This window comes from Leptolyngbya sp. FACHB-711, assembly GCF_014695615.1.
In the GTDB taxonomy this organism is placed as follows: domain Bacteria; phylum Cyanobacteriota; class Cyanobacteriia; order Elainellales; family Elainellaceae; genus Leptolyngbya_A.
Window position 1 is genome coordinate 1 of the sequence record NZ_JACJOR010000506.1, and the last position, 40,609, is coordinate 40,609.

Sequence of the window (40,609 nt, forward strand, 5' to 3'; positions counted from 1 at the left end):
ATCCATATCGACCGATCGCGTCCGCAGTGACGTACCGGGAGTCTTGACTTCAAACCGCAGCGAAATGCCTTCGTTCGGCTGGATCCGCATCACCAGAACGTTTGGACTCGCTTGCTTTGCAGCAGACTGGAACATCAAGAACGGCACTTCTTTGAATTCGATCGCGATTTCCGTTACTTTTTTCGCCAGCCGCTTGCCCGTCCGCATGTAGAAGGGAACGCCTTTCCAGCGCCAGTTATCGATATAGAACTTGATTGCTGCATAAGTAGGCGTCGTGGAGTTGGGATCAGCACCTTCTTCCTGGCGATAGGGGGGAACTTCGTGATTGTCCATCCAGCCGTTTGCATATTGTCCGCGAATTGCAGACCGGCTCAGGTCTTCTAAATCTGCCAGGTGAGTGGCTTGCAGCACTTTCACCTTCTCGTTACGAATGCTGTCTGCATCAAGCGAGCTCGGCGGTTCCATTGCCGTCAGACAGAACAACTGCATCAGGTGGTTTTGCACCATGTCGCGCAGTGCCCCTGCCGTCTCGTAGTAGCCTGCCCGTCCTTCCAGCCCCACAGTTTCTGCCACGGTGATCTGCACGTTATCAACAAACTGCCGATTCCACAGCGGCTCCCAGATCGCGTTGGCAAAGCGAAACACCATCAGGTTTTGCACCGTTTCTTTTCCCAGGTAGTGGTCAATCCGGTAAACCTGAGATTCGTTGCAAGTCCGACGCACCACCTGATTCAGCGTTTGTGCTGAGGTCAAATCTTTGCCAAAGGGTTTCTCAATCACCAAACGCTGCTTGCGCGGATCGGGCATCATCTCTGCCTTACCTAACTGCTCGATCGCTTCAGCAAAAAAGCGGGGAGCTACTGCCAGATAGAAAACGCGATTACCGCGGGTGCCGCGCTTCTCGTCTAGTTCCGCCAGCAGCGTCTTGAGTTTTTGGTAACTGTCGGGGTTGTCAATATCGCCAGAGCAGTAAAATAACCCTCTGGCAAAGTCATTCCAGATTTCTTCGCGTCCTAGTCCGCCACCAAACTCCGCGACACCTTCGCGCATCTGTTCGCGGAAATAGTCGTCGCTCCACTCACGACGCGCCACCCCTACGATCGTCAGTTCTGGGGGAAGCCGTCGCTCTAGCTTCATTTGATAAAGCGCCGGGATTAGTTTGCGCTGAGTTAAATCGCCCGACGCCCCAAAGATTACGAGAATTTGTGGCTCAGGAATACGGTCTTGCTGTAGCCCAACGCGGAGGGGGTTTTCAAGAAGATTGACCATAGAACAATTCGGGAAGGGGTGAGTGGATGGGGGTCAACGGGTGGGTTAATAAATAATAAAGAGGATTGAGGAGTTTTAGAGGTACTGTATTGCCTCCTTAATTCTTAATCGTGAGAAACTTTGAGGGTGAGAGACTTTGAGAACCGTAGCTTTGAGAACGGTATAAGAAAACCAGGTTTCCCCAGAATCGGGGATCGGGTGGGCAATTCGAGTCAAAGAATCCCTTTTCAAACAATCTCCAACAAATTTTTAATCGATCGCTTTTTGTTAATGATTAATAAAAATTTCGAATTTTCTTCCCCCTCCGGGGAGAAACGCTCGGAGAGGGATTACGCGATCAGATCGGCGACCTAGAACCGTTAGCCAACCGGAGCCAAACGATCGATTTTCTCCTGCAAGGAGTCCATCAACGAATGGAACGGCTGCACAAACTTATCGATGCCGTCGGTCAGCAAATCTGCCATCGCTTCATCCAGATCGATGTCGATGTCAGGATCTTTGAGGCTGTTGATAATGTTGTGTGCTTCTTCGACCCCTGTTTCAATCCGATCGGCAACGTTGCAGTGATCCGCGCAGGCTTCGATCGTCGCAGGCGGCAGCGTGTTCACCGTTTCATTTCCAACCAGCTCATCGACATACATCACGTCACTGTATTGTGGGTTCTTCGTGCCCGTGCTTGCCCAGAGAAGGCGCTGCACGTTGGCGCCCTTTTCAGCCAATGCCTTCCAGCGATCGCTGTTCACGATCTTCTTGTACTCCTGGTAGGCAATTTTGGCATTGGCGATTGCCACTTTGCCCTTGATTTCCAGCAGGCGTGCCTGGACTTGAAGCTGATCCATGCCCTGCAGCTTTTTGTCGATCTGGGCATCGATGTTGCTGTCGATCCGGCTCAGGAAGAAGCTTGCCACCGACGAGAGTTTGTCGATCGGCTGATTCTTTGCAACCCGTGCTTCCAGGCCTGCAACGTATGCTTCCGCCGTCGCAATATAGCTCTGCACCGAGAACAGCAGCGTCACATTGACATTGATCCCTTCTGCAATGACCGCTTTCACCGCAGGCAGACCCGCATCCGTACCGGGGATCTTGATCATCACGTTGGGACGATCAATCTGAGCGTAGTAACGCTTTGCTTCTTGAATCGTCGCTTCGGTATCGTGAGCAATAATCGGCGGTACTTCAATACTGACATATCCATCTAGCCCACCCGACTGCTCGTAAACCGGATGGAGAATATCGCAGGCATTGCGAATATCGTCAAAAATCAGAGATTCATAGATCTCTTGCAGCGATTTGCCTGCCCGCACTCCCGCTTCGATGTCTGCATCATAGATAGCATTCCCGACGATCGCTTTCTCAAAAATTGCCGGGTTAGACGTAATACCACAGATGCCCTGCTCTTCGACCATCCGCTTCAGTTCGCCAGACCGAACCAAGTCCCGGGTCAGGTTATCCATCCAGATGCTCTGACCGTACTGCTTGATCTCTAATAAATGATTCTCACCTGTCATTCGTCTTGCTCCTTACTTGCTCTCTACACGATAAAAGTGAATTTAAATGAACAGAATCAGCCTTTGGACTCAGCCTTTTGTAGTCAACCCTTCGAGGTCAAGACCGTCTGTTCCTCGGTTTGCCTCCGACGATCGGCGATAAACGACTCAACCAGCTCCACATCTTCTCGGCTACCCAGAATCAAAGGCGTTCGGGTATGAAGGTGATCGGGGATCACGTCCATAATGTCCTGCGTTCCGGTACTGGCTTTCCCTCCTGCCTGTTCAACCAGATAAGCCAAGGGAGCCGATTCATAAAGCAATCGCAGTTTTCCTTCCGGCTTTTTCACCGTTCCCGGATATAGGAACACGCCGCCCTGAAACAGAATTCGGTGAATATCACCCACCAGCGCGCCGCTATAGCGTGCAGTGTAACCCTCATGCCGATGCACATAGCGAATATAGTCCCGAATCGGCTCGCTCCACTGCCAGAAGTTGCCTTCGTTCACGCTGTAGACCGGACCATGGGTAGGAATCTGGATATTCTCACTCGACAAAATGAACTCGCCCAGGCTGGGATCAAGCGTAAAGGCATGAACTCCTTTACCGATCGAGTAAACCAGCATTGTACTGGGACCATAAAGGATATAGCCTGCGGCAATTTGGTCGTGTCCATGCCGAAGCAAATCTGCCGCCGTGCCGTCCTGGTCTTCGCCTTGCTGTCGCCGAATCGAAAAGATCGATCCCACGTTCAAGTTAATATCTACATTTGAGGAACCGTCGATCGGGTCATAGAGCAGCGTGTAGCGTCCCAACGGACAGTTTTCGGGAATGTAATACGGCTTCTCCATTTCTTCAGAAGCCAGACGGCATACCAGTCCGCTTTGCTCAAACACCGAGATAAATACCTGATTGGCGAATACATCCATTTTTTTAACGGATTCGCCCTGCACATTCGTGCGTCCCGTAAACCCTAGTGCATCCTCCACCAGTCCCGCCCGCGTCAGGCGACGAGCAATCAGCTTACCTGCTAGGGCAATCCGGCTCATGAGCGCACTCAAATCCTGCGCGTCGGCTGAAAAACTGTGAAGCTGCTGAAGAACATGACGCGAAAGGGTCGTGCAGTCCCGATCGAGCAAGTATTCATGTTCCAGATTTAAGGGTTGCTCAAAATCAACCATATTCTTTCCTTTTAACGAAGATTAAGGAAAACGAAATTGGGAGAAATACTTCTCCTTCACTATGAACAGATCGGGCAGCCCTTTATCTTCTATCTTAAGAAGGCATTTCCAGAACGTGGCTTAACTTTAGGTGAAATACAGAAATGCAGATCAAAAACCTGAACAGAAAACCATGAGCAAATGTAAACGAACTACTGCAAATTCTTAAGAAGTACGCAGAAGTGATTCGGCTCTCATTCTAAAGATAGAGAAGAATCGGATAAACAAAGCCAGATACACAACCAAGACCCCTTGCTTGCCCAAAACTGATCAATGAAGTAGGGATAGCCGAACAGTAAGCTGAATCTAAAATGGTTAATCAGGAAACAATAGTAGGCCACAACGAAATGTAATTATCTTGACAAACGGCAGTAAGCTCAAAATGCTTCACTGCTTTTTAGAATGCTACTTAACCTTTGAAGATTATCAGTTAAATATCAAATAAATATCAAACAAATCTAAGAGAATGCTTAAAAAGTGCTCAATTTCATACATCGCCCCCTAAATCGGTCAACATTCGGAGACTTTGAATCTCTTAAAGTGAGCGAGGTTTCCCTCGGTATCGGCTGACAGGAGGTAGTTCGAGCCATCATGATGACTTCTCAAATATCCTCTCAGCCTATTCGTTGTGCATAAATCTGGCCCTTCTAGCAAAACGATCGCTCCTCTAAACAAAAGGGCGATCGCCTAATTCATCAAAATCAGAGTCAAAACAAAAATCATGATCTAAAGATGCGATTGAAAGTAGAAGTCATGCAGGGATCAAGCCTCAGTAGTTCCCACTGAACATTCCGTCAACTGCTTAACCTGACGTGCTCAGTTTTGCTTCTCCTAGTAACAATACCGTCCCCCCTGATCCGCGGTCCGATTGTCCCTCGCCTTTCGCATCGTCCCTAAAATGGTCGAGACCACCACACACCGCTTCGCCCGGCTGCCTCCTGCTGCCATAAACGTAATACGACCCAAAGGAGGATTAACATGCCCCTGATAAGTGAACTCGACCCGATAGACTCCACCCCGTCGCGCTAATGTAGTTTCCATCGTGTCAATCTGAACACCAGCTGGGAAGGGCTGCCAATGAGAGGCGGTTGGTGTAGCTGTTGCAGGATGAATTGCCCACTCTGCCGCCCGATCCACTTCTCGAAAGCTAACCCGCCACGCCAGTTTCGAGGACATTGCCCTCCGCTGAGCCTGTCTCATCACCTGCAGTGCCTGATCTTGAGCTGCTGTAATTCGCTGTGTATTGCGCCATTGAATCCAGCTTGGAGCAGCGATCGCAACCAGTATCCCAGCAATGCTAATCGCAATGAGCATCTCGACCAGGGTAAAGCCTCGTTTATCGGGTTTAGCCAGACTACCTGTAAAACGATTGCCATCACCGTAGGGCCGTCTGGCTCTATTGGCAAAACGAAAAGTCCATGCCTTGCCCTGCTGTTTGTCCTGCATCCGATTGCCCCTGGTTAACCCAATTTACAACCAGCTTCAATATGCCCATGCGCAGGATATTTCTCCCGAATTGAGGAAATCTTGACAAATTTAGCTTTTAACAGAATCAGGAGGCATCTGAAAATCTGCAAAGCAAATTTCGTTCAAAAAAAGTGCAGATTAGTCACAAAATCGAGTATGCTTATTTCTTGGAGTGGAAACAGCTCAACCTCGATCCACCCTATTAGCTCATGCGGATGTGGCGGAATTGGTATACGCGCACGTTTGAGGGGCGTGTGGCTTTGCCTTGCGAGTTCGAGTCTCGCCATCCGCATTTTGGAAGATGCTAGTTCTGAATAGTCTTTAGATGTCGGTTGCCAATGCCGCAGGCAAGGTTCCCGGCGGAAAAAACTAGGCAAATGGCTAGCCTCCATAACTACCTAAAGACGCCGCTTCATCTCGTGAGGCGGCGTTTGAATGTCTTAAAGACTATCGCTAAGATAGCTGGAGTTTTTCCAGATTTATGCTGGATTGTGCTTTGAATTTCTGCGCTTTAGCGTAGTGTGCTGCCTACTGTTGCCAGTCTGAGCACAATGCTTGGTTCAGGAACAAGCGTAGGAGCGAATTTACCGGTTCCTGCATGGAAGCTATGGTTATCGCTCTCAAAGCCGCCACCATCGTTTTGCTTAATCACAATCCTGTTAAAGTTATCAGCATTGCTCGTGGAATAAAAGTGAACGAAGTCGTTGCCCTCTCCCTTGTTTCAGCAGCGCAACACGAGGGCAACAGGATTAACATCTGCGGTTGAAAAAGACTGAATCAGCCTGTCATTCATGTAAAACGAGAAGATGTTTCCGCTGCTAATTGCATCCCAATTGCTCCCGAAATAGTTCAGGGTCTTTTCAAGATCGATCGTCACCTTGTTGCCTTGAAATACCACCAGGTAATTGGAGGTGTTTACTTCCCCCTGTGGTTTAGCGGGTGCCCACTTACCGGTACGCACACTGCTGTTACTGTTGTCTTTAAACTAGATCGAAAAAGGCTGTACTGTTGAAGCCGTTCGAGAAAAAGTACTGAATTTAAAAAGCTGCTCTATTTTAAGTTCTCATATTCAAACTGATCGACAGTACGAATGCAGAAACTGTTCCTATTTAGAGCAGTACATTACCATAGCTCTGTTAAAGCAATAACTTACAAAAGCACAACGTATCGCTAAATAATCAACGTCTGTGGGCAATGGCAATCATTCAAAATCTATTTCGATCGAGTAAAAAACCCTCAGCTAGCCGATAATTTTTTCCTTTTTTTGGTAACGATCGGCTATTCGTTGCTGTATTTCTTGCTTGAAGGGTGGAATGATAGTTAGGATTTTTCGGGATTCAGATCTTTAGTTCAAAGAGTTCTTGCATAGCGAGTTTCATCAGATTTTCGTTTTGCCCAGTCCTAAACTCCAGTTGCTTTGAAGTCTTCCCCCGTGAGCAGGAATCAGCAATGCGAAACCTGTGAGAATTCATTGGAGAATTCCATAAAAGCGGTTGTTCTAGAAGTTAAAGCTTTAGCTGACCCTCCGTAAATTAACTGAGGCTGTCTGGTTGAGCTTACACATTTATCAGATTGCCAGCCTGCTTTTATGCAGTAAAACCAATGCCGTGAGAACACGGTAGCCAAATTACTTCTCAACCGAATACATCTAGAAAAGAAATCAATCGATTCAGCTCAGTTTCAACGATGAGATGTCAGCATAGCCCCTTCTGATTCTCATTTCGTCGAGCTTATCAGCCCCAATTTATTGCACTCAAAGATTTTGCAGATCTAGGCAGTTTTTGCTTAGGCAAATTTGTTGCGTCATTGCTGGCAGTTTGAAAAAGAGTTCACCCAGCTTGCTTGGTTTTTGTGCTTCATTCTGGAGTTTGGCAAATAATGCGAATTTTGATTTACTCCTACAACTATCATCCTGAGCCGATTGGTATTGCACCACTGATGACCGAGTTGGCAGAAGGGCTGGTCAAGCGGGGGCATGAAGTACGGGTTGTCACTGGAATGCCGAACTATCCGCAGCGTCAAATCTACCCAGAATATCGCGGCAAATGGTTTACTACGGAGGAGCGCAACGGAGTTAAAATTCAGCGCAGCACCGTCTGGATTCGTCCTAAGCCCGGTTTATTGACCCGAATGCTGCTGGATGGAAGCTTTGTGGTGACCAGTCTATTTCAGGCATTGCGCGGTTGGCGACCTGATGTAATTCTGCTGACGGTTCCACCGCTTCCAGTGTCGGTGTCGGCGGCGTTGTTAGGGGCTATCTACGGCTGTCCAATCGTCCTCAACTTGCAGGACATTTTGCCTGAAGCTGCCGTTCATGTAGGACTGATCAAAAACAAACTGGCAATTCGCGTATTTGAGCAGCTTGAAAAATTTGCCTACCGAACTGCTCATACGATCAGCGTGATTACGGAAGGATTTACCGAGAACTTAATGGATAAAGGCATTCATCCCAGTAAAATTCGCTGCATTCCAAACTGGGTGGATGTTAACTTTATTCGTCCTTTGTCAAAGGAACAAAACGAGTTTCGCCGTACTCACGGATTAGAAGACAAATTTGTGGTGATGTACTCCGGCAATATTGCCTTGACCCAAGGACTAGAAACAGTCATTCGGGCAGCCGCTCAGTTGTCTTACTTACCCGATATTACTTTTGTGATTGTGGGAGAACCTGGCGCTTTGCAGAACCTGCGTCAGGTTTGCGATGAGTATGGTGCAAAAAATGTGCTGCTGCTGCCGTTTCAGCCAAGGGAGCAATTGCCAGAAATGCTGGCAGCAGCAGATGTAGGACTTGTCGTGCAAAAACAGCAGGTCGTTTCGTTCAATATGCCGTCTAAGATTCAAGTACTGCTAGCAAGCGGTCGTCCGATCATCGCTTCTGTACCCCTGACCGGAACAGCAGCAAAAGCAATTTTGCAAAGTGGTGGCGGGCTTGTCGTTGCCCCTGAAGAACCTAACTTGATGGCAGATGCCCTTCTCACGCTGTACGACGATCGTGAGAGAGCGACTGCATTAGGGCAACAGGGCAGACACTACGCTATGCAGCACTACTCCTTCGAGAAAGCACTCAGCCGCTATGAATCGCTGTTCCACGATGTAACGACTTCTTCTAAGCCAGGATGGAAAGTCCGTTTTCCTGCCCTGCTGTTCCCAACTCCCAGAACGCAAGCAATTTCCCCTGTTACACCTCAATCTGTACAGCCTATGACCCTAGAATAATGCGGGCGGACTTTCGATCGCTGCGTTAACATTAAAGAGTATCAAAGGATAACTCAAATCAAGCGACGAAAGCAGTTTCACGAAACGCTGCCCCTGCATGAAACAATCCCTATCTCTGCGTCAGCAAGTGCTGGCTTGGCTGAAAGAAAACGTGCCTAAATCCCGAATTGAGCATATTCTGCGCGTGGAGCAGATGGCGATCGACCTGGCAAGGGTTCATCGGGTTGATGTCGAAAAAGCAGCTCTATCAGGATTGATGCACGACCTGGCAAAGTATTTCAAACCTGCTCGGCTGCTGGAAATAGCTCGACGGGCAAGTTTACCACTTGATCCGGTTGATGAAGCCAACCCTCACCTGCTGCATGCAGAGATTGGTGCGATCGTGGCAAGAGAGGAATTTGGCGTTCAGGATGCGGAAATTCTCGGTGCAATTGCAAACCATACGCTGGGCAGCCCGGGCATGAACAGTCTGAGCTGCATTGTCTATTTGGCAGACAGTCTGGAGCCGGGGCGGGGGGATACACTAGAGCTCAATCATCTGCGTCAGGTTGCTCAGCAAAATCTGGCTCAGGCGGTTTGGCTTAATTGCGATGCCTCAGTGCAATTCCTGATCCAAACGCAGCGCTTAATTCATCCCCGTGCCCTGTTGACGCGGAACTGGTTTCTCCAGCAAACAAAATCGCAGCAAAAATTTACGGAGGCCTCAAAGCCGCTGCCTGTCGGTTCTTGATTTGTTTGTGCTGCGGCTCCGGGATGAACTTCTGCTGTAGGTCTATTTTCAGCTTCGGTAAATTTCGCTAATCTGCTGACAAAGCCTTTGTTACGCACTGTTCACTTCCGTTTTGCTCACTTCGGGGTAGGTTACTCTCGGCATCTAGAAACCGCAGGTCAACCTTTCCCAATCATTCTCAGTCCAATCGAGTTAGCCCTCTTAACTTCGTTGCCAATTTATCAGGAGTATTCAATTCTGAATGACAAATTTTTCACCAATTCAGACCAACGCAAACCAATCCTCTGACTCGAATCACACTGATCCGGCTGAAGACTTTCGCCTCGGTACGCCCCAATCTCGCAGCGATAACGAAAGCCGTCAGCTTGCCATGACGATTGCAGAAGCAATGGACGATCGTAAAGGTGGCGATATTACCGTTCTCCAGGTGTCTGACGTTTCATACGTGGCAGATTATTTTGTGATCGCGACGGGCTTTTCTAACGTGCAGGTGCGTGCGATAGCTCGTGCAATCGAGGACAAAGTTGAAACTCAATGGCAGCAGCTGCCGCTGCGCGTTGAAGGCTTTGGCGAGGGAAGCTGGGTGCTGATGGACTATGGCGATGTGATTGCCCATATCTTCCTGCCGAAAGAGCGCGAGTTTTACAGCCTGGAAGCATTTTGGGGACACGCCGATCGCGTTTCCTTATCTACTTGACTAGAGATTCGTTAAAGTAAAGACACAGCCGCTTCTTATCTTGTGTCATCCTCTGCCATGCGATCTTCTCCGGTTTGTCCTGTGCCTGCGGAGCAGCAGCCCATTAATGAATACCAGGATTTGAAAGAGTCCTGGTTTTTTGGTTGGGCAACGCTTGATTTATGGGCTTATATAAAGCCCCTGATTATCCTCTGGATGCTGAGCTGGCTAGTATCGGCTCCGGTGGCGGCGGCTAGCTTTCCGATCAGCAAAGACTGGTTCCACTTTGGCTTGAGTGGGGCACTGGGGGCAATGGTGCTGCCAAGTTTGGCACTGGTGCGGCTTTATTTGGGCTGGATTTACGTCTGCAGTCGCTTGTCGCAGGCAACGGTTTTCTATGAGGAGTCTGGCTGGTACGATGGGCAGGTCTGGATGAAGCCGGAGGAGGTTCAGCAGCGCGATCAACTGATTGTGACGTATCAGATCCAGTCCATCCTGACCCGACTGAAGCGCACCTTTAGCGTAATTGCGCTACTGTTTTTAGGGGGAATTGTTCTTTGGAACATTCCATAGGGTTTTTACGAGCGGACTGAATAGCATGACAAGAGGAAAACGCACCCAGACGGCTCAGATTGAAGTGCGGCTACTGCGCGAAGGCATTGTGGAATCGGTGCATCGTGTTCAGGCAGTCGTGGCAGACCATCGCGGACGGGTGCTGTCAGCAGCGGGAAACGCAGAAACGGCATCCTTTGTGCGATCGGCTCTGAAGCCATTTCAGGCATTGGCAGTGACAACAACGGGAACGCTCGATCGATTTGGGCTGGACGATCGCGATCTGGCAATTATTTGCAGCTCTCATCAGGGCACGGTGGAGCAGGCAAGGCAGGCATTTAACATTCTGTGGCGAGCCGATATTGAGCCATCTGCGCTTCAGTGCCCGATTCCTTCGGGGAAACGCAGTGCCCTTCAACACAACTGCTCCGGGAAACACGCCGGAATGCTGGCAGTTTGCCGTCAGATGGGCTATCCGCTTGGTGGCTATACTCAGCGCAATCATCCAGTACAGCAGCTAATGCTAAGCAAAATTGCAGATTTACTGAAAATGCCGCCGGATGAGTTTATTGGAGCCCATGACGACTGTGGTGCACCAACCTACTTTATGCAGCTCAGCCAAATGGCGACGCTTTATGCTCAGCTTGCTTCTGGCGATAACCTGGACATGGAGCGAATTATTCGGGCGATGACCCATCATCCGCTGATGGTGGCAGGCGAGGGGCAGTTTGACACCGAACTCATGCGCCTGACCGAGGGAGAGCTTGTCAGCAAAGCAGGGGCAGAGGGCATTCAATGTGTGGCGCGAGTCGGCGAAGGTTTAGGGCTGGCAATCAAAGTAATGGATGGCGCGAAGCGGGCGAAATATGCAGTGGCAATTCATTTGCTGCGGCAAATGGGCTGGCTGAGCCCATCGATCGCCGAAACGCTAACCGAGAGTTTCATGGCGTTAGGCAATTTTAAGCGGCTGGAAGTGGTGGGAGAGCTTGCGCTGATTTAAAGAAGGTTTGAGAAGTGGCAGAGGTTCTAGGGTCTACATTGCCCTCTAAATCCCCCCAAATTTGAGGGACTTTGAAACGAGGGACTTTGAAACTGGGAGAAGAACTGGATTTCCTAGGGGTTGTTGCTTGGGGATGGTTTAGATTATGGCGATCGCCTCACAGTTCCCGAAGAGATAATCGCTTTGCAAACATCCTCTCAGATTCACTCCAGAATGGCAGACTTCCTTGCTATGCTGAGAAACTGGACTTGTGAACAAGGAAGCCATGCCTGCAGTTGCCAATTCGCTTAGCCTCACCACTTTTCCCCTGACGGCGGTTGTTGGTCAGGAAGCCATTAAGCTTGCTTTGCTGCTGGCGGCGATCGACCCTCATTTAGGCGGTGTTGTGATTGCCGGACGCCGGGGAACCGCAAAATCGGTCATGGCGCGAGCGGTTCATGCTTTACTGCCGCCGATCGAAGTAATTGAAGGTTCCTGCTGCAACTGTGACCCAGAACGCCCGGAAGAGTGGGATGACGATACACGATCGAGATTTACCGGGGAAGGCAGCAACGGCAGCGCGGCGAAGCTATCCACAAAAATTATTCCCGCTCCGTTTGTGCAGATTCCGCTCGGTGTGACGGAGGATCGGCTGATTGGGTCGGTGGATGTGGCTCAGTCGATCAAGCGCGGTGAAACCGTGTTTCAACCCGGACTGCTGGCAGAAGGGCATCGGGGTGTGATGTATGTAGACGAGATTAATTTGCTGGACGACCAGATTGTCAATCTGCTGCTGACGAATCTGAGTGAAGGACGCAACCAGATTGAGCGGGAAGGCATTAGCTTTCAGCATCCCTGTCAGCCGCTGTTAATTGCCACTTACAACCCGGAAGAAGGTGAACTGCGGGAACATTTGCTCGATCGCATTGCGATTTCCCTGTCTGCGGATGCTGTCTTGGGCTTAGACGAGCGGGTGATGGCAGTAGATCAGGCAACGGAATTTGCCGATTCGCCGCAGGCTTTTCTGGAGCAGTATGCCGAGGAAGTCGATAACTTAAAAACGCAGATTATCCTGGCGCGAGAATGGCTGAAAGATGTGCGAATTACCAGAGAGCAAATTGCCTATTTGGTAGCGGAGGCGGTGCGCGGTGGGGTACAGGGGCATCGGGCAGAACTATTTGCCCTGCGCGTTGCGAAAGCTCATGCTGCCCTTGACGGACGCACCGATGTAAACGCCGAAGATCTGCGAAAAGCGGTCGAACTGGTCATTGTGCCCCGCGCCACGATCGTTCAAACACCCCCCGAAGAACAGCAGCAAGCTCCGCCACCCCCGCCACCGCCTGCACCGCCTGAAGACCAGTCAGACCAGGAGCAGGATGAAGACGAAGAAGAGGAAACCGAAGAAGACAACGAGCCGGAGCAAGAGCCGCCCAGCGTCCCGGAGGAGTTTGTGTTTGACCCGGAAGGCGTGATTCTGGATGACTCGGTGCTGTACTTCGCCCAAATGGCGCAGCGACGCGGTAAATCTGGATCGCGCAGCATTATTTTCTCGGACGATCGCGGACGCTATATTAAGCCAATTCTGCCCAGAGGACAGGTACGCCGGATTGCGGTGGATGCCACGCTGCGATCGGCGGCTCCTTACCAAAAGGCAAGACGACAGCGATTTGAGCAAAGCCGTAATTCTGGCAGTGGAGCAGCTCATTCCAGCCGCAAGCGAGTTTTCGTGGAACAGGGCGACGTGCGGGCAAAACGACTGGCGCGGAAAGCGGGTGCGCTCATTGTGTTCGTGGTGGATGCCTCCGGCTCGATGGCACTGAACCGGATGAACTCTGCAAAAGGAGCCGTGATGCGCCTGCTGACCGAGGCATACCAAAACCGCGATCAGGTCGCGCTGATTCCCTTCCGGGGCGAACAGGCAGAAGTGCTGCTGCCTCCGACGCGATCGATCACCTCTGCAAAGCGGCGATTAGAGAAAATGCCCTGTGGCGGCGGATCTCCTCTGGCTCACGGGCTGACTCAGGCAGTGCGGGTCGGCGTAAACGCGAGGCAGTCTGGCGATATTGGTCAGGTGGTGCTAGTGGCAATTACCGACGGTCGCGGCAATATTCCCTTAGCTCGATCGCTGGGTGAACCGATCGAAGAGGGTGAAAAGCCAGACATTAAAGCCGAACTGCTGGGGATTGCGGGTAAGATTCGCGCTCTAGGCATTCAGCTTTTGGTGATTGATACCGAGAATAAATTTGTCTCCACTGGATTTGCGAAAGAGTTGGCGAAGCAGGCAGGCGGCAAGTATTATCATTTGCCCAAAGCGACTGATCAGGCGATCGCGGCCATGACGCAGGGTGCGCTGAAAGAGTTAACGCGCTAAAAGAAACAGCCATTGTGGCTTACACTCCAAGATGGCTTACACTCCAATTAAAGTGAAAGTGAAGTGAAAGGAGCAATCGGGGGCGTTGCTGAATAAGCGTATGATACGCCCCCCTAGCCCCTTAACTTTGTGGGGAACCAGAATTCAAAGTCCCCCAGCATTGGGGGATTTAGAGAGCGATGCAGAAGCTAAATTTGCACCGTCCATATCCCGATTCAGCAACGCCCAATCGGGAACAGCAAAACTGAAACAATAAATGTAAGCGACACAACAGCCAATTGGGAGTGTAGTTCCCGCCAGGGTACGCTTGTAAAGCCTCTTTAGCCTGCCTCTTTCTCTCGGCAATCAGAGGAAATCGAAATTTCTGATCAGGAGTGCAGGCTTCTTTTTTTACTTTTACCTACCTGGAGAGAGGAAGAAAAGCGATCGACTTGGGACAGTGTGGATAGGCAGTTGGGCGAATGAGTGCCCAAAGCTTTGCAAGAAGTCACCTGCAATCTACACCAGCTATGGTCAAAATTGGCTATCACGCGTCTCACGAGCAGTTTAAGCCCAGCGATCTCTTGCGCTTTGTGCAGATGGCAGAGCAGGCGGGCTTTCAGCTGGCTTTGTCGTCGGATCATTTCACACCCTGGAGCGAACGTCAGGCACAGAGCGGGTTTGCTTGGTCGTGGCTAGGGGCGGCAATGCAGGCAACGCCCAAGCTTGCTTATCGGGTTGTAAATGCGCCCGGACAGCGATATCATCCGGCGATCATTGCTCAGGCTGCCGCGACGCTGGCGGAAATGTTTCCAGAGCGGTTCTGGATTACCGTGGGCAGCGGTCAGCTTATGAATGAGTACATTACCGGGGATAAGTGGATTCCAAAGGACGATCGCAATACGCGTTTGAAGGAATGCGTGGATATTATGCGGGCACTCTGGCGCGGCGAAAGGGTGACTCATCGCGGCTTTGTTACCGTGGAGGAAGCGAAGCTCTATTCTCGTCCCGAAATTGCGCCAAAAGTCATCGGGGCAGCTATCACACCCAAAACTGCGGCATGGCTTGCAGGCTGGGCAGACGGATTAATCACAATTTCCCAGCCAAAGGAAAAATTGCAGCAGGTGATCGAAGCGTTTCGCAGCAATGGCGGGGAAGGAAAACCGATGCTGCTGAAAGTGCAATTGTCTTATGCCAGAGACGAGCAAACAGCACGCAATCAGGCGCATGACCAGTGGCGCAATAATATCTTTGACAGCAAAGTGCTGACCGAGCTAAAAACGCCCGATCAATTTGATGCAATGGGCGAACTCGTGCAGCCTGATGAGCTCGATCCGTTTGTGCGAATTTCAGCCGACCTTCAGCAGCAGATTGACTGGCTACAACAGGATGTCGAGCTAGGATTTGACGAACTCTTGTTGCATAACGTGAATCTTCAGCAGGAGGAATTTATCGAGGATTTTGGCAGGGTAGTGATTCCGGCTTTAACCCAGGTGATATCTCCTGGTGAAATCAGCGATCGTCCTTTTACATTCATTCGCTAACCGCAGCGTGAATTGCAGCAGGAATTGATTTTTAGCAAGTTCCCAGCGAGTTTTCAGCAAGTTCTCAATCATTTCTCAGCAAGTTTTCATTTGACCTGGATGAATTGAGTCAGAAAAGGAACAGGAATTAGACTATGAGTTTACTTTCAATCGATGAATTAAAAAATCTGGTTGAACAAGCAGAGCAGCCTTGCGTATCACTGTACATACCAACGGTAAGAGCGGGCTCTGAAACCATGCAGAACGGAATTCGCTTCAAAAACCTGGTGAGACAGGCGGAAGCCCAGCTTGAAAACTACGAGATGCGCTCTACCGAGATCGAGGAATTCTTGCAGCCGATGCGGGATCTCGACATTGAAGAATTCTGGCAAAACCAGAACGAAGGCTTAGCCATTTTCCTTGCTCCCGGGTTTTTGCGCTACTACAAAGTGCCGATCGCGCTGAATGAATTAGTCGTCGTGAGCGAGCGCTTTCACCTGAAGCCGATCATGCCCCTGCTGACCGGAGACGGAAAGTTTTTCCTGCTGACGCTGAGTGAGAAGGAGATTCATTTCTTTGAAGGAACGCGCTACAGCATTCGTGAAATTCAGCTTGAAGATCTGCCCACGAGCCTGGACGAAGCCCTACAATACGACCCCACCGCCAAAACAGGGCAGTTCCGCATCAGCACCTCAAAGGGTGGCACGTCAAGCCCAATGCCCCAAGCAGGCAGCTTTCACGGGCAGGGCAGCCCCGACCAGGACGAGCCGCAAATGGAACTTGGACAGTTCTTCCATGCCGTTGATGCTGGGCTGCACAAGTATTTGGTCGGACAGCGTGCGCCGCTCGTGCTGGCTGGAGTCGAGCGCCTGCGGCCCAGCTATCGGGAAGCCAATACCTACGCAAACTTAGTAGAGACTGAGATTATTCCGATCAAAGACGGAGTTGTGAATCCTGAAGACCTGCACCAGAAAGCCTGGGCAATGGTAGAACCCTTCTACATGCAGCAGAAACAGGCGGCGATCGATCACTACCACGAACTTACCAGCACCGGAAAAACCTCGACTCAGCTTGAAGAAGCCGTTTCAGCCGCCTATTACGGACGGGTTGATCAGCTTTTTGTAGCCGTGGGTGTGCAGACCTGGGGCAAATTTGACCCGCAAAACGACGAGATGCAAATTCACCCTGAGCGGCAGCCCGGAGACGAAGATTTGCTCAATGCCGCAGCCGTGCAAACGATTTTAAATGGCGGTATGGTTTACGCGCTGCCTCCTAACGATGTGCCCGATGCTGCCCCAGTTGCGGCGATCTTTCGATATTAACCATTTAATCTGGCTGAGGAGGTCAATATGACAAAGGAGCAAGGTAAATCGCAATCAGAAACGCAACCGAGTTTACAGGGACAGCAAAGCGCCGACGCAGACTATCAGCCCGAACAAGGGTCGCCTGAAGACGTGCTGGGAGATGCTGCACTGCGATCGAGTTCGCCCCTAAACAATCGAGTGAATGAAAAGTCTGAGGAAGCGTTAGAAGAAGCTTAATCTTCATTTTGGAAACTTTTTGGTCAGAGCAGTTTGCGAACTGTCTCGATTGAAGAAGTTCATTTACAGCCCAATTCTTTGGCACGGGCAATCGTTACACCAGAGATCCAACAAAAAACATTCAGGAGTAAATCAATGGTTGATACTACAGTGAAAAAAGTCGATGCAGAATTTTCACCAAAAGGTGAAATGGGACAGAAGTATCTGGCTTCTGGCAAAAAAATATCGATGCGTCTCTGGGAGAATGAGCAACCCGGAGAAGGCGATACCCGCGAATATAGCCGTGAGTATGAGACTGTGGGCTATGTCATCGCAGGTCGGGCAGAACTGCACCTCGAAGGGCAAATGGTGATTCTGGAAGCGGGCAATTCTTGGGTTGTGCCTCAGGGAGCAATGCACTGCTACAAGATTCTGGAGCCTTTTACGGCGGTAGAAGCAACCTGTCCTCCAGCGCAGGTTCACGGGCGAGACGAGTAAGGACAAAAGGAAATTTTCGTTTCCTGGATTAGATCCATTAATCTCGTAGGGGCAGTTCGAATGCTGGAGAAGCCAGGCTACTTCATCTGAATTGCCCCTTGCCCCCCATGGTGGGAGAACTTGCTCAGGCATTCCTCAGGGATCAATATGCGGCTCAATGCGCTTGACAATATCCAGGATAAACCAGGTCAGAACTGCCCCGACTAGCCCCATCTGCCAGAGTCCAAAAGCTGCGGCGAGTCCTAGCCCCGAACAGACCCAGATGGCAGCGGCACTAGTGAGACCCTGAGCGCGAACCTCATCTTTTGAACCGTTTCTGCCACCGTGATGCAGAATTGTGCCGCCGCCAATAAAGCCAACCCCGGTGATAATGCCCTGAAGCAAGCGGCTAACAGCTTCGATGCTTTCTTGAGCCACCCCCGCCTGAATCGGAACCAGCACCAGGAACGCTGTGCCCAGAGACACCAGCATATAAGTGCGAAGTCCAGCAGATTTGTGACGAATTTGTCGCTCTATCCCGACGATCGCCCCTAAAATCAGCGCAATCGCCAAGCGAAACAGCAGTTCAAGGAAGCTTAATGGTGGATAGGGCAACAATGAACTTGTTGCAGCAATTTCTTGCATTGCAAACCTCAAATTCCTACAGGGAAACACATTAGCAGGAACTGGATTGCTACGGTATTGCTACTGTCCAATACGGTGCTTGCTTTGAGGCTTTGGTTCTTCTGTAAGGGATTTCTGGCAGAAATCGGTGCAATCAACCGCTCGATCGGTGAGGGCATCGCCTGGGCGCACTGCACATTTCAGGTAGAAATTGCTGGAGAAAAAGCGACAGTTTTTACAAGGAACCCGCTGATCCTGTTTTGCAGTGTTGGCGTTGGAGCGAAGCAATTTCCAGGTTTCAGAAGCCGTGCAAAGCAGCAGCAGCCAGACAATTGCTCCCCAGAGCGGCAATAGCCAGACTAGATTTGAACCAAAGGAATCGATTGGCTTGACCGCAGGATGGCTTACCGATTCTTTCTGCTCTGTAATTTGCTGAATCTTTGTCTTTGATGCAGGCTCATCCGAACGAAGCGCGACGAAGTGAACCTGGGTAGAATCTGTGGATGCCTGATCTAGATCAAAGTTGAAATAAGAATTGCTTTCACCAGAAAACATAAATTCATTTTTATATGACTTAAGGCGAATATTCGTACCCTAACAGGATTAAAAGTTGCGATCGTCCGTCCGAGGGAGTAGGCTTCGCTTCAGAATTAGCAGTGACTCTTAAACAAGTTACTTATTCGGAATGATGCTTAAGCTCTCCGATGAAGGAGGCGAAATTAGCAAAGGTATTGCTTAATAAGGATTAACATTTAACGATACAAGCATAAACGCTGCTGCTTATGAAGCTAAAGACAGTTGGGAGAATACTCAAAGAGACAGCACTGGGATGGCAGAAAGATAAAGTTGCAGTTCTAGCAGCGGCACTGGCGTACTATACAACGTTTTCACTTGCGCCTTTGCTGGTGCTGGTAATTGCGATCGCAGGAGCCGTGTTTGGGCAGGAAGCAGTACGCGGAGAAATTGTTGGACAGATTCAGGGGTTAGTTGGGCAGCAGGGTGCAGAAGCGATTCAAGCAATGCTGCAAAACGCCTATCGAGCCGGATCGGGCGGAGTATTTGCGACGATCGCCAGCCTTGTCACGCTGCTGCTGGGAGCATCTGGCGTATTCGGTCAGCTTCAGGAAGCCTTGAATACGATCTGGCATGTCGAGCCACGTCCAGGAGCTGGAATTAAGGATTTTATTCACGATCGGTTTCTCTCGTTTGCGATGATTCTGGTGATTGGATTCCTGCTGCTAGTGTCGCTGGTGCTAAGCGCAGTTTTGGCGGGAATTAGCGCCTACATCAGTCACTTTTTCCCAACTTTATCGTTCCTGGGGCGCGTGGTTAACTTCCTGCTCTCATTTGGCGTCATTACGGTTCTTTTTGCTTTAATTTACAAAGTTCTTCCGGATGTCAAAGTTCCGTCGCGGGCGCTATGGGTTGGTTCGATTGTGACTGCGCTTTTATTTAACCTAGGTAAGTTTCTGCTAGGTTCCTATTTAGGCAGCAGCAGCATTACATCTTCCTATGGAGCAGCTGCTTCGTTGGCGATCGTTCTCATTTGGATCTTTTATTCTGTGCAAATTTTATTAATTGGTGCAGAGTTTATCAAGGCCTATAGTAATGCTCGCGGAATGCGGGTTCGTCCGACAAAGAATGCAGTTTTAGTTGAACGGTAAGTCTTTCTCAGGGCAGGGATCAAATCGAGCGGGGTTCTACTGCTATGTAGATTTACTCATGCTTTGATTCCCAATAAATTAGCTACAGCAAGTCAAGCAAAAAATTGCATTCGAACGAAAGGAAAATAATATGATTGGTGAACCGGATTTGGGCGAACAGGCTCTTAGTAAAGTCGCAGAAATGGGAATTACGAGTCAGCTTGATGAAGTTGAAAACCTGGATGTGCAGATTCGGACGAATCCGTTTCAGCTGATGCAGGGCAAGGTAGATTCTGTCACGGTTGCCGGAGAAGGGGCAGTGATGAATCAAGACTTGAGGATGGAATCGTTTGAGGTCAGAACTGGATCGATCGCCATCAATCCCGGCAGTGCTTTGTTTGGCAAGATTGAGCTGACTCAGCCCGCTGATGCCAATGCAAGATTTGTGCTGCACGAGGATGATCTGAATCGGGCATTTAGTTCAGATTTTCTGCGAGAAAAGCTACAGAATGTGACCGTTCAGGTTAATGGTCAGCCCGTTTTAGTTGATATCACGAACGCGAAAATTGACTTGCTGGATGCCCAAAAGCTAGAGCTGGAAGCAGATGTTTTGCTGAAGGAAACCAACGAAACTCATCACTTCAAAGCAAACGCAACTCCCAGAGTGCAGGAGCAGGGACAGCGCATTGGCCTGGATATTCTATCGACTGAAGCAGAAGGACTTAGCCCAGAAATCATGGATGCTCTCTGTAATACCATGATGGAGTTTCTCGATCTGCGAAACTTCAATCTCCAGGGAATGTCGCTGACGCTGCAACGACTTGATATGGATTCCGATCGGCTTACCCTCAACACCACGACAACGATCGAGGAGTTTCCTTCTGCCTGATGGCAAACTCGCGCCGGGCTGTCCTGCGGCAAACTATATCCTCGGAAAGACGTTTATATTTCTCTAGCCGCCTAGATTAATAGCAAAACATCATCCTGCCGCTTGCTGGCATCTGGACGCTACCTGCAAGGAAACATCTATGACCCAAACTCCTGATATTCCCCCTGTAATCGAAAGTCATGAAAGCGAATATCGCGATAGTGGCATTGTCAGCACTGTTGCAATTGCAGGGCATCCGCTTCACCCGCTTCTGGTGACTTTTCCGATCGGACTTCTGTCTGCCGCATTTGCAACCGATGTGGGCTTTTTGCTTACCGGAGATGAATTCTGGGCAAGGGCTTCAATCTGGTTAATTGGAGCAGGCTTTATTAGCGGCATTGTGGCTGCTGTAACCGGAATGTCTGACTTTTTGCGAATCAACCGAGTTCGTAAACGTCGGGCAGGCTGGATTCACATGATTGGCAATATTGTCTTGCTGTCATTAACACTGGTGAACTGGCTGATCCGGCTGGGCGGCAACTATGCAAATGTGATTGTGCCGATCGGACTTTTGATTTCGACGATTGTGGCAGGCGCGATAGCAATAACTGGTTGGTATGGCGCAGAGCTAATTTATCGTCATAAAGTTGCTGTTATCGGATACAACAGTCGCAACGAATAAGGGATTTGCTTTCTTCAGCTTTCTTTTTCGCTGTGCATCAACGACCCTCGTTCAAAGTTTTATGAGCGGGGGTTTTTTATATGAATTGTGAATGAATTGTGATTCTCGTTTGCGTTTCATTCTTATTCAGCATTCTCGTTCACGGTTCTCGTTCATTCCTTTCGTTCATTCCTCTCGCTTAACATTCTCATTCAATTGAGAGAGGGCATCAGGACTGCAACTTTTTAGCTTAGAAGGAAGCATGGATTTCAAAAAACTTCATCTTTTTACCCTTTGCAGACCTAGCGAACGACATGAATATTACTGAACTTAGCCCGACTCAACTGAGCGAAGAAATGCGGACGAGTGACCATCCTGATATGGTGCGACGACGTTGGATTATCGGTTTGTCGATGATCGGATCAACGATGGCGCAAATCGTCTCGATGTATCAGACCGGAATTTTGAAAGGACTGCCCGATCCACCTCTGCCAGGATTTGATTCCGATCGCGTTGATGCGTCTGAGTATGCCTACAGTCGGCTCCAAACCGCTGATGGCTTTATGATGCTGGCAAACTACGCCATTACAGGCTGGCTGGCGGGTGCAGGCGGCGCGAATCGGGCACAGCAAAATCCCCTTTTACCGATCGCTATGTCTGCTAAAACGATGATTGACACAGTGGCTTCCCTGGAACTCGCCCGCGAAGAATGGAGCGAAAACAAAGCATTCTGCGCCTATTGCCAGGTAGCAACACTTTGCTCTGCGGCTTCGGTAGTGCTGTCGCTTCCTGAAGCAATGACCGCAGTGCAGGTGTTACTCGATCGCAATCAATCGAAAACTTCTTCATAGTCTTCATAGGCAGGTCAATCAAGTTGACTGAGAAGAGATTTCAGCAGTTTTAGAAATTCTGCATCGCCCCCTAAATTCCCCAATTATGTCCCCAACCATGTCCCCCAATTATGAGGGACTTGGAATGTGACTGTGATTCGCTCAGTTTCTCCAGAATTGGGGGCTAGGGGGGCAGTTCAAGCACTACTCCTACAAGAAGCTGATTTTTGAATCAATAGCTTTTATCTTCAGGCAGACGACATTTCTGGTGCAGAGCTTCATGATTAAATAATTCATTGAACAATTTAATTGATCAATTAAAAGAATGAACAAGATAGAAATGAACACGGCTGAACGTCTTGCTACGCTCAATCGCATTCGTAAATTTAGCCGCTTAATGGACACTGCGTTTCGGATTCCGGGTACTCCATTTCGAGTCGGCTGGGACCCGATCATTGGCTTAATTCCGGGATTAGGAGATGCGGTCGATACCGGAATTTCTGCCTATATTATTTTGATGGCGGCTCGCTTCGGTTTACCGCGATCGGTCTTAGGCTGGATGATTTTTAACGTAGGGTTAGAAGCAATTTTAGGTTCAGTTCCTCTGATTGGCGATTTGTTTGATGCTTTTTATAAATCCAACATTCGTAACCTGACACTGCTAGAACTGCATCTGCAAACGGCTGAGCCCGAATTGAGTGAACAGGACACGCTTAACCTTGCCAGTGTTACTGCACCGGACAAAGTTACAGCAGATTCTATAGCGTTGTAATTCACCCGATCGATGGCCCCTACAGGTGGATGATTTTATCCTGATCTTCAATGCAATTTCCGCTAGGGTCAAAGCGACAATAGCAAGATTGAGAACCTTGAAGCGAGCGAGGTTCTCTTTAGGATTGGAGTGCAAGGCAGGGCAGTTTGGGTAATTACTATCACTTCTCAAACAGGCGCTTCAAAGCTTTAAGACATTATTAAAAAATTACTCGAAATCCGCCATCCGGTGGATATTATTTTGTTGCTTAAACTACAAAACAGAAAAACAACTTTCATTCTGCTATCCGTTTTACTTTTTCTTGAAACTTGCATTACATTTTATTGCATTTATGAACAGTTCATTTTTGAACTTGTAAAAATAAATAGGATAACCCAGCGTTAATCTGATTAAAACGACTGGTGAGTCTAATGATTTATCTAATAAAGGAGGAGAAGTAAAAGGAGAAAAACGAAATAATTCTTTCACAAAATAAGAGCCGTTGAAGGATCAGTTCTCCTAAATTCAATCGCTGCTGAACTTTGGGAGAAAGCCTGAGTCTCGCTGATGCCTAAACAGGTTATGAAGCGATCGAAAGCGCAGAATTTAACAAGATTAGAACTAAGCCATTACAAAAGGCTTTTGGCTGACCTACAAGGGATGGCTATCCACAAAGCCATCTTAGATACTGATTAAAACGCGCAGTGTAATTCTACGTTTAAGAAGCGTTGCTTCGACTGAGCACCTTCAGCTTTTAGCATCACTTCATCTTGTTTAAATCCAAAAGCCTGAGCTGGCAATTTGTGGAAAAACAGTGCGGAAAGCGCTTATACAACGCAGTGAATTTGCGATCGAGTCGATGTTTGCCGTGACTAAGCCTTAATCATTAGGCTAGCTTGTCGCTTTTGAGACATCTGCACTGTTAATCCTGTCAATCTTTCATTTATTACTATCGACACTGAGGGATTTTAGACCATGTTTCAGTTGACGAAAGCAATGCGCCGCTGGTTGCCGATCGCGGGGATACTCGTGCTAGCAGCCTGTAGCGGTAACAATCCCAACGCAGGCAACTCAGCATCAAATACCGAAGCGGCGGGTGGAGCCAATACAGCGAATACGGAGTTTGCTGCTGCAAAGGGCTGTAAGAACGTCGGAGTTTTGCTGCCAGAATCTGATTCTTCCGCCCGTTACGAAGCATACGATCGTCCCCTGCTAGAGCGAGAAATTAAGGCAGCCATTCCGGACGTAACGATTCAGTATGCCAACGCGAACAACAACGCAACCACGCAGCAAAACCAGGCAGAAGCAGCTCTGACGAAAGGAGCCTGTATTCTTGTAGTTGACCCCAACGACAGCGACCAGGCATCGGTGATCGTGCAGCAGGCAAAAGCAAGCGGTGTTCCGGTAATTGCCTACGATCGTCTGATTCAAGACCCGGATACTGCCTTCTACGTTTCGTTTGATAACGAGCGTGTTGGCGAACTTCAAGGACAGTACATTGTCGATCAGTACAAAGCAGGCAATTTGAATCTGCAAAAGGGAGCCACGCTGGTGATGATCAACGGTTCCCAAACCGACAACAACGCGCTGCTGTTCCGCAAAGGCGCACTCAAGGCATTGCAACCTCTGATCGATAGCGGCGACCTGAACCTGGTGTTTGACCAATACACGCCTAACTGGGACAACGCCAGAGCGCAATCGCTCATGGAAGGTGTGCTGACCAAGGAAGGCAATGACGTGGATATCGCTTACGTTGCTAATGACGGCATGGCGAACACCGTAATTGCTGCGCTGCGTACCCAAAAGTTAAACGGCAAAGTGCTAGTTACCGGGCAGGATGCCACCGCAACGGGAATTCAAAACATTCTCACGGGCGACCAGACGATGACAATTTATAAGCCAATTGCTCAAGAGGCAAAAGCGACCGCAAGACTGGTTGCAGCTTTGAGTAATGGCGAAGATGTGAGTTCGCAGGTCAACGGCCAAACTGAAATAAAGGGCGGCGGACAAATTCCTTCGGTGCTGGAAACGCCGATCGCTGTAGACAAGAACAACGTCGAGTCTACGGTGGTTAAAGATGGCTACTTGACTAAGGAGCAAATTTGTAGCGGTCTGTCTGAGGACAACACGGGCTTCTGTAACTAAGCCTGTACTAAGAAGGAGTTCCAGATGGTTTTGGGTGTGTGACAGAGTGCCTGAGATTTCCCGGAATCCCCCTTTTGAAGAGGAATGGTGAACGATCGAATTCTCTCTTTGAAGGGGGCTAGGGGGATCTTCTAGAGCCTTATCACCCTCACCCGACCGCTCAATTCTCTCTCTCACTCATCTCTTTAAGAAAAACTCATGACAGACACTTCTTTTTCGGTGCGACCTAACGTTCAGCCGACCAACGGCATTCCTCGGCTCCAGCTTAGAAATATCAGCAAATCCTTCGGCGGGGTGCAGGCTCTCAAGCACGTCGATTTTGAAGTTTTTGATGGAGAAGTCGTCGGACTGGTGGGCGACAACGGAGCCGGAAAATCAACGCTGATTAAAACCATGTCAGGGGCATACATTCCTGACGAGGGCGAAGTTCTGATTGATAACCAGCCTGTAACGATTCAGGGTCCGCAGGATGCAACGCGACTGGGCATTGAAACGGTTTATCAAGACCTAGCACTCTGCGACAACCTGGATGTGGTGGCAAACCTGTGGCTGGGTCGCGAGGCACATCGAACGCTGATTCCGGGTGTGCTGAAAGTGCTGGACGAGGCAGAAATGGAGCGCAGGACGATCGATGTCTTGCGAACGCTAGATGTGAAAATTCCTTCGGTGCGATCGACTGTAGCAGGGCTATCGGGTGGACAGCGGCAATGTGTGGCAGTTGCAAAAACCATTTTGCGTCAGCCCAAAGTTGTGTTGCTGGACGAACCAACGGCTGCGCTCGGTGTAGCGCAAACTCGACAGGTGTTGAACATGATCCATCGGCTGAAGCAGCAAGGTCAGGCGGTTGTCGTGATTTCCCACAACCTGCACGATGTGTTTGAAGTCACCGATCGCATTGTCGTGATGCGGTTAGGACAGCGGGTGCGAACGTTTGAAACCCAAAATGTGAATCGGGAAGCGGTCGTTGCGGCAATTACCGGAGCAGATGCGGCAGCCGTCACCGAAACCGATGTTACTGGAGTCTAGACTCAGCTTCACTCACGGAATTCACAGGCATTATGACTCTCCACAAACATTCATAAATTAATTATGACAAGCTTAGATCCCAATCCTCAAAAGGGTGGTCAGAATCAGTCTCTGGTTCGTCAACCGGGTGCAGCGCCAGCCTCTTCGCAGCGTGCCCGGTTCAATTTGCGATCGTTGATGCAGGGCGATCTGGGTTTCATTCCTGTCATTATCACCCTGGCACTCATCACTATTTACTTCCAGGTTGCTACAAGCGGGGTTTTCTTTCAGGCAAGAAACCTGTCAAATTTAACGCAGCAAATTGTTGCCATTAGCATTCTCAGCGTTGCTGCCGTGCTGGTGCTGCTGCTGGGCGAAATTGACTTGAGTTTAGCCTCAGTTGCCCAAGCCTGTGCTGCAATTATGGCAACGGTTTCAGTGTATCAAAACTGGAATCCCTGGGCGGCGATTCTGGTGGCGTTGTTAGCAGGCGCGATCATTGGACTCATTAACGGATTTTTTGTCGCGGTATTGCGTGTTCCGTCGTTTATCGTCACCCTGGCTGGATCGATCGGCTACGCCGGACTGCTACTGGTAGTGATGGGACCACAAACAACGCTGGTGGTGCGTGATCCAGTGATTCGTTCTCTGGCTCCTACCTATCTGCCGCCTGCTCTTAGCTGGGGATTGCCACTGCTCGGTTTGGCACTTTATGCAGCAGGCCTATGGTACAACCAGAAGCAACGCAAATCTGCCGGACTTCCGGTGCAGCATTTAACTCAAACAGTGCTTCAGCTTGTGGCGGCAACCGCAGTTGTTCTGATTGTGGTGTTCCTGTTCCAGGCTTATCAGGGTGTGCCTCAGGCGGTGATGATTGCCCTCGCTCTGGTAGTCATTGCCTGGCTAATTCTGAAGAAGACTCCCTTTGGTCGCCATTTGTACGCAGTCGGCGGTAACGCAGAAGCGGCTCGTCGCGCAGGCATTAACGTAGTGCGGATGAAAATGACGGTGTTTGTGCTGGCTTCGACGCTAGCAGCCTTTGCCGGAGTAATGATGACTTCGCGCAGTACCGCTGTTGCCACGCAAATTAGCTCGACTCTCCTGCTGAATGCGATCGCCGCAGCCGTGATCGGTGGTGTCAGCCTTTTTGGTGGACGAGGTTCGGTTTGGGCAGTGATTTTGGGCGCGCTGGTGATTGGCAGTCTGGATAACGGTCTGGACTTGCTGAACCAGGAACAGGGCGTGAAAAACATTGTGCAGGGCGCAGTGCTGGTGCTGGCGGTAACGGCAGATGCGATCGTGCGTCGAGCTGGATTTGCCCGAGGGAAATGACCGGCTTAACCAATCAAAGGTGAATGATCACGGGGACATGGCTTGCTGTGTCCCTTTTCTGTCAAATGGGCGGATTTCTGTGAAATGGGCGGACTGAGAATATGATTGGAGCGGGTGGGCATTATCCTATAGAATAAGCCGATTTATCTTTTTCAGAGAATTCATGGACTGATTCAACTCCAAAGCTGGGCATGACGGATTTAACCAGGCTGTTTCGCGAGACGGCTATCAGGAAACCGAACACGCCTTTGCCCATTTCCGACTGCTGCACCCCAAACCTATCGAAAACTATCACTGACTGAGAACTGTTCGTATTCGACCTGTGCCGCTTCGCTCTTAAACCTTCGCCAATGGCTCACCGTAACGCAACCAATCGATCGCAGCCTGCCAAGGGGCTCAAACGCAAGGTAGCCCTGTTGGGGTCATTTCTGGTCGCTCTAGGGTTTCCCTGGATTTTGAGCATTGTGGGCTGTTTTCTCAGTTTGTGGATTGTTGTTCCGGCTCCCACCTTTTCGCTGCTGCCGCTAGGAATTGGTGCACCAGAGGTGAGTCCTTGGCTGATTGTGATCAATGCGATCGCTCTGCTGCTGGTGGTGCTGCGGCTTCAGTCAAGCTGGATTTTTGGGGTTGCGCTGGGCTGTAGCCTGCTGGGTCTGGCACTCAGTCTACTGCCCCTGATTCAGTTTCCGGCTGCCAATGCGCGGATTGCGGCGGAGATGGAGGCTCAATTAGGGAAAGCGGCTCTCACTGCAACGCCCCCGATCGCTCAACGGTTGCGCTCCCATCCTTTTGTTTGGACAGATGCCTTTCGGGGAATTGCTGTGCCATCGGTACGAATCGATCGCGGCATTCCGTTTGCTCAGGTTGAGGAGGTGACGCTGACCTTAAATCTTTATCGTCCTGCTGCTGCGGGGCTGCATCCCACGATCGTCGTTATCTACGGCGGGGCATGGCAAAATGGCACACCTGCAAATGACGAAACCTTTAGCCGCTATATGGCAGCTCAGGGCTATACCGTGGTGGCGATCGATTACCGTCATGCGCCCCAGTTTCGCTTTCCGGCACAGCTTGAAGATGTTCAAACTGCCCTGTCTTTTATTCAGGCTCAGGCAGAAGCGTTAGAAGTTGATCGGCAGCGGGTAGCCTTGCTAGGGCGATCGGCAGGGGCACATCTGGCATTGATGGCAGCCTATGGGCAAAGTCCGTTACCGATTCGAGCCGTGGTGGACTACTACGGTCCTACAAACCTGCTTGAAGGCTACAACAAACCCCCGGTTCCTGACCCGATCGACACTCGTGCGGTGCTGCGATCGTTTCTGGGAGGCAGTCCAGACCAACTGCAGGAGCTGTATCAAGCCGCTTCCCCAGTAAATCAAATTCAGCCCAATTTGCCGCCGTCACTGCTGGTTTATAGCGGGCGCGATCACCTCGTTCAGCCCCGGTTTGGACGGCAGCTCTACGAAAAACTGCAAGCATCGGGAAATCGTGCGGTTTGGCTAGAAATCCCCTGGGCAGAACACGCTTTTGATGCCGTCTTTCAGGGCGTGAGTAATCAGCTTGCTTTGTATTACACCGAGCGATTTCTTGCCTGGGCATTCAGGGAACTGCCGTAAGAGGCGGTTTGAAAAGTGTCCCATGCCTACATTGCCCCCTAAATTCCTCAACTTTGAGGGACTTTGAATTCCTTAAAGCCAAATAGATTCTCCAGAATTGGGAGGCTAGGGGGGCGGCTCCGGTCATCATGATGACTTTTCACATAATGACTTTTCAAGCGTCCTCTCACTGTGTTGTTCTCCTTAACCCTAGGGAATCATTGGCTGAATTGATTATTTTCTTCCTACTCACCAGAGGGTTTGAGGAATTCGAGTTGGGGGAATTGGACGACGCGACGGGGAATTTTGTGACCTTAACCCGCTCGCCACGACTAATGCAACGACTGCAGCTCCTAACATCAGCAGCCAAAAGCGTTTTGTTGCAGAAGCGGAATTTGCTGTAGGGGCTGACCTGCTGGGTCGAAATGACTGATGCGCCTGCTCTTCTGGTTGTGGCGCGATCGAAGGAGCTTGCAGGGGTTGACCGCGATACGGGCTGGGGGGCTGCATCTCGATCGGCAGGATTTGTTCGAGGGCTGGGTTAGATTCTAGATTGACTGAAGGGATTGCTTCAGGAAGAACGGGAGCGATGGGGAATTCGTCCTTACAGGGCGGCGAGGTCAATGAGGCGATGCGAAGCCATTCCCCTGCTGAGGCGATCGATTTGTCTTCTGGCTCTTCCGGCAAGGATGCAGGGGTCATACAACATTGTTCTCATTCTGACTGAATATTGCTTGATCAAGCGATTGATTAAAGAAACAGCAGCTCGATCGCTGATTCAGGAAATCCAGGTTGCGAGTCAACGTTCTGAGTCAACATTCTGATTAGTCCCTAGCCATTTTTCCAGGTCGCTTCCTCCCCATTTCGCTGATCCGGGGTCGCTTGTCTTTGCTGCATTGTAGAGAGTAAAGCAAGACCGTAAAGCAATAGGCTCCTGGAGGGCAGCGATGACAACCGAAGATTTTAGTCCTCTGACTGCACTTTCTCAAACTCTGGCAGACTCGATCGCCCGAGCAGGCGCTTCGATCGTTGGCTTAAAGGCAGGACGGCGGGGCAGTGCGAGCGGTATTCACTGGCGATCGGGCATTGTTGTTACCACGGATCATGCGCTCAAGCAGGATGATGCGGTAACGCTGACGCTCGCAGACGGAACGGTAACTGCAACGTTGATTGGACGCGACTCGGCGATCGATCTGGCAGTGCTGCGATTGCCCGACAGCGTGACTTTACCTGCGGCAAACCTGGGCGATCCGGCGCAGCTTCGGGTGGGACATCTTACCGTCGCGGTGGGACGATCGCTGGAAACAGGCATTACTGCCAGCATGGGAATTGTGAGCGCGATCGGCGGCGCATGGCGCACGTGGCACGGTGGCAAAGTGGATCAGTTGATTCGTCCTGATGTGATGCTGTATCCGGGCGGTTCGGGCAGTGGGCTCATTAATACTCAGGGGCAAATACTGGGCATGAATACGATGGCTCCGCGCCATTCGGTATTGACGATTCCGGTGACGACGATCGATCGCGTGGTGAATCAGCTTGTGAACCAGGGGCGGATTGTGCGCGGCTATTTGGGCGTGGGGATGCAGCCTGTTCAGCTTCCAGAGGCGTTTTGTCAGTCGCTTCAGCTTGCGGGCAACGGCGGCGTCCTGATTCTCAGTGTGGAGTCGGGCAGCCCGGCAGATCGGGCAGGCGTTTTGATTGGCGACATTATCGTTGCAATGAATGATGACCCCCAAGGGGAAAGTGCTTCGCATCGGCGCATCGAGGCGATCGATGACATTCAGCGAATGCTCGACCCAGAGCGCGTAGGACAGCCTTTAACCGTGCAAATGGTGCGGGGCGGACAGTTGATTTCTTTGACGATTCTGGTGGGTGAGCGTCCCCGGAGGGCAGGCTGATGAACAGTTTTTTTAATTTGGAACGGGCTGCAGAATTTGATACTCAGCTTACAGATGTAATTCAGCGGCTTCAGCAAAGCACAGTTCAACTTCAGTCGGGTCGCGGCAGCATGGGGTCGGGCGTGATCTGGAATGCGGATGGACTGATTCTCACCAATGCTCATGTGGTGCGTGGTCGGGCAATCATCGCCCTGATCGGAAATCGTCAGCTCGAAGCCAGAGTGATTCGCAAAGATGAGTCGCTCGATTTAGCAGCTCTGGTGGTGAATGCCCGAAATTTACCCGAAGCAACGATCGCTCCCTCGCTTAATCTGCGGGTTGGTGAAATGGTCATCGCCGTGGGCAATCCGGCAGGACTTCACAATGCAGTTAACCTGGGCATAATTCACACTGTTGCACCGCCTCAGTCCGCGTCTCCCTGGATTCAAGCCGATGTGCGCTTGGCTCCGGGCTATTCGGGCGGCCCTCTGGCAACTCTGGCAGGACAGGTGCTTGGCATCAACAGCATGATCGTAGACGGACGCGCCTTTGCCATCTCGACCGAGGCGATCGATCGCTTTCTGGCGAGCCAATCGGAGCAGCCGCGACTGGGGGCAATGCTTCAGCCTGTGGTGCTAGCACAGGGCAGGAAACCGATTCGGGGCTGGGTGATTACGGATTTAACGCCAAACAGTCCGGCGGCTGGGCAGCTTTTGATCGGCGATGTCGTTCTGGGAATTAACGATCGTCCCTTTCTTCAGCATCGCGATCTGGCGGACTGGCTCAAACTGGCGAAACCGGGCGATCGGTGGCAAGTCACGGTTCTGCGGGGTGATCGGCAGCTTCAGCGCAACTTGATTCTCGATCGCAAGACCGAGGGGCGGGAGGCAGCATGATTCGAGTTGGGGTGGTGGCGCGTTCAGCGATCGTGCGAGCAGGACTCACCGCTTTGCTCTCTGCCCAATCAGGCTTTACGGTGGTGGGGGCAGCGGAGCCAGATACCCTGCTTCAGGAGATCGATCGCTGGCAGGCGGAGGTGATTGTGCTGGAGATCGAAGGGTCAGATGAGGATATGGCAATACTGCTGCCTTTGTTCGAGTTAAAACTTGAACCCGGATTTGAGGCAACCCTTTCGCCCCAGATCATTGTGCTGCTCGACGAAGCAGAACCCGAAACCGTGCGAGAACTGCTGCGGCTGGATGTACGCGGAATTCTACCGCAGGCGATCGGCTCAGGAGAAATCACAGCGGCGATCGAAGCGGTTGCGGTAGGCTTGATCGTGCTGCATCCTGACTTCAGCGACGAGCTTCAGCCTGCCCTGACCGACCTTCCCGCCCCCCTGCCTGCCCAACCTGCCACTGCCCCCCTAACGCCTCGCGAAATGGAAGTGCTGCAAATGATCGCAGAAGGCATGAGCAATAAAACGATCGCGCGTCGTCTGCATTTATCCGAACATACAATCAAATTTCACATCAGCTCGATCTTTTCTAAACTTCAGGTCTCCAGCCGCACCGAAGCAGTGATCGCAGGAACGCGCCTGGGGCTAATTTTACTGTGACGATCGGCTTTGCTGTTGCTGATAGTGATGGCTACAGAACAGATAACAGATATAGGACGAAAACAGACGAAAACAGAGGCTCTTTTGAAACCTCTGTCCTGGTTATTGGCGGATGGGATAGAGAAGAACCAATCTAGAAGGGCGAAGCCACAATCAGAATGTCACTGGCTGCCAGAGTCGGTTTGTTACCCAGCGTGGCAATCTCGACCTGTCCTCGGCTGCCTGTACCGTCTGCGTCGTAGAACAGCTTGCCCGATCGCTGATTGTAGATGAACCGATCGCCGCTATCTTTTGCTGCTTTGCCGACCACGAACGCATCTGCACTTAAATCACCCACGTTCAACCGACCAAAGTTACCAGAGGTGAATGCCAATCGATCGCCGTCCTGGCGGGAGAAGTCTTGAATGCGATCACCGCCGTCTTTCGCGTTGGCGTAAAGAAATCGGTCAGCACCCAGACCACCGCTGAGCAGATCCTTGCTGGCTCCACCAATCAGAGAATCATTTCCACCATTTCCCGTCAGTCTGTCTTTTTGAGCCAAGCCCAGAATGATGTCGTTTCGCTCTGTGCCTTGCAGACGATCGGCGCGTCGGGTTCCGGTAATAAGATTGGGCGGCTCGATCGGCGGAAGTCCCGGATTGGGAAGTCCCGGATTCGGCTGTGGACCGGGCTGTCCCACATTTGGAAGTCCCGGATTCGGCTGTAGACCCGGATGTCCGGAATGGGGAGGTAGAGGGATCACACCGGGCTGGGGATGGACGTATTTGGGATCAAAGACAAACACATCAGGATTATTGAGGAAGCCAGCGGGGTTTTTGGCAAACTGGGTAGAAACATCCTGCAACACCGCTACCACATCGTTTTGGTCTTGCTCGCGACCGATATACACCAGTGCCACGTCCTCAGTGGTTGCATTATCGGCGTTGCCAAATTCCTGTCCCCATTCGACCGAGCGCAGGGCATAGTGAGCGGGAAATTCTGCAAGCTGAATCCGATCGCCTTCGCTTGGTTTGAAATCCGTAATTACTGCAAATCCGCTCGATTGGGATGGATTCAACGTATCACCACCGCCGACATATCCTGGAGCACCAATCGCATCTCTCAGGTCAAACAGGTCGCCGCCTTGTCCGCCTGTCATCTGGTCAAACTCCGCGTCTGGCACCCGATCGCCTGTCCCGCCGAAGCCAATCATAATGTCATTGCCGCCACTGCCAAACATCGTGTCATTGCCTTTGCCGCCCAGTAGTTTGTCATGACCCGCGCCACCTACCAGTTTGTCGTTGCCTGCGTAACCGCTGAGTTGATAGTTTCTGGTATCGTTTAGCGAAACAGGAATTACATTGTTTTGATCGTTGCCGTCGATATTGATGTAAACCATGATGTTTCTCCTTAATGAATGCTAGCGTGAATGATTTGGTGAATGACGTTGTACATGGAATGCGAACGATTCTGTGATGAGCCAGCAGAACAAATGACCCTGGCTAGAGATATCCTGCAAGTTGCAGTGGATTCTAGCGGGAAATTGCCTGTTGCAGATTCAAAACTGCGCTGAGCAAAAACGCTTTAACGGGGTTTGAAGCCTGGATTGAGAGGAGTTTGAGCCGTTCGCTCTCGTTCGTTTCTCATCACTCCTTTACTGTATTCGCGCTGCCCGAATGACGCGATAACAGAAAGTTAGGGAAAGTTATGGAGCTTTTTAAGGTGTCGCTTTAGGATGAGTTAAGAAGATGTTGAAAAGCTTTCACCCGAACCGTTTCTAGCTCCAGGCTAGGGTGTACACCAGTTGATTGGACAGCTTGCTATAAAGTGTGGGCGATCAAGTTTGGACATTCTACATTTCACGTGAAGACTAAGGCATGATTTAGAGCCAGGAACGATTACAGGTCCAGCAGCTTGTCGAAGGGGCAGGAAAGCTGCAAGGCTTACATCGATTGCTACTTCTTCTTTCGAGCGAGGAAACAGCAAGTATGAGGGACGCCAGTCTTACCGGAGGTAAAAAGTTTACTATTTCTTGTAGATAAACGCTGACATTATTTGTCGATTGCTATCAGAATGGTAGAAACGATTAGTACTAACTCTAGCCAAAGGCGTCCGTCGCCTATGTTCAGTTTCGTTTGCTTCTTGAGTTATGCTTTAAGGAAACTAGTCTTATGACGATTAGGTTTACCACGATAGCTATAACGTTATTGCATAAATAATCCAGTCAGATATTGAAGTAGCCCAATGACAGTGGTTTAGAGGAGGGTTCAAACCCCGGGCTCAAACCTACATCTAGTCGAAAATCTTGGTTTCGTATATCCAGTCGCTTCGTTGAGTTATGCCTTTCATCGTTCAGCACCTCATTCCTGAAAGTCAGAGTGTAGTCACAGCTACTGAGGATATGTCAGTACAGGCAGCACTAGGACGTATGCTAGAAAACAAGTTTAGCCAACTACCTGTAGTGGATCAGGGTGGCAAACTTCGAGGAATGATTACGCACGAATCAATTCTTCAAGCAATCAGCTACTTCGGTGTTACTCCTGACAAGCTCAAAGTTTCTCATGCATTATTCAAGGTGAAACCATGCTCACATGAAGATGAACTCTCTGAGTTACTAAATGGATTGAGGGACAATAGTGCCATCCCGATCGTTGACAACAATAATTGCCTTACCGGAATTATCACTAGCTACGACACAACAGAATATTTTCGCCAGCGTGCTGAAGATATCATGCTTGCTGAAGATATTGAAATTACCCTAAGAGATTTGATTGAGGGTGCTTATAAGGATGGTAAGGGAGAAATAGACGCAAGTAAGCTTAATGAGGCTATAAAAGCAATAACCCCTTCTGAGCAGGAATTCTTAGGACGCTTTAGCAAAGCTGTAAAGTATTACGTTCAAAAGTATACCAGCAGCAAGCAGTTTACAGAGCAAGGCAGTCAAATGCAGCCTAGCAATCACTCGATTCAGTTCAATCAAAAACTTGTCAACGAGGCTTTCAACCAGCATCTTTCTAAACCGATTCAACCAAAGCCTTTTGAACAGCTAGCCTTGAGTGAGTACATTCAACTTCTTAAGAATGCTTGGGCAAAATATGAATCTTCTTTTAATAGTATTGAATGGGAAGCACTTGACCGACTGCTGAATGAGATCCGTCAGATTCGCAATAGTATTGCTCACTTTCGCGAAGTAACGACAAATCAAAGACAGCAACTGAGATACTGCGCTAATCTTCTTAATTATCATCGTCCGTCTATTAGATACTCTGAGGCACCTGTTACAGAAGCCGTCACTGTTATCGCCAATCTTTATCTTCCAATTCCGACAGCTACATTGGAATTAAACACCATTGTACAAAATTCAAGAGAAGTGGAAAAAGATCAACGGGATCTACTGCCCTTCGATGAGGAGATTAGCCCAAATGATAGTCGTTATGCTCTTTTAGCTGTCTGGCTTCAAAGCCAAGCAGATCTTGATTCAAATAGGGTTCAACTTACATTTCGACAAATCGAGGATATTATCAAAGGCGATCTCCCTCCTTCAGCACGCCAACATCGTAACTGGTGGGCTAATGATTCTGTCAGTCATGTTCAGTCGCAGCAATGGTTGGAGGTAGGCTGGCGCGTCGCTGATGTCAACATGTCCGAAGAGAGAGTTGTGTTTGCACGAATGGGGGATCGACAGAATGCATACGTCAGCTTCTTCAATGACTTACAACTCAAACTAAATAGTATAGATAGCTTGACGATCCAACCAGCTATGAATCTTCAAGGTCGCTCCTGGTCAAGCATTGAAGTTACATCAGCTGAACTTCCTAAACCTTCTTATATAAACTTTTCATTTGCTCGTAGGTCTCGATTCCGCATTGAACATTACATTGATACTGGTGAGCAATACCGAAACAAGCAGATTTTTGACGCTCTCTATAACTACAAGGAAGAGATCGAGACGAAGTTGGGTGAACGTTTAAGTTGGGAAAGGCTTGACAGTAGACGCGCTTGTCGTGTTGCCCTGTATCGTGACGAGGCATCAATTGCTGATCCTCCAGAGCAACTAGCGAAACTACAAGATTGGACAGTCAGAATGACGGTTCGATTCTATAAGGCAGTCATCCCCTATCTACAAAAAGTAGAGCAATCATAGACCTGCTTGGGTTTGAGGCTTTGTAGCCCCCTGGATCTCCCGATCTGGGGGAACTTTAGAGGGGCAATGTAAAACCTTTCACACCCCTCAAACATCTTTTAACGCTAAGGCATGAGAGAGTCTACCTCGATCGCCCCTAATACTTGCAGTGCGGTTCGTTGTGCTTCTGTAACGCCGATGACCTCAGCAATATTCGTGCCGCTGTAGGGCTGGTCAGGCATGAGCGTGTTGAGGCATTCGCAAGTGTCCATGTCCCAAATATTGATCGTCCCGTTCTGACTGCCACAGGCAAGGGTCAGCGATTCGGGCAGTGTCGGAGAAGGTTGGGTCGAAGAACAAGGACGAAAAGCAATTCCTGTTCGCATTGCCTGGGTCGCGACAGGCAGGATTTTGACGCAGGTTCCGATCGCAACGTCCCATAGGCGAATCGTTTGATCGAGGCTACTGCTGGCAAGCCATTGTCCATCCGAGCTAAATGCCACTGACCAAACATTGTTGGTATGTCCGATTAGGGCGTGAAGGCATTGCCCGGTCTGTATCGACCAGAGGCGCACGGTTTCGTCGCTGCTAGCACTTGCTAGCCGTTGTCCATCGGGACTGAAGGCGATCGACTGCACTCGGCTCTGGTGTCCTGCTAAAATCGTCAGGCACTCTCCGGTACTTACCGACCAGAGGCGAGCCGTTTGATCTTCGCTGCTGCTGGCCAGGATCTCACCATCAGGACTAAAGCTAACCGACCAGACCCAGCCCTCATGTCCCTGCAAAAGGTTAAGGCATTTCCCGGTGCTGACTGACCAGATTCGCAGCGTGCAATCATCCCCACTACTGGCTAAGAATTCGCCGTTGGGGCTAAAGGCGATCGACTGCACCCAGTTGCGATGTCCTTGCAGAATTTTGAGGCATTTTCCACTTGATACAGACCACAGGCGTACGGTTTGGTCAGCACTGCTGCTGGCGAGGAGATGTCCTTGAGGATGAAACGCAACCGATGTCACCCAGCCTTCATGTCCCTGAAGCGTTTGATAATTGCAGGTTTGCAGATCCCAGAGCCGCACGGTTTGGTCGGTGCTGCTGCTCGCGAGCAGTTGCCCATCTGCCCGAAACGCCACCGAAAACACAGAGTTCGTATAGCCCTTTAAGGTTCTCAAACAACGACCTGTGGCGATATCCCAGAGCCGAACCGTTTGATCTGCGCTGCCGCTGGCGAGGGTTGCATCCTGAGCATTGAGCGCGACAGAAAAGATCGGATGGGTATGTCCGCGCAGCACGGTACGGCATTCGCCCGTTTGTAAATCCCAGATTCTCACGGTTTTGTCGTCGCCACCGCTGATCAGGGTCAAGCCATCTTCGCTCCAGGCGATCGATCGTACTCGCGCAGGGGCTCCACCGTCCTGCAAAGTCTGAATCCATTTTCCGGTTGCCACATCCCAAAGGCGAATTGTGCCGTCTGCGCTCCCGCTGGCAATGATTTGTCCATCAGTTCGCCATGCCACTGACCAAACCCGATCACTGTGCCCCTGAAACACCTGCTGACTTCCGGTTGCCACATCCCAAAGGCGAATTGTGCCGTCGGAACTGCCGCTGGCAAGCCAGGACTCTGCAATCGGACTCCAGGCAACCGCAAGAACGCTGCCCTGATGCCCGGATAATTGGCTGAACTCAATGCCCGTGGCAAGATCCCAAATTCTGACGGTGAATTCGTCGCTGCCGCTCGCTAACCAACGATCGTTTAGATTAAAGGCGATCGTCCAGGCTGCCAATCGATGTCCAGTAAAGATTTGCGTGCATTCTCCCGTATCAGTTTGCCAGAGGCGAATGGTCTTATCATTGCTGCAACTGCCTACCGTTTGACCATCGGCACTAAAGGCGATCGCCCAGATCCAGCCCTGATGTCCTGCAAAGTCAAGCAGGGGTTTTGCATTACTGGTTTGCCATAGCCGCAGCCGTCCTTCTGCATCTCCGGTCGCTAAGCGATCGCCGTCTGGGTGGAATGCTACAGCAAAAACAATGCTGAGCGGTTCGGCAAAAACAGCGTTCGATAAATCAGACTGGGCAAAGTTAACTCGGTGCAGCGTGGACTGCTGAAAATTGGCGTGCCATAGGGTTAATTGGGAAAGGTCGGTATTCCTGAAATACGTCTGCTGTTGAGCCAGCAAATTCCACAGGTTGCCGCCCATATAGCCCGTAACCGAGGAAGGCTTTTCCCGAAGCTGCTTTAGACACTGTAGCAACTGATCGGCTAAGGAGATAGAACCGTCCCAATCAGTCTGTAACTGCTGCACGATCGGCTGAAGAATCAATCGAATCTGTGCTTCTTGAATGTAATCTTTGTGCCGGGTGTTGAGCAGGGCAAAGCCTTTGAGAAATCGGGCTTGAGCAACTCCGGTTTGCGAGCGAATTTCCTGACACACGCCATTCACCAGACGATCGCTGACATATTCCATAACTGCGGGCTGAAGCGAGAACAGGGAACTTCGCTTTCCCATTCCTACAGACTGCGTTTTTTCGATCAGCGATCGTTGTTCCAAAGCTTCCAAAATCGCAATCAAGTTTTGCGCTGAAATGCTGGGAAAGATATCCGTCTTTAAATCATTGATTGAAGCAGGTTCACGATAGAGTGCAAGCCAATAAATAATATTTTTTTCGGCTTCTGATAAACGCTCAAACTGTTGTTCGATCAATGTGCGAATATTTCCTGAAACAAATGTCTCTTGCTTGAGAAATTCAGAAATACTGCCGTCAAATAAATTCTGGATTGTTGCTGCAATAATTTTCAGAGCAAGGGGATTACCTGCATAGCCCGCGATGAGCTGATGCCATTCTGCCGCTGTACCTTGAAAGGTTCCCTTGAGCTGCAAAAGTGCCTGTCCTTCCTCTGGAGGCAATCCGGCGAGCTGCAATCCCCGCACGGGTAAATTAACTCCTTCCAGCAGGGCAACCTCCGGCGGCTTTTCGCGGCTGGTCAGCAGCACACAGCTCTGATGAACCGTTTCACCGACCTGCTGGAACAGTTCGCCATACTCCTCATAGCCTTCGCGGTAGGAGCCGCTTTGCAAAATCGATTCGACGTTATCTAGAATGATCAAGCAGCGATGGTTCCGCAGTTCCTTCAAAAGCTGCGATCGTCGTCCACTCTCGGTTTCTGGGAACTGAGCCGCATCATTTCCCAAAAATTGCAGGATTTCAGCCAGCAGATCTGAAAAAGCAGGGGCATTGCGAAGCGATCGCCAAATCACCCGCTTAAAATGGGACTGAATCTGCTGCGCCAGCTTCACTGACAGCGTGGTTTTACCCATGCCGCCCATGCCCAGTAGCGTGACCAAACGGCAGCGTGCAGTTCCGCTGATCTCTGTCGGAGCGCCCAAAATCCACTGCTCTAACTTTGCCAGTTCAGTCTGTCGCCCATAAAAAAAGCTGACATCGGTAGCTTCGCCCCAATCCTGTTCAGGCGGTGTTGAAGCAACCGGGGCAGCAACGGGGACAATCGCTGTTTCGCTGACTGCTTCGGGCTGGCTACTTTGCTGCGCCATTTGACGCTCGATCGCCGATCGAAAACTGGTTTTTGTAACTTTTTCGCCTAAAACTTCGGATAACAGTTTCCAGAGCTTGGGTCCAATATCGTGCTTGAGATAAGTGGGCGAATAGCCATAGGCATCGGCGATCTGGTCATAGCTTTGCCGAGTCCACGACCAAGATGCCCGCAACATGGCTTGCTGCAAGTCAGTTAAGTGAAGTCCGGTTTTGGCAAACACTAAAGCGTCTGTAAACAATAACGCCTGATCGATCTCCATGCGGCAATATTAGAAGAGGTATAATTTTCTACAAATTTTCGATCGCTTTATACTCATTATCCCAGCACTCCTGATCGAGTTGAATTACCAAGTTGAGATACATTGGCTTCAGGCAAGTCATTTCTTCGGTTTAATGGTTTTAATCATGCAGGCATCTATCTATCTATTTTTTCAAACGATCCTTTTTCGGCGTTGCTGAATCGAAGTATGATACGCCCCCCTAGCCCTCCAAAGGTGGGAGGAACCAGAATTCAAAGTCCCCCAGCATTGGGGGATTTAGGGGGCGATACAGAAGCTAAATTTGCACCCTTCATATCCCGATTCAGCAATGCCCCTTTTTCTA

Annotated in this window: 32 protein-coding genes, 1 tRNA gene and 1 pseudogene; 24 read left to right on the forward strand and 10 right to left on the reverse strand. The window is 50.2% G+C overall.

The features are described from left to right. The 4 genes from zwf to H6F80_RS24220 all read right to left on the reverse strand — a co-directional run. A partial coding sequence (zwf, locus tag H6F80_RS24205) for a glucose-6-phosphate dehydrogenase (protein ID WP_190794075.1) occupies window positions 1-1,269 on the reverse strand: 1,269 nt, incomplete at its 3' end. 359 nt (window positions 1,270-1,628) lie between these two features. Then, on the reverse strand, window positions 1,629-2,777 hold the full coding sequence (gene tal / locus H6F80_RS24210; RefSeq protein ID WP_190794076.1) for a transaldolase: 1,149 nt from the start codon (window positions 2,775-2,777) through the stop codon (window positions 1,629-1,631). 83 nt (window positions 2,778-2,860) lie between these two features. Then, window positions 2,861-3,937, reverse strand: coding sequence for a class 1 fructose-bisphosphatase (gene fbp / locus H6F80_RS24215; protein ID WP_190794077.1), 1,077 nt, complete (start codon window positions 3,935-3,937; stop codon window positions 2,861-2,863). A gap of 870 nt (window positions 3,938-4,807) precedes the next feature. Then, window positions 4,808-5,422, reverse strand: a complete 615-nt coding sequence (locus H6F80_RS24220) for a type II secretion system protein (protein ID WP_190794078.1) — start codon at window positions 5,420-5,422, stop codon at window positions 4,808-4,810. 232 nt (window positions 5,423-5,654) lie between these two features. Between H6F80_RS24220 and H6F80_RS24225 the strand changes: the two genes are divergently transcribed. Further along, window positions 5,655-5,735: transfer RNA gene (locus tag H6F80_RS24225), tRNA-Leu, on the forward strand. Window positions 5,736-5,954: 219 nt separating this feature from the next. On the opposite strand, the pseudogene H6F80_RS31435 reads toward H6F80_RS24225, so the two are convergent. Continuing rightward, window positions 5,955-6,404 (reverse strand): annotated as a pseudogene (locus H6F80_RS31435) (Npun_F0296 family exosortase-dependent surface protein). 917 nt (window positions 6,405-7,321) lie between these two features. Here H6F80_RS31435 and H6F80_RS24235 point away from each other — a divergent pair. The 10 genes from H6F80_RS24235 to H6F80_RS24280 all read left to right on the forward strand — a co-directional run bounded on the left by H6F80_RS24235 (window position 7,322) and on the right by H6F80_RS24280 (window position 17,487). Next, window positions 7,322-8,659, forward strand: a complete 1,338-nt coding sequence (locus H6F80_RS24235) for a glycosyltransferase family 4 protein (protein WP_190794080.1) — start codon at window positions 7,322-7,324, stop codon at window positions 8,657-8,659. Between the two features lie 97 nt (window positions 8,660-8,756). Next, complete coding sequence (gene yqeK / locus H6F80_RS24240; RefSeq protein ID WP_199296802.1) at window positions 8,757-9,389, forward strand: bis(5'-nucleosyl)-tetraphosphatase (symmetrical) YqeK; 633 nt, start codon at window positions 8,757-8,759, stop codon at window positions 9,387-9,389. Window positions 9,390-9,630: 241 nt separating this feature from the next. Next, window positions 9,631-10,086, forward strand: coding sequence for a ribosome silencing factor (gene rsfS / locus H6F80_RS24245; RefSeq protein WP_190794081.1), 456 nt, complete (start codon window positions 9,631-9,633; stop codon window positions 10,084-10,086). A 57-nt stretch (window positions 10,087-10,143) separates the two neighbouring features. Beyond that, on the forward strand, window positions 10,144-10,638 hold the full coding sequence (locus H6F80_RS24250) for a CGLD27 family protein (protein WP_190794082.1): 495 nt from the start codon (window positions 10,144-10,146) through the stop codon (window positions 10,636-10,638). 25 nt (window positions 10,639-10,663) lie between these two features. Beyond that, a complete protein-coding gene (locus H6F80_RS24255; protein ID WP_190794083.1) occupies window positions 10,664-11,617 on the forward strand; it encodes an asparaginase in 954 nt (317 codons plus the stop codon). A gap of 265 nt (window positions 11,618-11,882) precedes the next feature. After that, a complete protein-coding gene (bchD, locus tag H6F80_RS24260; protein ID WP_190794084.1) occupies window positions 11,883-13,967 on the forward strand; it encodes a magnesium chelatase ATPase subunit D in 2,085 nt (694 codons plus the stop codon). A 509-nt stretch (window positions 13,968-14,476) separates the two neighbouring features. After that, the gene (locus tag H6F80_RS24265) at window positions 14,477-15,490 is read left to right on the forward strand and encodes a TIGR03885 family FMN-dependent LLM class oxidoreductase (RefSeq protein ID WP_190794085.1); all 1,014 of its coding nucleotides are present in this window, start codon (window positions 14,477-14,479) and stop codon (window positions 15,488-15,490) included. A 236-nt stretch (window positions 15,491-15,726) separates the two neighbouring features. After that, window positions 15,727-16,791 carry a baeRF3 domain-containing protein gene (locus H6F80_RS24270; RefSeq protein WP_242067550.1) on the forward strand — a complete coding sequence of 355 codons (1,065 nt, stop codon included), beginning with the start codon at window positions 15,727-15,729 and terminating at the stop codon, window positions 16,789-16,791. 27 nt (window positions 16,792-16,818) lie between these two features. Further along, window positions 16,819-17,010: a hypothetical protein gene (locus H6F80_RS24275; RefSeq protein ID WP_190794087.1), complete on the forward strand. Its 192-nt coding sequence runs from the start codon at window positions 16,819-16,821 to the stop codon at window positions 17,008-17,010. Window positions 17,011-17,145: 135 nt separating this feature from the next. Continuing rightward, window positions 17,146-17,487, forward strand: coding sequence for a cupin domain-containing protein (locus H6F80_RS24280; protein ID WP_190794088.1), 342 nt, complete (start codon window positions 17,146-17,148; stop codon window positions 17,485-17,487). Between the two features lie 135 nt (window positions 17,488-17,622). On the opposite strand, the gene H6F80_RS24285 is transcribed toward H6F80_RS24280, so the two are convergent. Next, a complete protein-coding gene (locus H6F80_RS24285) occupies window positions 17,623-18,111 on the reverse strand; it encodes an MgtC/SapB family protein (RefSeq protein WP_190794089.1) in 489 nt (162 codons plus the stop codon). Between the two features lie 60 nt (window positions 18,112-18,171). Then, complete coding sequence (locus H6F80_RS24290; RefSeq protein ID WP_190794090.1) at window positions 18,172-18,645, reverse strand: hypothetical protein; 474 nt, start codon at window positions 18,643-18,645, stop codon at window positions 18,172-18,174. 227 nt (window positions 18,646-18,872) lie between these two features. Between H6F80_RS24290 and H6F80_RS24295 the strand changes: the two genes are divergently transcribed. The 9 genes from H6F80_RS24295 (at window position 18,873) to H6F80_RS24335 (ending at window position 28,938) form a co-directional block, all read left to right on the forward strand. Then, window positions 18,873-19,754, forward strand: coding sequence for a YihY/virulence factor BrkB family protein (locus H6F80_RS24295; RefSeq protein ID WP_190794091.1), 882 nt, complete (start codon window positions 18,873-18,875; stop codon window positions 19,752-19,754). Between the two features lie 130 nt (window positions 19,755-19,884). Beyond that, on the forward strand, window positions 19,885-20,622 hold the full coding sequence (locus tag H6F80_RS24300) for an LmeA family phospholipid-binding protein (RefSeq protein WP_190794092.1): 738 nt from the start codon (window positions 19,885-19,887) through the stop codon (window positions 20,620-20,622). A 139-nt stretch (window positions 20,623-20,761) separates the two neighbouring features. Then, window positions 20,762-21,283: a DUF2231 domain-containing protein gene (locus H6F80_RS24305; RefSeq protein WP_190794093.1), complete on the forward strand. Its 522-nt coding sequence runs from the start codon at window positions 20,762-20,764 to the stop codon at window positions 21,281-21,283. Between the two features lie 293 nt (window positions 21,284-21,576). Further along, on the forward strand, window positions 21,577-22,113 hold the full coding sequence (locus tag H6F80_RS24310; protein WP_190794094.1) for a vitamin K epoxide reductase family protein: 537 nt from the start codon (window positions 21,577-21,579) through the stop codon (window positions 22,111-22,113). Window positions 22,114-22,432: 319 nt separating this feature from the next. After that, on the forward strand, window positions 22,433-22,864 hold the full coding sequence (locus tag H6F80_RS24315; RefSeq protein WP_190794107.1) for a DUF4112 domain-containing protein: 432 nt from the start codon (window positions 22,433-22,435) through the stop codon (window positions 22,862-22,864). A gap of 954 nt (window positions 22,865-23,818) precedes the next feature. Next, a complete protein-coding gene (locus H6F80_RS24320) occupies window positions 23,819-24,988 on the forward strand; it encodes a sugar ABC transporter substrate-binding protein (RefSeq protein WP_190794095.1) in 1,170 nt (389 codons plus the stop codon). 198 nt (window positions 24,989-25,186) lie between these two features. Further along, window positions 25,187-26,014, forward strand: coding sequence for an ATP-binding cassette domain-containing protein (locus H6F80_RS24325; protein WP_190794096.1), 828 nt, complete (start codon window positions 25,187-25,189; stop codon window positions 26,012-26,014). 63 nt (window positions 26,015-26,077) lie between these two features. Next, the gene (locus H6F80_RS24330) at window positions 26,078-27,325 is read left to right on the forward strand and encodes a sugar ABC transporter permease (protein WP_190794097.1); all 1,248 of its coding nucleotides are present in this window, start codon (window positions 26,078-26,080) and stop codon (window positions 27,323-27,325) included. Window positions 27,326-27,675: 350 nt separating this feature from the next. Beyond that, window positions 27,676-28,938: an alpha/beta hydrolase gene (locus H6F80_RS24335; protein WP_190794098.1), complete on the forward strand. Its 1,263-nt coding sequence runs from the start codon at window positions 27,676-27,678 to the stop codon at window positions 28,936-28,938. Window positions 28,939-29,166: 228 nt separating this feature from the next. On the opposite strand, the gene H6F80_RS24340 is transcribed toward H6F80_RS24335, so the two are convergent. Then, window positions 29,167-29,619 (reverse strand): hypothetical protein, encoded by a 453-nt coding sequence (locus tag H6F80_RS24340; RefSeq protein WP_190794099.1) that lies wholly within the window; start codon window positions 29,617-29,619, stop codon window positions 29,167-29,169. A 245-nt stretch (window positions 29,620-29,864) separates the two neighbouring features. On the opposite strand from H6F80_RS24340, the gene H6F80_RS24345 reads away from it, so the two are divergent. From H6F80_RS24345 to H6F80_RS24355, 3 genes are read left to right on the forward strand one after another with little or no spacing between them, the layout of a single operon-like run. Next, window positions 29,865-30,815 carry a S1C family serine protease gene (locus H6F80_RS24345; RefSeq protein WP_190794100.1) on the forward strand — a complete coding sequence of 317 codons (951 nt, stop codon included), beginning with the start codon at window positions 29,865-29,867 and terminating at the stop codon, window positions 30,813-30,815. Further along, complete coding sequence (locus H6F80_RS24350) at window positions 30,815-31,690, forward strand: S1C family serine protease (RefSeq protein WP_190794101.1); 876 nt, start codon at window positions 30,815-30,817, stop codon at window positions 31,688-31,690. Before H6F80_RS24345 ends, H6F80_RS24350 begins: the two co-directional genes overlap by 1 nt. Continuing rightward, window positions 31,687-32,352: a response regulator transcription factor gene (locus tag H6F80_RS24355; RefSeq protein WP_190794102.1), complete on the forward strand. Its 666-nt coding sequence runs from the start codon at window positions 31,687-31,689 to the stop codon at window positions 32,350-32,352. The genes H6F80_RS24350 and H6F80_RS24355 overlap by 4 nt, the downstream gene beginning before the upstream one ends. A gap of 133 nt (window positions 32,353-32,485) precedes the next feature. Here H6F80_RS24355 and H6F80_RS24360 read toward each other — a convergent pair whose 3' ends face one another. Continuing rightward, window positions 32,486-33,730, reverse strand: coding sequence for a calcium-binding protein (locus H6F80_RS24360; protein ID WP_190794103.1), 1,245 nt, complete (start codon window positions 33,728-33,730; stop codon window positions 32,486-32,488). 939 nt (window positions 33,731-34,669) lie between these two features. On the opposite strand from H6F80_RS24360, the gene H6F80_RS24365 reads away from it, so the two are divergent. Next, window positions 34,670-36,475: a DUF4268 domain-containing protein gene (locus H6F80_RS24365; protein WP_190794104.1), complete on the forward strand. Its 1,806-nt coding sequence runs from the start codon at window positions 34,670-34,672 to the stop codon at window positions 36,473-36,475. Window positions 36,476-36,579: 104 nt separating this feature from the next. Here the strand turns inward: H6F80_RS24365 and H6F80_RS24370 are convergent, their stop codons facing one another. Continuing rightward, the gene (locus tag H6F80_RS24370; RefSeq protein ID WP_190794105.1) at window positions 36,580-40,266 is read right to left on the reverse strand and encodes a WD40 domain-containing protein; all 3,687 of its coding nucleotides are present in this window, start codon (window positions 40,264-40,266) and stop codon (window positions 36,580-36,582) included. Window positions 40,267-40,609 lie beyond the last annotated feature (343 nt).

What these genes read in the sequence shown, in the direction of transcription:
- H6F80_RS24335 (WP_190794098.1), top strand. Translation starts at nt 27,676, where the DNA reads ATGGCTCACCGTAACGCAACCAATCGATCGCAGCCTGCCAAGGGGCTC.
- H6F80_RS24275 (WP_190794087.1), top strand. Translation starts at nt 16,819, where the DNA reads ATGACAAAGGAGCAAGGTAAATCGCAATCAGAAACGCAACCGAGTTTA.
- H6F80_RS24285 (WP_190794089.1), bottom strand. Translation starts at nt 18,111, where the DNA reads ATGCAAGAAATTGCTGCAACAAGTTCATTGTTGCCCTATCCACCATTA.
- H6F80_RS24310 (WP_190794094.1), top strand. Translation starts at nt 21,577, where the DNA reads ATGAATATTACTGAACTTAGCCCGACTCAACTGAGCGAAGAAATGCGG.
- H6F80_RS24330 (WP_190794097.1), top strand. Translation starts at nt 26,078, where the DNA reads ATGACAAGCTTAGATCCCAATCCTCAAAAGGGTGGTCAGAATCAGTCT.
- tal (WP_190794076.1), bottom strand. Translation starts at nt 2,777, where the DNA reads ATGACAGGTGAGAATCATTTATTAGAGATCAAGCAGTACGGTCAGAGC.
- H6F80_RS24300 (WP_190794092.1), top strand. Translation starts at nt 19,885, where the DNA reads ATGATTGGTGAACCGGATTTGGGCGAACAGGCTCTTAGTAAAGTCGCA.
- H6F80_RS24220 (WP_190794078.1), bottom strand. Translation starts at nt 5,422, where the DNA reads ATGCAGGACAAACAGCAGGGCAAGGCATGGACTTTTCGTTTTGCCAAT.
- bchD (WP_190794084.1), top strand. Translation starts at nt 11,883, where the DNA reads ATGCCTGCAGTTGCCAATTCGCTTAGCCTCACCACTTTTCCCCTGACG.
- rsfS (WP_190794081.1), top strand. Translation starts at nt 9,631, where the DNA reads ATGACAAATTTTTCACCAATTCAGACCAACGCAAACCAATCCTCTGAC.
- H6F80_RS24235 (WP_190794080.1), top strand. Translation starts at nt 7,322, where the DNA reads ATGCGAATTTTGATTTACTCCTACAACTATCATCCTGAGCCGATTGGT.
- H6F80_RS24265 (WP_190794085.1), top strand. Translation starts at nt 14,477, where the DNA reads ATGGTCAAAATTGGCTATCACGCGTCTCACGAGCAGTTTAAGCCCAGC.
- H6F80_RS24280 (WP_190794088.1), top strand. Translation starts at nt 17,146, where the DNA reads ATGGTTGATACTACAGTGAAAAAAGTCGATGCAGAATTTTCACCAAAA.
- yqeK (WP_199296802.1), top strand. Translation starts at nt 8,757, where the DNA reads ATGAAACAATCCCTATCTCTGCGTCAGCAAGTGCTGGCTTGGCTGAAA.
- H6F80_RS24250 (WP_190794082.1), top strand. Translation starts at nt 10,144, where the DNA reads ATGCGATCTTCTCCGGTTTGTCCTGTGCCTGCGGAGCAGCAGCCCATT.
- H6F80_RS24370 (WP_190794105.1), bottom strand. Translation starts at nt 40,266, where the DNA reads ATGGAGATCGATCAGGCGTTATTGTTTACAGACGCTTTAGTGTTTGCC.
- H6F80_RS24365 (WP_190794104.1), top strand. Translation starts at nt 34,670, where the DNA reads ATGCCTTTCATCGTTCAGCACCTCATTCCTGAAAGTCAGAGTGTAGTC.
- H6F80_RS24345 (WP_190794100.1), top strand. Translation starts at nt 29,865, where the DNA reads ATGACAACCGAAGATTTTAGTCCTCTGACTGCACTTTCTCAAACTCTG.
- fbp (WP_190794077.1), bottom strand. Translation starts at nt 3,937, where the DNA reads ATGGTTGATTTTGAGCAACCCTTAAATCTGGAACATGAATACTTGCTC.
- H6F80_RS24355 (WP_190794102.1), top strand. Translation starts at nt 31,687, where the DNA reads ATGATTCGAGTTGGGGTGGTGGCGCGTTCAGCGATCGTGCGAGCAGGA.
- H6F80_RS24270 (WP_242067550.1), top strand. Translation starts at nt 15,727, where the DNA reads ATGCAGAACGGAATTCGCTTCAAAAACCTGGTGAGACAGGCGGAAGCC.
- H6F80_RS24360 (WP_190794103.1), bottom strand. Translation starts at nt 33,730, where the DNA reads ATGGTTTACATCAATATCGACGGCAACGATCAAAACAATGTAATTCCT.
- H6F80_RS24305 (WP_190794093.1), top strand. Translation starts at nt 20,762, where the DNA reads ATGACCCAAACTCCTGATATTCCCCCTGTAATCGAAAGTCATGAAAGC.
- H6F80_RS24290 (WP_190794090.1), bottom strand. Translation starts at nt 18,645, where the DNA reads ATGTTTTCTGGTGAAAGCAATTCTTATTTCAACTTTGATCTAGATCAG.
- H6F80_RS24315 (WP_190794107.1), top strand. Translation starts at nt 22,433, where the DNA reads ATGAACACGGCTGAACGTCTTGCTACGCTCAATCGCATTCGTAAATTT.
- H6F80_RS24320 (WP_190794095.1), top strand. Translation starts at nt 23,819, where the DNA reads ATGTTTCAGTTGACGAAAGCAATGCGCCGCTGGTTGCCGATCGCGGGG.
- H6F80_RS24340 (WP_190794099.1), bottom strand. Translation starts at nt 29,619, where the DNA reads ATGACCCCTGCATCCTTGCCGGAAGAGCCAGAAGACAAATCGATCGCC.
- H6F80_RS24325 (WP_190794096.1), top strand. Translation starts at nt 25,187, where the DNA reads ATGACAGACACTTCTTTTTCGGTGCGACCTAACGTTCAGCCGACCAAC.
- H6F80_RS24350 (WP_190794101.1), top strand. Translation starts at nt 30,815, where the DNA reads ATGAACAGTTTTTTTAATTTGGAACGGGCTGCAGAATTTGATACTCAG.
- H6F80_RS24255 (WP_190794083.1), top strand. Translation starts at nt 10,664, where the DNA reads ATGACAAGAGGAAAACGCACCCAGACGGCTCAGATTGAAGTGCGGCTA.
- H6F80_RS24295 (WP_190794091.1), top strand. Translation starts at nt 18,873, where the DNA reads ATGAAGCTAAAGACAGTTGGGAGAATACTCAAAGAGACAGCACTGGGA.